45 protein-coding genes (1 of these 45 cut by a window edge) are annotated in these 49,063 nt (G+C 52.4%); 20 read left to right on the top strand and 25 right to left on the bottom strand.

Translation table 11 applies throughout. The features are described 5' to 3' along the window. The 3 genes from OGY08_RS09610 to OGY08_RS09600 all read left to right on the top strand — a co-directional run. The coding region (locus tag OGY08_RS09610; RefSeq protein WP_286565869.1) for a heterodisulfide reductase-related iron-sulfur binding cluster at positions 1–468 on the top strand (468 nt) is incomplete at its 5' end. 10 nt (positions 469–478) lie between these two features. Continuing rightward, the gene (locus tag OGY08_RS09605; RefSeq protein ID WP_003830092.1) at positions 479–1,906 is read left to right on the top strand and encodes a LutB/LldF family L-lactate oxidation iron-sulfur protein; all 1,428 of its coding nucleotides are present in this window, start codon (positions 479–481) and stop codon (positions 1,904–1,906) included. Then, on the top strand, positions 1,899–2,594 hold the full coding sequence (locus OGY08_RS09600; protein ID WP_125363516.1) for a LutC/YkgG family protein: 696 nt from the start codon (positions 1,899–1,901) through the stop codon (positions 2,592–2,594). Before OGY08_RS09605 ends, OGY08_RS09600 begins: the two co-directional genes overlap by 8 nt. A gap of 49 nt (positions 2,595–2,643) precedes the next feature. Here the strand turns inward: OGY08_RS09600 and gntP are convergent, their stop codons facing one another. Beyond that, entirely contained in the window at positions 2,644–3,987 is a 1,344-nt protein-coding gene (gene gntP / locus OGY08_RS09595; protein WP_003033260.1) for a gluconate permease GntP, read from the bottom strand. Between the two features lie 261 nt (positions 3,988–4,248). On the opposite strand from gntP, the gene uxuA reads away from it, so the two are divergent. The 4 genes from uxuA to OGY08_RS09575 all read left to right on the top strand — a co-directional run bounded on the left by uxuA (position 4,249) and on the right by OGY08_RS09575 (position 9,983). Beyond that, a complete protein-coding gene (gene uxuA / locus OGY08_RS09590; RefSeq protein ID WP_100271556.1) occupies positions 4,249–5,433 on the top strand; it encodes a mannonate dehydratase in 1,185 nt (394 codons plus the stop codon). Between the two features lie 80 nt (positions 5,434–5,513). Next, positions 5,514–6,989, top strand: coding sequence for a fructuronate reductase (locus OGY08_RS09585; protein ID WP_125363515.1), 1,476 nt, complete (start codon positions 5,514–5,516; stop codon positions 6,987–6,989). 175 nt (positions 6,990–7,164) lie between these two features. Then, positions 7,165–7,938, top strand: a complete 774-nt coding sequence (gene uxuR / locus OGY08_RS09580; protein WP_008786090.1) for a Uxu operon transcriptional regulator — start codon at positions 7,165–7,167, stop codon at positions 7,936–7,938. Positions 7,939–8,975: 1,037 nt separating this feature from the next. Next, the gene (locus OGY08_RS09575; protein WP_111466172.1) at positions 8,976–9,983 is read left to right on the top strand and encodes a porin; all 1,008 of its coding nucleotides are present in this window, start codon (positions 8,976–8,978) and stop codon (positions 9,981–9,983) included. 62 nt (positions 9,984–10,045) lie between these two features. On the opposite strand, the gene OGY08_RS09570 is transcribed toward OGY08_RS09575, so the two are convergent. The 8 genes from OGY08_RS09570 to OGY08_RS09535 all read right to left on the bottom strand — a co-directional run bounded on the left by OGY08_RS09570 (position 10,046) and on the right by OGY08_RS09535 (position 16,953). Then, a complete protein-coding gene (locus tag OGY08_RS09570) occupies positions 10,046–10,447 on the bottom strand; it encodes a hypothetical protein (protein WP_125363514.1) in 402 nt (133 codons plus the stop codon). A gap of 191 nt (positions 10,448–10,638) precedes the next feature. Continuing rightward, complete coding sequence (locus tag OGY08_RS09565) at positions 10,639–11,826, bottom strand: MFS transporter (protein WP_048215022.1); 1,188 nt, start codon at positions 11,824–11,826, stop codon at positions 10,639–10,641. Positions 11,827–11,920: 94 nt separating this feature from the next. Then, positions 11,921–12,172, bottom strand: coding sequence for a putative Se/S carrier protein (locus tag OGY08_RS09560; protein ID WP_048236199.1), 252 nt, complete (start codon positions 12,170–12,172; stop codon positions 11,921–11,923). Continuing rightward, positions 12,169–12,936: a putative 2-hydroxyacyl-CoA dehydratase activator YjiL gene (yjiL, locus tag OGY08_RS09555; protein ID WP_008786095.1), complete on the bottom strand. Its 768-nt coding sequence runs from the start codon at positions 12,934–12,936 to the stop codon at positions 12,169–12,171. The genes OGY08_RS09560 and yjiL overlap by 4 nt, the downstream gene beginning before the upstream one ends. Before the next feature lie 9 nt (positions 12,937–12,945). Then, the gene (locus OGY08_RS09550) at positions 12,946–14,097 is read right to left on the bottom strand and encodes a double-cubane-cluster-containing anaerobic reductase (protein WP_057067056.1); all 1,152 of its coding nucleotides are present in this window, start codon (positions 14,095–14,097) and stop codon (positions 12,946–12,948) included. A gap of 95 nt (positions 14,098–14,192) precedes the next feature. Continuing rightward, positions 14,193–14,657 carry a GNAT family N-acetyltransferase gene (locus tag OGY08_RS09545; RefSeq protein WP_032942291.1) on the bottom strand — a complete coding sequence of 155 codons (465 nt, stop codon included), beginning with the start codon at positions 14,655–14,657 and terminating at the stop codon, positions 14,193–14,195. 13 nt (positions 14,658–14,670) lie between these two features. Next, positions 14,671–15,951, bottom strand: a complete 1,281-nt coding sequence (locus OGY08_RS09540) for a DUF445 domain-containing protein (protein ID WP_003830070.1) — start codon at positions 15,949–15,951, stop codon at positions 14,671–14,673. Positions 15,952–16,026: 75 nt separating this feature from the next. Further along, positions 16,027–16,953: a LysR family transcriptional regulator gene (locus OGY08_RS09535; protein ID WP_003845596.1), complete on the bottom strand. Its 927-nt coding sequence runs from the start codon at positions 16,951–16,953 to the stop codon at positions 16,027–16,029. A gap of 219 nt (positions 16,954–17,172) precedes the next feature. On the opposite strand from OGY08_RS09535, the gene OGY08_RS09530 reads away from it, so the two are divergent. The 3 genes from OGY08_RS09530 to OGY08_RS09520 all read left to right on the top strand — a co-directional run bounded on the left by OGY08_RS09530 (position 17,173) and on the right by OGY08_RS09520 (position 20,425). Then, positions 17,173–18,405, top strand: coding sequence for a dicarboxylate/amino acid:cation symporter (locus OGY08_RS09530; RefSeq protein WP_125363512.1), 1,233 nt, complete (start codon positions 17,173–17,175; stop codon positions 18,403–18,405). 30 nt (positions 18,406–18,435) lie between these two features. After that, positions 18,436–19,626 (top strand): cystathionine beta-lyase, encoded by a 1,191-nt coding sequence (gene metC, locus OGY08_RS09525; protein ID WP_008786099.1) that lies wholly within the window; start codon positions 18,436–18,438, stop codon positions 19,624–19,626. Between the two features lie 238 nt (positions 19,627–19,864). After that, positions 19,865–20,425, top strand: a complete 561-nt coding sequence (locus OGY08_RS09520) for a YagU family protein (RefSeq protein ID WP_079934429.1) — start codon at positions 19,865–19,867, stop codon at positions 20,423–20,425. A gap of 84 nt (positions 20,426–20,509) precedes the next feature. Here OGY08_RS09520 and mdtM read toward each other — a convergent pair whose 3' ends face one another. The 3 genes from mdtM to OGY08_RS09505 form a co-directional block, all read right to left on the bottom strand. After that, positions 20,510–21,751, bottom strand: a complete 1,242-nt coding sequence (mdtM, locus tag OGY08_RS09515) for a multidrug efflux MFS transporter MdtM (RefSeq protein WP_125363511.1) — start codon at positions 21,749–21,751, stop codon at positions 20,510–20,512. 325 nt (positions 21,752–22,076) lie between these two features. Next, positions 22,077–22,727 carry a LysE family translocator gene (locus OGY08_RS09510; protein ID WP_125363519.1) on the bottom strand — a complete coding sequence of 217 codons (651 nt, stop codon included), beginning with the start codon at positions 22,725–22,727 and terminating at the stop codon, positions 22,077–22,079. Between the two features lie 48 nt (positions 22,728–22,775). Further along, on the bottom strand, positions 22,776–23,591 hold the full coding sequence (locus tag OGY08_RS09505; protein ID WP_125363510.1) for a helix-turn-helix transcriptional regulator: 816 nt from the start codon (positions 23,589–23,591) through the stop codon (positions 22,776–22,778). A 230-nt stretch (positions 23,592–23,821) separates the two neighbouring features. Here OGY08_RS09505 and OGY08_RS09500 point away from each other — a divergent pair, with 230 nt between their 5' ends. Further along, positions 23,822–24,772, top strand: a complete 951-nt coding sequence (locus OGY08_RS09500) for an Rpn family recombination-promoting nuclease/putative transposase (protein WP_125363509.1) — start codon at positions 23,822–23,824, stop codon at positions 24,770–24,772. 51 nt (positions 24,773–24,823) lie between these two features. Here OGY08_RS09500 and OGY08_RS09495 read toward each other — a convergent pair whose 3' ends face one another. After that, positions 24,824–26,236 (bottom strand): aminotransferase-like domain-containing protein, encoded by a 1,413-nt coding sequence (locus OGY08_RS09495; protein WP_286565868.1) that lies wholly within the window; start codon positions 26,234–26,236, stop codon positions 24,824–24,826. A 177-nt stretch (positions 26,237–26,413) separates the two neighbouring features. Here OGY08_RS09495 and OGY08_RS09490 point away from each other — a divergent pair, with 177 nt between their 5' ends. From OGY08_RS09490 to tssD, 7 genes are all read left to right on the top strand, one after another. Further along, a complete protein-coding gene (locus OGY08_RS09490) occupies positions 26,414–26,578 on the top strand; it encodes a DUF1127 domain-containing protein (protein ID WP_008786105.1) in 165 nt (54 codons plus the stop codon). Positions 26,579–26,724: 146 nt separating this feature from the next. After that, entirely contained in the window at positions 26,725–27,189 is a 465-nt protein-coding gene (locus OGY08_RS09485) for a MarR family winged helix-turn-helix transcriptional regulator (RefSeq protein WP_008786106.1), read from the top strand. Between the two features lie 6 nt (positions 27,190–27,195). Continuing rightward, on the top strand, positions 27,196–28,263 hold the full coding sequence (locus tag OGY08_RS09480; RefSeq protein WP_125363507.1) for an HlyD family secretion protein: 1,068 nt from the start codon (positions 27,196–27,198) through the stop codon (positions 28,261–28,263). Next, the gene (locus OGY08_RS09475; RefSeq protein ID WP_286565867.1) at positions 28,253–29,317 is read left to right on the top strand and encodes a DUF2955 domain-containing protein; all 1,065 of its coding nucleotides are present in this window, start codon (positions 28,253–28,255) and stop codon (positions 29,315–29,317) included. The genes OGY08_RS09480 and OGY08_RS09475 overlap by 11 nt, the downstream gene beginning before the upstream one ends. A gap of 275 nt (positions 29,318–29,592) precedes the next feature. After that, on the top strand, positions 29,593–29,955 hold the full coding sequence (locus OGY08_RS09470) for a tlde1 domain-containing protein (RefSeq protein WP_087857426.1): 363 nt from the start codon (positions 29,593–29,595) through the stop codon (positions 29,953–29,955). Beyond that, positions 29,955–30,461 (top strand): hypothetical protein, encoded by a 507-nt coding sequence (locus tag OGY08_RS09465; protein ID WP_125363506.1) that lies wholly within the window; start codon positions 29,955–29,957, stop codon positions 30,459–30,461. The genes OGY08_RS09470 and OGY08_RS09465 overlap by 1 nt, the downstream gene beginning before the upstream one ends. Further along, complete coding sequence (gene tssD / locus OGY08_RS09460; RefSeq protein WP_125363505.1) at positions 30,462–30,953, top strand: type VI secretion system tube protein TssD; 492 nt, start codon at positions 30,462–30,464, stop codon at positions 30,951–30,953. Between the two features lie 94 nt (positions 30,954–31,047). Here the strand turns inward: tssD and symE are convergent, their stop codons facing one another. The 9 genes from symE to OGY08_RS09415 all read right to left on the bottom strand — a co-directional run bounded on the left by symE (position 31,048) and on the right by OGY08_RS09415 (position 43,589). Next, positions 31,048–31,392 carry an endoribonuclease SymE gene (gene symE, locus OGY08_RS09455; protein WP_125363504.1) on the bottom strand — a complete coding sequence of 115 codons (345 nt, stop codon included), beginning with the start codon at positions 31,390–31,392 and terminating at the stop codon, positions 31,048–31,050. Positions 31,393–31,614: 222 nt separating this feature from the next. Beyond that, positions 31,615–34,881 carry a type I restriction endonuclease subunit R gene (locus tag OGY08_RS09450; RefSeq protein WP_125363503.1) on the bottom strand — a complete coding sequence of 1,089 codons (3,267 nt, stop codon included), beginning with the start codon at positions 34,879–34,881 and terminating at the stop codon, positions 31,615–31,617. 94 nt (positions 34,882–34,975) lie between these two features. Beyond that, positions 34,976–36,370, bottom strand: coding sequence for a restriction endonuclease subunit S (locus OGY08_RS09445; RefSeq protein ID WP_125363502.1), 1,395 nt, complete (start codon positions 36,368–36,370; stop codon positions 34,976–34,978). Further along, positions 36,360–37,979, bottom strand: coding sequence for a type I restriction-modification system subunit M (locus OGY08_RS09440; protein WP_125363501.1), 1,620 nt, complete (start codon positions 37,977–37,979; stop codon positions 36,360–36,362). Before OGY08_RS09440 ends, OGY08_RS09445 begins: the two co-directional genes overlap by 11 nt. Positions 37,980–38,042: 63 nt before the next feature. Next, on the bottom strand, positions 38,043–39,209 hold the full coding sequence (locus OGY08_RS09435; protein WP_125363500.1) for a restriction endonuclease: 1,167 nt from the start codon (positions 39,207–39,209) through the stop codon (positions 38,043–38,045). 183 nt (positions 39,210–39,392) lie between these two features. Further along, a complete protein-coding gene (yjiA, locus tag OGY08_RS09430) occupies positions 39,393–40,349 on the bottom strand; it encodes a GTPase (protein WP_286565866.1) in 957 nt (318 codons plus the stop codon). Positions 40,350–40,361: 12 nt separating this feature from the next. Then, positions 40,362–40,556 carry a YbdD/YjiX family protein gene (locus OGY08_RS09425; RefSeq protein ID WP_003830038.1) on the bottom strand — a complete coding sequence of 65 codons (195 nt, stop codon included), beginning with the start codon at positions 40,554–40,556 and terminating at the stop codon, positions 40,362–40,364. 50 nt (positions 40,557–40,606) lie between these two features. Next, positions 40,607–42,757, bottom strand: coding sequence for a pyruvate/proton symporter BtsT (btsT, locus tag OGY08_RS09420; RefSeq protein ID WP_003830033.1), 2,151 nt, complete (start codon positions 42,755–42,757; stop codon positions 40,607–40,609). Between the two features lie 289 nt (positions 42,758–43,046). After that, the gene (locus OGY08_RS09415; RefSeq protein ID WP_003830032.1) at positions 43,047–43,589 is read right to left on the bottom strand and encodes a hypothetical protein; all 543 of its coding nucleotides are present in this window, start codon (positions 43,587–43,589) and stop codon (positions 43,047–43,049) included. A gap of 191 nt (positions 43,590–43,780) precedes the next feature. On the opposite strand from OGY08_RS09415, the gene tsr reads away from it, so the two are divergent. Further along, positions 43,781–45,442, top strand: a complete 1,662-nt coding sequence (gene tsr, locus OGY08_RS09410) for a methyl-accepting chemotaxis protein (RefSeq protein ID WP_048227144.1) — start codon at positions 43,781–43,783, stop codon at positions 45,440–45,442. A 183-nt stretch (positions 45,443–45,625) separates the two neighbouring features. Here the strand turns inward: tsr and OGY08_RS09405 are convergent, their stop codons facing one another. The 3 genes from OGY08_RS09405 to OGY08_RS09395 all read right to left on the bottom strand — a co-directional run bounded on the left by OGY08_RS09405 (position 45,626) and on the right by OGY08_RS09395 (position 48,683). Beyond that, the gene (locus OGY08_RS09405) at positions 45,626–46,141 is read right to left on the bottom strand and encodes a GNAT family N-acetyltransferase (RefSeq protein ID WP_125363498.1); all 516 of its coding nucleotides are present in this window, start codon (positions 46,139–46,141) and stop codon (positions 45,626–45,628) included. A gap of 52 nt (positions 46,142–46,193) precedes the next feature. Then, positions 46,194–47,555, bottom strand: a complete 1,362-nt coding sequence (locus OGY08_RS09400) for an MFS transporter (RefSeq protein ID WP_003845612.1) — start codon at positions 47,553–47,555, stop codon at positions 46,194–46,196. Positions 47,556–47,768: 213 nt separating this feature from the next. Next, entirely contained in the window at positions 47,769–48,683 is a 915-nt protein-coding gene (locus OGY08_RS09395; protein WP_003830023.1) for a GntR family transcriptional regulator, read from the bottom strand. Positions 48,684–48,820: 137 nt separating this feature from the next. Here OGY08_RS09395 and OGY08_RS09390 point away from each other — a divergent pair, with 137 nt between their 5' ends. After that, a protein-coding gene (locus OGY08_RS09390; protein WP_008786112.1) for a zinc-binding alcohol dehydrogenase family protein crosses the window boundary here: on the top strand, positions 48,821–49,063 show its beginning. The gene runs 780 nt beyond the window's last position; 243 of the gene's 1,023 nt are visible here — the first part of the coding sequence; the start codon lies at positions 48,821–48,823; the stop codon falls past the right edge of the window.

The raw sequence follows: 49,063 nt of genomic DNA, 5'->3' as shown, positions 1-49,063 counted from the left end.
AAAAGCTACCCGACGTATCTGGCCGATGAACCGGAATGGGCGCTGCGTGCTGAGAAAGTTTCCGCGCGTATGCAGGATCTCACCTCCTTTATCGTCAACAAACTGGGTGTGGTGGACGTTGGTGCCAGCCTGCAGGGCCGCGCTGTGTATCATCCTTCCTGTAGCCTGACCCGCAAACTGGGAGTGAAGGAAGAGCCGCTTACGCTGCTGAAAAACGTGCGCGGACTGGAGCTGTTGACGTTTGCCGATCAGGATACTTGTTGCGGCTTTGGCGGGACGTTCTCGGTCAAGATGGCCGAGATATCCGGTGAGATGGTGAAAGAGAAAGTATTACATCTGATGGACGCAAAGCCGGAATTTTTGATTGGCGCAGACGTTAGCTGCCTGCTGAACATTGGCGGTCGACTGCAACGGGAAGGCCAGCCGGTCAAAGTGATGCATATTGCTGAAGTGCTGATGAGCCGCTGAGGGGAAAGAGATGTCGATAAAAACCAGCGATGTAGAATTTAAACTGCGTATTCGTCAGCAGATAGAAGATCCGATTATGCGCAAAGCCGTGGCTAATGCGCAGGAGCGTATCGGCGCGAATCGGCAAAAAATGGTCGATGAGTTAGGCCACTGGGAAGACTGGCGCGATCGTGCCAGCCAGATCCGCGATCACGTTCTGAGCAACCTCGACGCTTACCTGTACCAACTCTCCGAGAAAGTGACGGAAAACGGCGGACACGTCTATTTCGCCAAAACCAAAGAAGACGCCACTCGCTACATTTTGCAGGTCGCGCAGAGTAAAAATGCGCAGAAGGTGGTGAAGTCCAAGTCGATGGTGACCGAAGAAATCGGCGTCAACCATGTGTTGCAGGATGCCGGAATCCAGGTGATCGAAACCGATCTCGGGGAATATATCCTGCAGTTGGATCAGGATCCGCCTTCGCACGTCGTGGTTCCGGCGATTCATAAAGATCGCTACCAGATCCGCCGCGTGCTGAACGAACGTCTGGGGTATGACGGCCCGGAAACCCCGGAAGCTATGACCTTGTTCATTCGTCAGAAGATCCGCGAGGATTTCCTCAGTGCCGAAATCGGTATTACTGGCTGTAACTTTGCCGTGGCGGAAACCGGCTCGGTGTGTCTGGTGACCAACGAAGGCAACGCGCGCATGTGCACCACGCTACCGAAAACGCACATTGCGGTGATGGGCATGGAGCGTATCGCGCCGACCTTTGCCGAGGTGGATGTGCTGATTACCATGCTGGCGCGCAGCGCCGTGGGCGCACGTCTGACGGGCTACAACACCTGGCTGACCGGCCCGCGTGAGGCGGACAACGTTGACGGACCGGAAGAGTTCCATCTGGTGATTGTCGATAACGGTCGCTCGCAGGTGCTGGGCTCAGAGTTTCGCGATGTGCTGCGCTGCATCCGCTGCGGAGCCTGTATGAACACCTGTCCGGCGTACCGCCACATCGGCGGGCACGGCTATGGCTCTATCTATCCCGGCCCTATCGGCGCGGTGATTTCTCCGCTGCTCGGCGGCTATAAAGATTTTAAAGACCTGCCGTACGCCTGTTCTTTGTGCACGGCTTGTGACAGCGTCTGCCCGGTGCGTATTCCGTTGTCAAAACTGATCCTGCGTCATCGCCGGGTGATGGCCGAGGAGGGCATTACGCCGAAAGCCGAGCGACGGGCGATCAAGATGTTCGCCTATGCCAATAGCCATCCGGGGCTGTGGAAAGTCGGGATGATGGCGGGCGCGCATGCGGCGAGCTGGTTTATCAATGGCGGCAAAACCCCGCTCAAGGTTGGCGCGATTGGTGACTGGATGGAGGCGCGCGATCTGCCTGATGCTGACGGCGAGAGCTTCCGCAGCTGGTTTAAGAAACATCAGGCGCAGGAGAAAAAGAATGGATAACCGTACCGCGTTTTTAAACACCATCGCCCAGGCGCTGGGTCGCCCGCTGCGCTTCGAACCGCAAGCGGATGCCGCACTGGTTAACAACTATGCCAACGAGCGCCTGACCGAGCTTAGCCCCGAGCAGCGCTGCTCTGCGTTTATCCAGTTTGCCAGCGAAGTGATGCTGGCCCGCTGCGAACTGACCAGCGAGGACCAGGCCGCAGACGCGGCACTGCGCCTGTGCGAAGAATTGGGTCAGCAGCCGGTGGTGCTGAGCGGCGACAGCCGGCTGGTGGAGCTGGGCATCACCGAACGCTTGCAGCAGGAATGCAACGCCGTGGTCTGGGATCCGGCGCGTGGTAGCGAAAATATTACCCAGGCCGAGCAGGCGAAAGTCGGCGTAGTGTATGCCGAATATGGCCTGACCGAGTCCGGCGGCGTGGTGCTGTTTTCCGCGCCGGAGCGCGGGCGCTCCCTGAGCCTGTTGCCGGAGTCCTCGATTTTCGTGCTGCGTAAAAGCACCATCCTGCCGCGCGTGGCGCAGCTGGCAGAAAAACTGCATCAGAAAGCACAGGCCGGTGAGCGTATGCCATCGTGCATTAATATCATCAGTGGACCCAGCTCGACGGCGGATATTGAGCTTATCAAGGTGGTTGGGGTGCATGGTCCGGTGAAGGCGGTATATCTGATTATTGAGGATTGTTGAGGCAGGATGGAAAACCGCTCTGGCGCTGTGGGCCAGAGCGGTATCGACGTTATGCAATCATGCTGATGATCAACACGATTATCAGGCCAACCACGGAGTTTACCAGCTCCAGCAGACCCCAGGTTTTCAGCGTATCCTTCACCGACAGGTCAAAGTAGCCTTTGAACAGCCAGAACGAAGCATCGTTGATATGGGTCAGGGTGTTGGAACCCGCCGCTGTTGCCAGCACCAGCAACGCCGGGTCGACGCCCACCAGTTGGCCGGTTGCCGGGTCGAGGATTGCTGCGCTAATAATCCCCGCTGCCGTCATGGCTGAGACCACGCCCTGACCCGTTGCCAGACGGATCAGCACGGTTATCAACCACGCCATGATGTACGGAGAAATATTGCCGTGTGACATCAGCATGCCGATGGTATCGCCGATGCCGGTATCGATAATGGTTTGCTTCAGTACGCCGCCCGCGCCGATGATCAGGATCACCATGGCGATGCTTTTCACCGCGTTTTCAAAGGCGTTCATTACCCACTGCATGTCATGACCGCGCGCGGTACCAAACAGCACGAAGGCGACAACCATGGCGATAAACATCGCAATCGGCGAGGAGCCTAAGAAGTTGACTACTTCCCACGCCTGCGTCCCTTTCACCAGCCAGATGTTGGCGATGGTGGTGGAGATCATGATGATCGCCGGGATCAGCGGCACCAGAATAGACACGCCGAAGGACGGCAGGTTGTTCTGGTCAACCGGTACGTCGGCCTTCATGAATGACGGCGTTGGACGATCGAGGTTGCCGAGGAATTTCGGCAGGATAAGTCCGGCGCAGATCACGCTCGGAATGGTCACCAGGATACCGTAGATGTAAACCATGCCCATGTCAGCGCCGTAGGCGTTAACCAGCGCGACCGGACCCGGCTGCGGTGGGAACAGTGAGTGGGCGGTGGTGGCGGCGGCAACCGCAGGAATCGCCAGCTTGAGGAACGGGATCTTCGCTTCCGCGGCAATGACGATCACCAGCGGTGCCAGCATAATAAACGCCACTTCATAGAACATCGCCAGGCCGAAGATCAGACCAATAATGATCACCGACAGCTGCACGTAACGTAGACCGAGTCGCGCCAGCAGCGTATGGGCAATCTGATGCGCCGCCCCGGAATCAACCATCAGCTTACCGATGACGGCCCCGAATACCACGATAATCGCCAGCTCACCCAGCGTGCTGCCAAAACCGGATTTCATGGTATGCAGCAGTTCCATTAAATCCATTCCCGCCAGCATACCGACCGAGAGTGCCGCCAACAGCAGAGCGACCATCGAGTTTATCTTGAATCTTAAATTGAGCACCAGCATCAGGCCGATGCCGAATACAACCCACAGAATATTGAGAACGTGCATATAACGTCTACCTTACTTTGGTTGAACTATTATGATTTTGGTTGAGATGTTACATATATTGGTCAACCTATGATGCGATGGATGTCACATTGCGTTACATGTTTACATTAATACTGGGTTGTATGGCCGTTAATTAGCGGTATGGTCAGCAGATATCGTAATTTGGTTAACCAATTTATCGCTTCAGGTTGACATGTAATACCAAAAGGAGGAATTTATGTGCCATATCGTCGAGTCCATAACGTAAACGAGGAATAAAACATGGAACAGACATGGCGCTGGTATGGTCCTAACGATCCGGTCACCTTAGCGGATGTGCGTCAGGCGGGTGCAACGGGCGTTGTCACTGCCTTGCACCATATCCCGAACGGGGAAGTGTGGGCGGTTGATGAGATCCTGAAACGCAAAGCCATTATTGAGCAGGCGGGCCTGGTATGGTCGGTCGTCGAAAGCGTACCGATCCACGAAGACATTAAAACCCGTTCCGGCAACTATCAGCAGTGGATTGCCAACTACCAGCAAAGCCTGCGTAACCTGGCCGAGTGCGGCATTCGTACCGTGTGCTACAACTTTATGCCGGTTCTCGACTGGACCCGTACCGACCTGGAATACGTCCTGCCGGACGGCTCCAAAGCGCTGCGTTTCGATCAAATTGAATTTGCCGCCTTTGAGCTGCATATCCTCAAACGACCGGGCGCGGAAGCGGACTACACCGCCGAAGAGATTGCGCAGGCGAATGAACGCTTCACCACCATGAGCGAAGAAGACAAAGCACGTCTGACCCGCAATATCATCGCCGGTTTGCCGGGCGCGGAAGAGGGCTACACGCTCGACCAGTTCCGCCAGCATCTTGAACGCTATAAGGATATCGATAAAGCTGCGCTGCGTGAGAATTTTGCCGTCTTCCTGAAGGCGATTATTCCTGTAGCAGAAGAGGTTGGTGTGCGCATGGCGGTACACCCGGACGATCCGCCGCGCCCAATCCTTGGCCTGCCACGCATTGTTTCCACCGTGGAAGATATGCAGTGGATGGTCGATACGGTCAACAGCATGGCGAACGGTTTCACCATGTGTACCGGCTCCTACGGCGTTCGTGCGGATAACGACCTGGTCGACATGATCAAACAGTTTGGCCCGCGCATTTACTTCACCCATTTGCGCTCCACGCTGCGTGAAGATAACCCGAAAACCTTCCATGAAGCGGCGCATCTAAATGGCGACGTTGACATGTACGAAGTGGTGAAAGCGATCGTTGAGGAAGAACAGCGCCGTAAAGCCGAGGGCAAAGAGGATCTGATCCCTATGCGCCCGGACCACGGTCACCAGATGCTTGACGACCTGAAAAAGAAAACCAACCCAGGTTACTCCGCGATTGGTCGCCTGAAAGGCCTGGCGGAAGTGCGTGGCGTTGAGATGGCTATCCAGCGCGCATTCTTTAGCCGCTAAAGCAGTGTTGCCGGTCGCCTGTCTGGCCGGCTTTTTTCTTTTCTCACCGTTGGTCTTTCCGACGGGATCTGGAGTTCACGATGACAACGACAATTGCCAATAGCAACCTGCCGGTTGCGCGCCCCGCATGGGACAGCTCTCGTCTGCAATCCCGCATTGTTCACCTGGGATGCGGCGCTTTTCACCGCGCGCATCAGGCGCTGTACACCCACCATCTGCTGGAAACCACCGACAGCGACTGGGGTATCTGTGAAGTTAACCTGATGCCGGGTAATGACTGCATACTGATTGAAAACCTGCGCAAGCAACAATTGCTGTATACCGTGGCGGAAAAAGGCGCGGACAATACCGTGCTGAAAGTGATCGGCTCAATGAAAGAAGCCCTGCACCCGGAGCTTGATGGTTGTGATGGTATTTTACAGGCCATGGCACGCCCGCAGACGGCAATTGTCTCGCTGACGGTCACGGAAAAAGGCTACTGCACCGATGCTGCCAGCGGCCAGTTAGATCTCAATAACCCACTGATTAAACACGATCTGGCAAATCCGGCCGCGCCGAAATCGGCGATTGGTTACATCGTACAGGCGCTGCATCTGCGTCGTGAGCAGGGGCTGGCGGCCTTTACCGTGATGTCCTGCGATAACGTGCGTGAAAATGGGCATGTGGCGAAAGTCGCGGTGCTGGGCCTGGCGCAGGCGCGTGACCCGCAGCTGGCGCAGTGGATTGAAGCGAACGCCACCTTCCCGTGTACCATGGTAGACCGCATTGTTCCGGCGGCAACGCCGGAAACGTTGCAGGAGATTGCCGACAAGTTGGGCGTTTACGATCCGTGCGCTATCGCCTGCGAACCGTTCCGCCAGTGGGTGATTGAAGACAACTTTGTTAACGGTCGCCCTGACTGGGACAAAGTCGGCGCACAGTTTGTTGCCGACGTAGTACCGTTTGAAATGATGAAACTGCGCATGCTCAACGGCAGCCACTCTTTCCTCGCTTATCTGGGCTATCTCGGCGGTTATGAAACCATCGCTGACACCATGACCAATCCAGCATACCGCAAAGCGGCGTTTGCGCTGATGATGCAGGAGCAAGCGCCAACGCTGTCGATGCCGGAAGGTACCGATCTCAACGCCTACGCGACGCTGCTGATCGAGCGTTTCAGCAACCCGTCTCTGCGCCACCGTACCTGGCAGATTGCGATGGACGGCAGCCAGAAACTGCCACAGCGCCTGCTGGATCCGGTGCGTCTGCATCTGCAAAACGGCAGCGGCTGGCGTCATCTGGCACTGGGCATCGCGGGCTGGATGCGCTACACCCACGGTGTGGATGAACAGGGGCAGGTCATTGATGTTGTCGACCCAATGCAGGCCGAATTCCAGCGCATTAACCAACAGTTCCAGGGAGCCGAACGCGTGACAGCGCTGCTGGGGTTGAGCGGCATTTTTGGTCATGATCTGGCGGAAAACGCCGACTTTGTTGCGACGGTTACCGCGGCGTATCAACAGCTGTGTGAACACGGCGCACGCGAGTGCGTTGCAGCGTTAAGCGCTGACGCATAACCTCCCAGGTATGACGGGTCAATCAAAATACTAATTTGGTTGACCCGTTTTCTGTTTTTGGCTTCCCGCAAATGCTATAGTTCAGGCGAAAAAACGTTATTGGTAGGCCGGATAAGGTGTGCGCAGTCATCCAGCCTCCGGATTCTGAATTGACGCATCTGACGGACATAACACGATGAAATCAAACACTTCTCAGCAAAGACCCTACCAGGAAGTGGGTGCAATGATCCGCGATCTGATTGTCCAGACGCCGTACCAGCCTGGTGAGCGCTTGCCGCCGGAGCGTGAAATTGCCGAGAGACTCAATGTCACTCGCACAGTGGTGCGCGAAGCGTTAATCATGCTGGAAATTAAAGGTCTGGTGGACGTGCGTCGTGGCGCCGGGATCTACGTACTCGACAATGCAGAAGCTCAGACTATCGACAGCTCGGATGTGAATCATTGCAATGATGCAGGCCCGTTTGAGCTGCTCCAGGCGCGACAGCTGCTGGAAAGCAACATCGCCGAATTTGCCGCGCTGCAGGCCACCCGCGAAGATATCGTCAAAATGCGCCAGGCGTTGCAGCTGGAAGAGCGGGAACTGGCCTCCAGCGAACCGAACGGTTCTGAAAGCGGTGATATGCAGTTCCATCTCGCTATCGCCGAGGCCACGCATAACAGCATGCTGGTGGAGCTGTTCCGCCAGTCATGGCAGTGGCGCGAGAACAACCCTATGTGGATCCAGCTTCATAGCCATCTCGATGATACCCACTATCGTAAAGAGTGGATGGGTGACCACAAACAGATCCTGGCGGCGTTAATCAAAAAGGATGCCCGCGCGGCCAAGCTGGCGATGTGGCAGCATCTGGAAAACGTCAAACAGCGCCTGCTGGAGTTTTCAAATGTTGATGACATCGACTTCGATGGCTATCTGTTTGACTCCTGGCCGCTGGATAAAGTTAACGCTTGATTTTACCACCTCTCCCAGGCGGGCTGTTCCGGCCCGCTCGGCATTGCATAGCAACCTTTCTTTTCACGTCTTAAACCTCATGTAAAAAATGGTTTCCATAGTCTTCAATGATCATTTTTTTCGCTACCCCTGTGTGATGTAAATTGATTTTCATCAATTAAAAACAACTTATTTTTGCTTGCGAAAAAATGCGCTATTTACCTTATTTTTACCTTTTCGTGCGTATTTTTAGACAAAACTGGTCTGTATTAAGTGAGAATCAAAGTAATTTCCGCTGTGGTTAGGGCAGGGCCGCCTGGCATAACAGCGCATAAAAACACGTGGTTTGCGTAAAAGTAGACATTAATAACGACATGTAACCTATTGGCTGCAATGATGTTTTGACTGTACATCATTATCCATGTGAATGATTCATGCTTTTTTAATCAAATGAATAAAAACGAATATATGTAAAGTTAAAATTACACATTATTCTATAAACAAGTTATCTTTCACTTGAAATATCGTTCCATTTTTCTGCTATTTATTAACAGTTTTATTACGATTGTGAATGTTTTTTACCGTTGACATGTTTTTATACTGACTGCATATTTCATCGCCATAAGCGTCTTATTGCGTTCAGGAGATGATGACGATGCCCTCTCGAGATTACCCTGATATCCGAAAAGCCAGGGGAACCCGATCAAAAGATATGGTTCTATTAAGTGCCCGTGTCGATACTTCTCTATGGGAATATGTTCGGACGCTGGCATTTGAAACCCGTAAAAGTAAACAAGACATTATTGCCGAGGCATTAATGTTGCATCGCTCTATTAATGAGAGCACAAGCGAAGAATCTAAGTAATTACTCTCTGTTCGGGTTTTCTTTAAAACCCAAAATTGAAATAGGTCTTGCCACTTCATTATTGCCTTTATTGGTATATTTTTTCGGTGTGTTATTGGTGTTTCCCCTTATCTGGAGGGGACTTTTTTATGTGGGCATTCCGCCTTCATAACAAAGTTGATAGCAAAATTCACAATTAAAAGTGAGTAATAACATGAAAAAGTCAGTAGTGGCATTAGCTGTAATGGCATTAGGGGTAACCTCCGTTCATGCAGCGGAAATTTATAATAAAGATGGCAACAAACTGGATCTGTACGGCAAAGTCAAAGCGGTCCACTCCTGGACTGACGGCACCGATGCTGACGGCACCTACGCACGTCTGGGTTTTCGCGGTGAGACTCAAATCAACGATCAACTGACTGGCTATGGTCAGTTTGAAAGTCAGTTTGATGCCGCTAAAGCAGAAGGTTCTCAGAATGGTGTTAATACACGTCTGGCGTTTGCTGGTCTGGATTATGGCCATGACGTTAGCTTTGACTACGGTCGTAACTACGGTATCGCTTACGACGTGGGAGCTTACACTGACACTCTTTCAGAGTTCGGCGGTGACTCCTATGAAAATACTGACCGCTTCCTTACTACACGCACTTCTGGCGTTGCAACACTCCGCACCAAAAATCTGTTTGGTGCCGTTGATGGCTTGAGCCTGGGCGCGCAATATCAGGGTCAGGATGATTCCGATAAGGATCCGACGAAACAGCACGGCAATGGCTACGGCTTCTCCCTGGGCTACGACAATATCGCTGATTCCGGCGTATCTGCCATTGCAGCCTACACCAACAGTTCTGTGACTGCTCAGCAGAAACAAAATGGTTGGGATGGCGAAAACGCAGAATTCTGGGGTGCTGGCCTGAAATATGATGCAAACGCTATCTACGTTGCGACCATGTACGGCGAATCCCACAACCTGATTCAGGATGCGGACAAAGCGCAGCACTTTGAAGCGATGGCGGCCTATGTGTTTGATTTTGGTCTGCGTCCGAACGTGGCATACGTTCATGCACGTGACAACAACAACACTGATCTGACCGAATACGTTGCGCTGGGCACAGACTACTACTTCAACAAAAACATGGTTGCTGATGTGGGTTACAAAATTAACCTGCTCGATGGCAAAGACGGCGACAATCAGGTTGTTGCGGGTCTGACCTATCAGTTCTAAGTAGTTATACTAGTACGAAAAAGGCGTCTTGGTTAAGACGCCTTTTTTACATCTGTTGGAGTTTAAACCGGCTGGCTTTCTTTCATCTGTACACCGCTAAACAGCCATTGCCAGATGCCCACTTTTACCCATGCGACCACGCAGAGGATCAGATAAAAAAGCGGATTATGGGTAATGGTAACGCGCATGACTTCCATTAAATCCACATGCAAATTTCCGGCAATTGCCATATTGATAACAAAAATAGAGGCTACCGCGCTGGCCAGTAAAATAAGTATGGCATGTAACTTTGTTATCTCCGGTAACTTGCCAGAGGCCCATTGCCATAAGAATGTTGTTGATAACAGGAAGATAATAAACAATCCCAGTGCGCCAAACAGGCCAAAGTCTTTATAATTCTTTAGCGTACCAATTAAACCCGCCAAAATAATTAACCCCAGTAGTATTTTTTTAAACCACGACATGTGCCTTTCCCGAAGATGGTGTTGATGTTGAATTAATATGTCCATTTTTACGCATTTTAAATTGAGTTTATAAATGAACAGCCGGGAATTATAAATTGTCTGACGGGTAATTGCCGATTATTTGCGGTTTATTAAATGCTGACATTTAATTGCGGACTAATCCGAATATATCTTCTTTAGATATTAGCCGATTATACCCTTTTGGGCGAGGCGAAACGCTGTTTGTATAATTGCGTGAGGCTGATAAGCGCCGCAATAAACAACGCGACCGCGCCGCACACCGTGGCGTTAACGATTGCCTGTGCGCCGCTTCCCAGCAGGCTGGTTAATAGCGGACCAAGTATTTGTCCAATGCCGTAAGTCAGAGTGACCAGGCCCAGCAGATTAATATTGCGCGGCACGCTTAGTTGACGGGCAAGCGGCATCACCAGTGAAGTAGTTCCCATAAACGTTGCGCCAAACCCCATGCTGCTTATCACCAGCAGCGGCAAGGAGCCGCTGGCGAGCGTCATGACCACGCAGGCGCTTTGAATCAGCAAATTCGCCGTCAGGCATTGCAATACTCCCCAGCGTCGGGCGGCCCACAGCCAGGCGAAACACCCCGGAATTATCGATATGCCGACCAGCGACCAGAGATGGGCAGTCAACAGCGGAGAACCGGCACTTTTCGCCATTAGCGGCAGGTAGGTGGCGACAATGATGTAGCCAAATCCGGCCAGCCCGTACAGTAGAGCCAGCAGCCACCAGGACATAGGCTGATGCTCTGTTTTTACCGGGGCCGCAGCGGGGAGCACGTGGTTGCGAGATGGCAGGAGTATAACCAGTAGCACAAAGAACAGAGCCGAGGCTGCCGCTGCGCCCAGCCAGAGCGTGTGCGATGAAAGCGCAAAATGCAGACCGCTAATAACATATTCATTGCCCAGCAAAATGCCTGCGCCAACGCCGGAGAACAATGCCGCGATCACGAAGGGATGCCGGGTATGATGCAGAACGATCATTGAGCCAAAGATCATCATACCTGCACTGGCGACGCCCGCCAGAAAGCGGATCAGCATCACCAGCGCGGGCTGCGTTAAGCTTGCCATCGCCAGAATCAGCCCTGCGGTAGCGAGCGCGGACGTTAGCAGCATCGGGCGTAAGCGTGAGGGAAGATGGAAGAGCCCGAAGGAGAAGAGCAGGCTTCCCGCCAGATACCCGGCGTAGTTGGCGCTGGCAATCCAGGAGAGTTGGTCAAATGTAAATTGACCTTCCGACAGCAGTACCGGCAGCATTGGTGTATACAGAAAGCGCCCAATTCCCATACCCAGTGTTAAGACCAGCATGCCAAAAAGCGCGACGCTGATGGCATGACGATTTGAATCTGGGCTTCCCTGGGACATACGGACTCTCATTTCGCGCTGTTAGCTGATAATTGTTATATTACATGTGTAAATGATAATGAAAAGTAAAATAAAAATAAGTCCCCTGGCACGTTCAGGAAGGAGGAAAAGTGGCAAGGCAGCGCCAGTCTCCGTTTTCAAGATGGTAGATAGATTTGGTATGACCCGGAATTATCCACTCATCCTCCTTGCCAGCAACACAGTCGATGTAAATGCACAGCCCGCAGCCACCGCGTAGCTCGCGGGGAATATCTGCCACCCGAAAGCACATACCCGCAGCCTGTAGCGCTTTACGCGTTTTGATGACGCCGAGGGTAGTATGAAACAAGAACAGTGTTTCCTTCACTCACGTTTCCCCTGACGCTGACCAATTAACGCGGCCCCAATCGCCCCAGCAAACTGCGCGTCGGGATGCGTGTGTACGGGAATGCCAATGTGGCCTTCAAGCATACGAGCAAAGGCGTGACAGTGGCTTACTCCCCCGGTAAATAACAGTGGAGCCTGCCCTGAAAGCCGTCCGATGAAATTCGCGCTGCGTCGGGCCATCGCGTTGATCACACCCGCTAAAATGGTCTCCGGCGCGACACCCGCAGAGCGCAGGCTGATAACCTCTGACTCGGCAAAAACCGTGCACATGCTGGTGATGGCATGTGGTTCGACGCCAGCGGTAATCGCATCTAACTGCTCTACGCTGGCGCCGAGCGTGCGTGAGATGACTTCCAGAAATCGTCCGGTCCCAGCCGCACATTTGTCGTTCATCAAGAAATCGCTGAGGTTACCATCATCATCTAGCTGGATGACTTTACTGTCCTGACCGCCGATATCAATCACTGTGCGGGTACCGGGAGCCAGCAAGCGTGCCCCCAGTCCGTGGCAGGAAATTTCAGTGACCTGTTTGTCAGCATAATCCACGAGCTGCCGTCCGTAGCCAGTGAGGGTTAAAAATGGTCTAACGTCCAGCCCCGCCTGCAGTGTTTCCCATGCCTGCGCGATTGCTTCGGCAGGGCGAAAAGGTGTTGGGCAGAGAAAGCGACGTCTGATGACGTTACTTTCCAGCAAAATACCTTTAGTCGCTGTGGAGCCGGAATCTATCCCTATTGAGTATGTCATCCCTGTTCCTCACAACATTTCAATGAACGCGGCGACACGAGTGCTAAGCTGGCCGATATCCGCGCTGGAGTAGTCAGTTTCAATGGCGATGTAGGGAATGTTGTGCTGTTGGCGGACGTGGCGTTTGATGGCGAGTGATTCAACGGCGTAAGTGTGGCAAGCCTGTAAAATGACATCGACGACGCCGTCAGCCTGGTACTCTTCAACCATTTGGCTGAGCATTTTCAGACGTTGATCGTTAGGGGAAATACATGAGCAGCCGATGGCGAGGTATTTATCGGTCAGCGCGTCGTAGACGTCGCCAGTTTCCTCCACGCACTGTTCAGTGGCTTTCGCCCCGGTGCAGTTTTCATAGCCCACCACCCAACCGCCGTTTTCTTCAATGGCACGAACCACTTTTTCTGCCGCGCCGCCGATGGGGCAGCCGGTTATCAGTATGCGTGGACGCGACGCCAGACGTTTCCCGGCCTGCCATTCCTGATGTACCCGCTCGGCCATGCTATTAAGCTCGTCGATCAGTGCTGCTTTATCAAAGCGGAAGGTTGCACCGTAGACGACTTTCAGAATGTCACTGCCGCTGAGTGCGGGTGGGTTGAGCTGACCAACGCGGTAGAAGTTTGCCAGTGCACGACGTTCCTGGTTTTTTAGAATAACAGCTTCACGTAGCGCAGTTTCGGTAATCGGGGTGCCAAAACGGGCTTCGATAACCTGCTGCAAACGCAGGATCTCGGCTTTCCACAGCGCCCGTGAAGCCGCATCACTGGTGCTGTTGGGCAGTTGCATCACATGTACCGCTTTAAATTCAGCCATGTACTCGTACATCTTCTTTTTACCATCGCAGGTCGTTTCGCCCACCACCAGGTCAGAGAAGTAGAAGTACGGACATTTATCCGTTTTACCAAACCCGTAGCTGCTTTTGATCAGCGGACACAGGTTACGTGGCAGATCTTTTTCGGCCTCTTCAATGGTTTCATCAGAGGTTGAGCATAGCGAAACGACGACCGCACCTGCCGCCATCGCTATCTCCTGTGGCATAAAGGTGCAATAGGTTCCAACGAGCGGGATACCCTGCTCTTTAAGATCCATTACGGTGAGAAAACCTTTCTGACGGGCGTCGGAGAATTGATTAAAAATGGCGGGTAAATCGGTGATTAGCGACATGATTTTCCTTCCCCGTAACACGGGAGACAGTAAAAAGACGTCGCATTATAACCCTGCAATTTATCTAGCTTTATTGATGTACAACAATTGCGCGCTTACAGATTACGGCTGTAGACCCGTGAGACTTCCCCCCACGGATGATAGCCCGCCCCGTCAAAGTAAAATCCCGCTTTCTCGTATAAGCCTTCCAGGTCAGTACACAAATGAAGCCGCATAAAGCCTAACTGTCTGGCCTGCTGCGCAATATGTTCAATCAGGCGAAACGCCAGACCGTGACCACGATAGCGAGGATCGATATAGAGTGCGCATAGCCACGGCCACAGTTCGCCGCGACTGATAAAATCATTGGTGATCAATCCGGCGCAGCCAACAATGCTGTCGCCGTCCTGCAGCCAGTACCACTGCGGTAGCGGGTTCTTTGCGCCAATACAACGATGCAGTGCATCCTCGTAAACTCTCATGGAGTCTTCTGAGGCCCATTGTTGCTGAAAGTAAGCGGTGACCTCGTGCAGTTTTTCCGGTGTTTCGCGCAGGGAAAAAATGCGGATGTTCATCGTCATTGAATTTTTCTCCTTAAAAATTCGCAAGCGTCAGCAGGGAAGGAATTTGCGACAACAGATATAACACCAGCCCAATAGAACCGCCAACCAGCGTGCCGTTGACGCGGATAAACTGCAAATCTTTACCGATGTTCAGCTCGATTTGCTGCGACATATCGCGTGCATCCCAGCTTTTCACCGTGTCGCTAATGTGGCGCGTCAGGAAGGTGGCGAACTCTGGCGCTACTTTATGTGCGGCCTGCTCCAGATGCCCATTCAGTGAGGCGCGCAGGGCGCTGTCGGCTACCAGCGTTTCGCCGAACCACTGCCCGGCGCTGGCGATGCGCTGCTTCACGCGGGAATCATCGGCGTTAATGTCGGTTTTCACCCACTGACGCAGGTCTGCCCACAGCTCGCCAAGATAACGGTTGAAGGCTTCATCTTCCTTCAGATAGCTTTTCAGGCTTTCGGCCCGCACGGCCATTTCCGGATCGTGTTTGAGCTTATCGATGAGCTTAAACGTGGCGCGATCGAAGGCATGGCGGATCTGATGTGCGCGATCGTGGCTGATGTCATCCAGCAAGGAGTTAACGGCATCAGACACCAGCTCGGCGCTGTGCTCGCCCAGCCATTCGGTTGGCAGGATCTTCGCTTTCAGCGGATGCTCGGTTTCCAGCCAGTGCACGACCTGTCTGGCGATAAACGCTCGCGAGCTGTCGCGCTGGAGCAGGGCGATCAGTTGGGCGATCAGCGTGTCGAGCAGCACCTGATGGCGATTGTTTTTGGTCATGCTTTCCAGCATTAGCGCGCTGGTACCGGAGAGATCGACCTTGTCGATGGCCTTGTGCACCGCCCGCTTGATCAGCCGTTGAATGCGCGAGTCGTCGGTCAGTTCGAGAAAACCACTCATGATCTGCAGCAGATGCTGGCCAATACGCTGGGCGTTTTCCGGCTGGCTGAACCAGTTGCCGATCAACAGCGCCGGTTCATGGCGGCGGATCAGCGCGACCAGCGACTGGGTATCGAGAAATTTTTCCTGCACAAACTGACCGAGGTTTTCGCCGATCCGATCCTTATTGCGCGGGATAATCGCCGTGTGCTGCGAGATAAACGGGATCGGCACCCGGCGAAAAAGCGCCACCACGGCAAACCAGTCCGCCAGCGCGCCCACCATCGCCGCTTCGGCGATCGCTTTGATCCCCAGTACCCAGAAATTAGGCGGCAGAAAAAGCGTGATGACGAAGGTGGCAGCGGCAATCAGCAGCAATGAGAGCGCCAGTCGCTTGGCGCGTTTGAGTTCAGCAATTTTATTCATAGGCTTAAGGATAGAGCCAGACGGGGGGATCGTGCAAAAAATGTGGAGCGCCTCCCATTTTCAGGTGGGCTGGGCTTACTCCGGGATCCAGTTGTCCCAGGCGGGCAAGGGGCCGAGTTCCGCCACCAGAAAATCGATAAACGATCGCACCTTCGGATTGCTGTACTTGCTGGGAAAGTACAGCGCATACAGGGCGTGAGTTTCACAGGTGATAGTGCCGTCGAGCATCAGCGGCGTTATCTCTTCTTTTTGAATATGATCGCCAATCAGATAGGTGGGCAAATACGCCACTCCCTGATCTTCTAACACTGACTTCAGCAATACCAGACTGCTGTTGGCCTGGATCGGCATATGCAGTTTCAACTGATGCAGACGATCCTGTTCATCCGCCACCTTGAGCACCGGTGTGAGGCCGGGATAAACCAGACAATCATGATCCACCAGATCGCTTCGACGCTGGGGCATGCCTTTTTTGGCGAGGTAGCCGGGTGAAGCACAGTACGCCCAGCGAACAGGCACCAGCTTGCGCATCGCATAGTTTTGCGGCGGTGCGGTGGAGATGCGCAGGGCGATGTCGAAATCTGTTTCGTTCAGATTCACAAAGTTATCGTTGAGATCGATATACAGATTCACATCCGGGAACTGGGAGCGATATTTATCCACCAGGTTCACCAGCCGGGAATAACCAAACGCAATTGAGCAGGTTATGCGTAATTCACCCTGCGGGCTGTGGTAATAACCGGAAGTGGTATTCAGCGTTTCATCGAATTCTTTCAAAAGCTTATTAGCGCGGTTGAAGAGATATTGCCCGGCGTCGGTCAGGGTAATACTGCGGGTGGTGCGTTTAATTAATGTCGTGCCCAGCGTGTCTTCCATCGCAGCCAGACTTTTGCTGACCGCAGACGGCGATACGTTGAGCTGCGCCGCGGCTTCTGACAATCCTCCGCAGTCGACGATTTTAGTAAAAAACTCCAGATGCTTGAGTGAAATCGGCGTACTCATAGTTTCCTTTAATTCACAAGTGATTTGCAAAAACGGTACGAATAGGCCGTTACATTCGCGTTTTAAACATGCAACTATTGAATCACAGGAAACAACTTGCTGGCAAAATGAAAAAATAACAACTTAGGTGAGTTACGTCACAAAATAAAAGGAGGCGAAACGGAAACTCATCACATTGTGAATTTAATCTCATTAATTATTATTCCAAAGGTACCGATTATGTGGTCACGACTCGAACCCTACAAATCGTCGATTATTTTATTAGTTGCTCTGGTGATTGGCGGCTTATTAGGTATTTATGCCCCATCGTTTGCAAGTAAACTCCAGCCAATAGGTCAGATATTCTTAAACCTGCTATTTATGATTATTGTGCCGCTGGTGGGTATCAGCGTCATGTCTTCGATCGCCAGTATGACCGACCTGAAAAGGCTGGGACGCATTATGGCGATTATCTTTATTGTTTCGATCGCCATGGCCTTTATTCCAGCCGCCGGGATCGTCGCGCTGGCGCTCTGGTATAACCCGGCGCAGGGCGTCACTATCGATCTCTCGCAGTCGGTACAGGCGGGCAGCGGTAAGATGGATTTTGTCAGTATGATCACCACCAGCGACTTTATCGGACTGTTTTCTAAGTCCAATATTCTGGCGCTGATCGTAATGGCGATCATCGCCGGTGTCGCAATTGGCCAGTCGGATCAGGCCGGTAAACGTATTGCGTCGCTGCTGGAAGACGCCAATACCGTGATCATGAAGATCGTTTCGATCATTATGAAGGTCGCGCCGATTGGTCTGGGCTGCTACTTCGCCGCCACCATGGCCAGTCAGGACTCTGCACTACTGTTAACCTTTGCCCGCGCCATCGGCCTGTTTATGGTTGCCACGCTGGTCTACTTTGTCTTTGGCTCGATTCTCTATTCGTATATTGGCGGCGGTATTCCGGCGATCAAAGCCTTTTGGCGTAACGCGATTGAACCGTCTGCGACTGCGCTGGGTACCTGCTCTTCACTGGGGACGCTCCCGGTGACGCTGCGTGCCGGTAAGGCGATGGGGATCAACCCGGAAATCGTTGATGTCTCCATTCCGCTGCTGGTTAACCTCAACAAGGGCGGCGTGGCGATGATTGCCGCACTAAAAATTGTCTTTATCTATTCCGTGTTGGGCATGGAATTCACCACCGAAACCTTCTTCCTGACGATGCTGATTGCGGTGCTCTCCGCCATTATCGTTGGTGGCGTGCCGGGCGGGGCGTTCCTGGGTGAAATCTTTATCGTCACAACGCTCGGCCTGCCGATGGAAGCAATCCCGATGCTGGTGGTGCTGGGCACCATTACCGATGCGCCGGCCACACTGATTAACGTTATCCATGATTTGAATGCGGCGCAGATTGTTGAACGGTTCGCTGGAAAAAAGCAGACCAACACTGAAATAAACTCTACTGCTGCGGTGGTATAGGTCTCACACGGATTAAGAACAGGAGATGTTATGAAAGACGCAATGAAGCTTGAAACGCACCTGGTTGTTGCTGGTCGCGACAAACGCTATACCCAGGGAGCGGTGAATCCGGTTATCCAACGCGCCTCTTCACTGGTATTTGATACCGTGAAGGACAAGAAATTTGCCACCGCCAATCGCGCGAACGGCGAGCTGTTTTATGGTCGTCGCGGAACCTATACTCACTTTGCCTTCCAGAAGGCAATGAGCGAACTGGAAGGCGGCGTTGGCTGCGCGCTGTACCCATGTGGTGCTGCGGCGGTGACCAATGCGATTCTGGCGTTTGTTCAGGGGGGCGATCATATTCTGATGACGGGGGCGGCCTATGAACCAACCCAGGATTTTTGCAATAAGATCCTGAGTAAATTCAACGTGGAAACAACGTATTACGATCCGCTGATTGGTGCAGGTATCGTCGATCTTCTGCGTCCGGAAACAAAGGTTGTATTCCTTGAGTCACCAAGTTCTATCACCATGGAAGTCCAGGACGTGCCGGGGATGGTGAAGGCTATCCGCGCGGTGAATCCGGAGATTGTCATTATGATCGACAACACTTGGGCGGCGGGCGTGCTGTTCAAAGCGCTGGATTATGGCGTGGATATTTCCATTCAGGCGGGAACGAAGTACACCATCGGCCATTCGGACGCCATGCTGGGCACGGCGGTGTCGAACGCCCGTTGTTGGGATCGTTTACGCGAGAACTCCTATCTGATGGGGCAAACGCTGGATGCCGATACGGCCTACAACGGCAGCCGCGGATTGCGCACCCTGGCGGTACGCCTTAAGCAGCATCAGGAGAGCAGCATCCATATTGCCCGCTGGCTGTCGGCAAGGCCGGAAGTGGCACGGGTGAATCATCCGGCATTACCGGAATGTCCGGGCCATGAGTATTTTCAGCGTGATTTTATCGGAAGCTCAGGCCTGTTCTCGTTTGTGCTGAAAAAGAGACTGACCGACGAACAGATGGCGAATTTCCTCGATAACTTCTCGCTGTTCCATATGGCCTATTCGTGGGGCGGATTTGAGTCGCTCATTCTGGCGAACCAGCCGGAAGAGCTGAACAGCATTCGCCCGGCTGGAGAGGTAGATTTCAGCGGCACGCTGGTCAGGGTGCATATTGGCCTTGAGGATATCGACGACCTGATTGCCGATCTGGAAGCGGGATTTGCACGCATTGCGTAAGGTGAGGTGAGCGTAGCCGGATGGCGCTGATGCTTATCCGGCCTACGTAACCCAGTAGGCCGGATAAAACGCCTGTACGACATTCGCGATGACGCTATATTCACAATCAAATTAACTCACAAGTAGTCATTTAAGATCATTTTTTATCAAAAGTAATCTTTGTCACAATTTTCAGCATCCCTCCTGGGTAGCATAGACACTGGTTTTAAGTGTTATGGCATATAAGGGATGATGAGTTATGAAGCTGAAAGATTTATTCTCAAGGACACCGACGGAACGCCGCCATTATGGCGTTGCCGTGTTAGTCGGTATCGTTTCTGGCGTACTTTCTGCATTTGTTAAGTGGGGAGCCGAAGTTCCGCTTCCACCCAGGACATTTTCCCTGGGAAGAAATGAGTTTAATCCTCCGTACCTTTTTCTCCGAGACTATTTAGGGATTGACCCCACGCAAACGGTCTATACCTTTTCTGAACATGTGATTAATCCGGTTATGGTCACGCACATCATATTTTCATTAGTGTTTGCAGTCGGATATTGCGTTGCCGCTGAAATTTTTCCAAAAGTTAAACTTTGGCAGGGGGTACTGGCAGGTTTAATCGTGACGGTGGCAGTTCATGGCATCTTCATTCCCGCCCTTCATCTTTCGCCGCCCTTGTCTCAGCTACCATTTGATGAATATGTGTCGGAAATTATTGGACATATTTTCTGGTTTTGGGTCATTGAAATGATTCGTCGTGACCTGCGTAATCGGATCACGCATGAACCCGATGCGGAAGTTCCGTTATCTCTCGTCAGATGATTAAAAGTTGATGCACTATGATGGATTGCCCCCGACCGCTAAACACAAAACCAGTGTTCGCGAATGGGGGCGGTTCATAGGAGGTTAACTCTCTGTGACTAATGCGGTGGCCTCATGCTGACGTACGCGCTTTAGTAAGCCTGCCAGCGTGAACACGACGGCAATACCAGCCATCACCGCCAGCAGATGAAACGAAATCCTGCCGCCGTTGAACCATAACCAACGCCCAATTTCGACAGAAACCGCCATCACCGTCAGGATCACCATATTCAACGACGCCGAAACCGTACCCTTCGGTAAGTTGTTGGAAAATAGTGTAAAGCGGAATAACGTTGGGAAGATCATCCCAATACCAAACGCATACAGGCTGGTCCCCAGCACCGACCACAGCCAGACGTGCGGCCACAGTAAATTGCCAGCAATCAATACCGCCAGCCCGCTCAACTGAATGGGAACCGCTCGCCAGATAAAGCGTGGCCGGGTCGGATCCTTCACGAAGCGGACGACCACCATATTGGCGACGATCACCGCGCCAAATACCGGGGCCTGTGCCCAGGCAAACTCCGATGTGGTCATGCCGCCAGCATCGATCAGAATAACCGGTGAGACCGCCACCCAGCTCATCATCGGGATATAGCTTAACGACAGCGTGGCTGCGCCAAACAGGAACACCCGGTTGCGGAAAACGTCGCGAAAATCACGCACTACGCTGCGCGCACTGAACGGCACCGCGCCACGCTGGACGGTTTCTGGCATTGCTAATGTGAGTCCAATGAGTGCGATAAGCCCCATGACGGCGATAATGGCAAACAAGATCTTCCAGTGTACAAAGTGCATTAGCGCTGCTCCGGAGAGCGGGCCGATAACCGGTGCCACCAGCACAATAGAGGTGATTACCGCCATTAGCTTGATGGCCTTTGTTTGCCCAAATGCCTCCTGCACCGTGACATAGCCGACGGTGGCGATAAAACAGATGCTGGTGCCTTGCACAAAACGGGCGGCCAGAAATTGCGTCATCGAGGTGGTGAACAATGTGGCAGCGCAGGCGAGCGTAAAAATTAGCGCTCCCGCAATCAGTACCGGACGGCGGCCAATCCGATCGGAAAGCGGCCCCAGCAGCCATTGCAGCGCCATACCACCAGCCAGATAGAGGCTGACCGCCGCGGGCGCCAGGCTGACGTCGGCGTTGAAATCGCGTACGACATTAATGATGCCGGGCTGGATTAGGTCCGTCGACAGATAGGCGGCGAAGTCATATAAAATCAATGCGACAGGAAAAAAAAGCGTTGTGGCGCGTTGGGAGAAAAACGCGAGAATCCGTTGCATAAAACAGCTCCTTGTCGGGAGAAAACCCTCAACGGGAAAAGCGAAATTCAATACCGTCTTTGAGACGTCAGACCGATGACAGAAAAAAAGCAGACTGCAAATGTACTGAATTTCATGTAATCAAAAACGCTGTCTGCGCGAAGCGCAAACAGAAGATACGCTCACTGACGCGGGGTCAGAAAACGTAACGATTACAGGTAACAATCAGCACATCGCACCTCAGGAAGAGTAAGTTGAACGGGTAATAACCATCCGCAGTGTAATGCGGATTGGATATTAATTAAACGAGTTTATCCGGTTTATATGCAGAAAATCGCCCTGGAAATCAGACTACGATGCTCTGCAAAAACCGCAGAGCGATGGCACAACCGAAGATAATCAATACACCGCCAGCGATACGTTCTACCCATAATATCCCTCTGGATAACCGTCGCTGGATCTGCGGTAAACCGATGAACATCACGATCAGCAGATCCCAGCACAGCACTATGCTGGTCATCCAGATCCCGCTCATGGTTTGTTGCAGCAGCGTCACCGACGGGCCGAGCAGGGCGGTCATTAGTGCCAGATAGAACAGCGCATTTTTTGGGTTGAGCAGTGACGAACCCAATCCCAGCAGTAGCTGTTTGCCAAATCCTGGACAGGTAGACTGGGCGTCTGTTCCGGTCAGCGTTTGCGGGCGGCTGCGTACCAGCAGGCTGCCAATCCACAATAAATAGAGCGCGCCCAGCAGCTCAATAACCGTAAACAACAGGGGAAGCTGGCGCAGGATCCCCCAACCGATAATTGCCAGCAGGACATACAGCCCGTTGCCGAAAGCGATCCCCACGCACAACCCGGCGCTGCCGCGCATCCGGTATCGTGCGGCGTAACCGACCAGTAAAAAGAAGTCCGGCCCGGGGCTAAGCAATGCGACGAAATGCGCCAGTGCCAGCGCGGGAAAAGCAGAAGGAAAAAGTACAGAAAGCAGCGACATAGCGACCTCAGAGAATGAATCTGAGATCACCGTACGCCTGACGCAGCGCTAATTATTGTCTGATATTGATCGTCCCAACGCGTACTGGCGCGGTGTGGTGGCGGTGTAGCGAACAAAGGTGCGATGGAAATGGCTCTGGTCGGCAAACCCGCTCTGGTAGCCGACATCGGCAATTTCGTCTCCGGCCCGCAGCCGCTGGCGAGCATAGTCAATCCGTATGATGTTCAGATAACTTCCTGGCGTCAGCCCGGTGTCCTGCTTAAAGGTACGGATCAGCGTCTCTTTACGCATGTGACATTCATGTGCCAGCTCATCGAGCGAGGGCGGCGCGAGCAGGCTGGACTGCAACCGTTCGCGCAGATACTGGCTGGTTGCGCTTAGGTTTTCTGGTGTGACCGACTGTAACGGCAGCGAGTGAAGCAATGTTTGCGCGGCATCCGTTATTTGTGCGATTTGGCGTTGCGGCATGAGCGTCACAAGGTGCATATAACGCTGGAATAATTGCGCATCGCGGATAATGGGAGCAGGCGTGCAAAGCCGCTGATTGGTGTTCTGTGCAGGCAGATTAGCAAGACACCACTTGGCATCAAGATAAAGCATATGATAGCTGCGAAACTGTCCGTTAACAGGATTACAGCTGTGAGGTGCCAGCGGCGGTATCACAATCAGATCGCCCACCTGCAGATGGTATTCCTCGCCATCGCACAGACAGCACGTTTCCCCCTCGAGAATTACCCCAATCGAGAGCTGAGAGTGGTGATGCCGCTTATAGGCCTGCTGGCTTTGCCAGGTGCTGCGCAGTTCCAGCCACGGCAACTGCTCATCACGCCAGAACGATTGTGGAATATCTCGGGTATGCGTCACATCGTGTCCTCCCTGAAAGTGATGGTTTGTTATAGCACAGGCCGGGAGGTGAAAAAGTGGGAATGCGCATTGAGATGGCGATTCTGCGTGACGTGTTCCAGACAAATGTAGACGTTACATAAGGGCGTTGTTATCCCGGAAATCGCCTCGCAAAGAGAGAAAGTTGCAGGTGAGGATGTGGTTTTCCGGCGCTACAGTCATGGCATCTTATTTTCAGGTGAAGGATCGCCATGAACAAAGCTTCCGCTTCAACACCGCATGATGCGGTTTTTAAAACATTTTTACGTCACCCTGAGACTGCACGGGATTTCCTACAAATACATCTTCCCGCTTCGCTGCGCGAGCTTTGCGATCTTCAGACGCTTAAACTCGAGTCAGACAGTTTTATCGAAGAGAATTTACGTGCGTACTATTCCGATGTGCTGTGGTCGGTGAAAACGACGGATGGGGATGGATATATTTATGTAGTGATTGAACACCAAAGCACACCGGATGCGCATATGGCATTCAGACTGATGCGCTATGCGGTAGCGGCCATGCAGAAACATTTAGATGCCGGGCATCAGCAGTTGCCGCTGGTGGTGCCGATGCTGTTTTATCACGGCGCTAAAAGCCCGTACCCTTATTCGCTGTGCTGGCTGGATGAGTTTGCCAACCCGAAGCTGGCTCGTCAGCTGTATGCTGCGGCGTTTCCGCTGGTGGATATTACGGTTATTCCGGATGACGAAATTGTGCAGCATCGACGTATGGCGTTGCTGGAGTTAATCCAAAAACATATCCGTCAACGCGATCTTATGGGGTTGGTCGAGCAAATTGTTTCCCTGCTACTTACCGGACTGACTAATGACACTCAGATAAAGACGCTGTTTAATTATATTTTACGAACTGGCGATGCACCTCGATTCAGTGAGTTTATTCGCGGGGTTGCCGAACGTTCACCGCAGCACAAGGAGCATTTGATGACGATCGCGGACAGATTACATGAGGCAGGATTTCAAAAAGGATGGTTTGAAGGCAAGCTGGAAGGTAAACAAGAAGGCAAACAGGAAGGACTGATAAAGGGGCGACGTGATGAGGCGCTACGTATTGCCCGCACCATGCTGGCAGATGGCATCGATATCAGCACGGTACAAAAAATCACCCGACTTTCCGCTGAAGATATTCAGGGTTTAAGCCATTAGATATAGCTTAAACTGCCTAATTGCCTGCCCGGAAGCGCCGGGCAGCTCGATCTACTCTATTGCCGTTTTTACCGCCTCTCCGAGCTTCTGCATTACTTCCCGATGCTTATCGTTTGGCGGCAATGCGCAGTTGATGCGCACACAGTTGCGATACTTCCCCGATGCGGAGAACAGAGAACCCGGTGCAACCTGGATTTTGAGGCGACAGAGCTGCTTAGCGACACAGAACATATCAACCTGGAGCGGCAGCTCGACCCACAGCATAAAGCCACCTTTTGGTCGGGTGACGCAGATCTCGCAGGGGAAGTATTCCCGTACCCAGCAGGTGTAGATCTCCATATTGCGCTGATAAATCTGGCGCATACGCCGGATATGCCGATGATAATGACCTTCGCGCACAAAGGTCGCCGCCGCCAGTTGCGTAGCGGGAACGTTAGTGCCGATGACGGCGTACTTCATGTGCAGCAGCTTGTTGTAATAACGACCGGGCACCACCCAACCCACGCGCAGACCGGGGGCGACGGATTTGGTAAACGAACTGCAGAGTATTACGCGGCCGTCGCTGTCCCAGGAGTGGATCGTGCGCGGGCGCGGATACTCTGTGGCCAGCTCGCCATACACATCGTCTTCAAAAATGACGATGTCGTGACGCTGGGCGAGGGCGAGCACCGCCCGTTTACGCGCATCCGGCATAATGAATCCGAGCGGGTTGTTGCAGTTGGGAACCAGCAGGACCCCTTTAATCGGCCACTGATCCAGCGCCAGCTCCAGCGCTTCAATGCTGATCCCGGTATCCGGATCGGTTGGGATCTCAATCACCTTGATCCCTAAGCCGCGCAGTAGCTGCATCGTGCCGTAGTAGGCCGGTGATTCAACGGCGACAATATCTCCGGGCTGGCAGACCGTCAGCAGCGCCAGCGACATTCCACTCTGACTGCCGCTGGTGATCACAATATCGTCTGCATTGACCACCGAACCGCCGTCCAGCATCAGCCGCGCAATCTGCTGACGCAGTTCACGGCATCCGGAGATTTCATCGTAGCCCAGTATCGCGCGCAGATTATGTTGTGCCACGCGGCTGAGCTCGCGCCACAGCGGCTTCAGGCTCGGTTGATTAATATCGGGCACGCCGCTGCTAAACGGGATTATCGATTTGTCCGCGTTGCCCTTTAGCATATCCAGCACCTGATCCCACTGGGTTATTTCGACCGGACGCTGTACCGGACGCGACATCGGTGGCACGGGTGGCTGCGCTTTTTGTGGCGCGACAAAATAACCGGAACGTGGCTGGGGCGTGATCAGCTGGCGCTGTTCCAGCGTCTGATACGCCTGCTGGACGGTGCTGATGCTGACCCCATGCTCCTGGCTCAGGCTGCGTACCGAGGGCAGTTTTTCGCCATGGCGATACAGCCCCTGCTCAATGCGTTCGGCCAGCAGATTGGCCAGATGTTGGTAACGCGTCATGCTGTATCCCTCATGGGTACCATACAGATTAAAAAATCAGTACAGATTGGCGTGAAAAAAGCGATGCAGAACTCTTTTTAACCAATCTGTATGTTAAATAAAAGTACTTTTTGAGTCTGTATTGTTTTGGGCCAGATCCGTGAAGATAAAGCCTCTGGCAAGGCGGGGAGGCAAGGTATGGAATTTCACGAGAATAAAGCAAAACAGCCGTTTATTGGGTTTGTACTGATCTGGCGGGCATACAAGGCGTGGCGGCTGCGAGCGCAAACGCGGCGCGTATTGCAACAGATGAGTGATGAGCGGTTGCGGGACGTCGGGCTGCGACGCGATCAGGTGGAGTGATTTTCTTTCATCGACAGAGGCTGGGGATTATCGCCCCTCCTCTTTTATATTCACGATATTTATCAATTCATGCTTCTGGTTAGTCCGTTTCTTGATACTTATCCTGATAAGTATTATTTTCTCTTCAGCGATGAGAGGAAAGTAAGATGACTGAAGATGAACTGTTTGCCCGCCGCCCGATGGGGATGCGCATGGCAATGGTGGTGCGCCAGTGGCGGGCCATTATTGATGCTGCCATCACCGATACTGGCCTGACGCAGTCCAGCTGGACGGTACTGATGCAACTGTATCAACTGGGAGACAACGTCTCAGTCAGTGAACTGGCACAAATGCAGGGCATCGAACTGCCGCCGCTGATGCGCACCCTCTCGCAGCTGGAAAAGCAGGGCTATCTGCTGCGCTCCACATCGCCCTATGACAAACGCATCCGCCTGCTGGCGCTGACCGCGCAAGGCCGCGCAAGGCTGGATGAACTCAACCGGGTGATAGAGACATACCAACATCGCGTCACCTGCACCATCCCTGAGGCGGAACTCGCTTCCTTCAGCGCCACGCTCAATCAAATCGCCTGCAATCTGCGGACAATCCGCGAAGAAGATAACAAGATCTAAAAAACTATGATGACCCCAGAACAAAAATTTGCCCGTTGGGTAAGGGTGAGTATTGCCGCTTTCCTGGTAATATTCGCCTGGTTTATCGTTGCCGATATCTGGATCCCGCTGACGCCGGACTCCACGGTGATGCGCGTGGTAACGCCTGTTTCCTCACGCGTTTCCGGCTACGTCTCGCAGGTGCATGTACACAATAATAGCCAGGTGAAGAAGGGCGATTTGCTGTACGAACTGGATCCGACGCCATTTATCAATAAGGTCGAGGCTGCGCAAATTGCCCTTGAGCAGGCGAAGCTGAGTAACCAACAACAGGATGCGCAGATCGTCTCTGCCCGCGCCAACCTGCGCACCGCGCAATTCAACGCCCGCAACGATAAGACCACCTTAGACCGCTATCAGCGCCTGAGCGCCATGCAGAACGTGTCGCAATCCGATCTCGACAAGGTGCGTACCGCCTGGCAAACCAGCGAGCAGTCGGTGGCGGCGCTGAATGCCAGTATTCAGAACCTGCTGATCCAGCGCGGCGAGCGCGATGACAAACGTAACGTAACGCTGCAAAAATACCGTAACACGCTGGAAGAGGCGCAGCTGAACCTCGGCTGGAGCAAAGTATATGCCCAGACCGACGGTACGGTGAGTAATCTCCAGCTTAGCCCCGGACTTTACGCCACTGCCGCCACGCCGCTACTGGCGCTGGTCAGCCATCAGACCGATATCGTAGCCGACTTTCGCGAGAAAAGTCTGCGCCACACTAAAGTGGATACCGATGCCGCCGTGGTGTTCGACGCCATGCCGGGCAAGGTTTTCTCTGCCCGCGTCACCAGCAGCGATGCTGGTATTCTGGCGGGCCAAGAACAGGTTAATGGCCAGTTGTCGCAACCGGAACAGTCCACCCGCTGGGTGCGCGATGCCCAGCGTATGCGTATTCACGTCGCGCTGAACGAACCGCTCGACACGCCGTTACCGACCGGGGCGCGCGCCACGGTACAGCTGTATAACAGCGAGGGGATGTTCGCTCGCACTTTTGCCGGGGCGCAGATCCACCTCGTTAGCTGGCTGCATTATGTCTATTAACACACTGGCCCACGTCTTTACGCCGCACGGGAATATTGTCTACACCGCCAATGATTTTCGCCAGACCCTGCGTATCTCCGTTGCCGGGACAATCGCGCTGAGTATTTCGACCTTCTACAACGTGCAGTACGGCGTGTTCTTTGTGGTTTATCCGCTGATGCTGCTGTCGCTGGTACCGGTATTCAACCGCCATGTGGCAACACAGTTCGTGTTCAGCGCGGCGGTGAACTGCGTTGAAATGGTGCTGATCGTCGGTTATCTTTCACAGTGGCCGCTGGTTATGACACTGATGGTGTTCGGCCTGTATGTAATGCGTTTTCGTTTTATGAGCAAAGGACCGCTGTTTCTGCTCGGTTCGATGGGCGTGGTGTGCCAGAGTACGATGCTCAACTTTATGAGCTATCCCACCACCAACTGGCATACGCTGATGTTCTCCAATATGGAAGCCTGCGTCATGGCGGTGGCGCTGAGCGCGCTGCTGCATTATCTGATCCCGGACGTGGAACCCCGCCAGCCACCGCCGCGCATTGAGAAAGATGCCGCCCGGGTGCGCCATGAATCGCTGCTTTCCGGCACGGTGGCGACGATGATTTTTGTGGTCTTCCAGATCTGCGATTTGAGTGATTCGCTGTCGGCGCTGATGGCCGGCATTTTGATCCTGTTTCCGATGCACTACCGCGGCGCGGTGATCAGCTCGATTTGGCGCGTGGTCGGCGTGGTGCTGGCCTGCCTGTATATTCTGCTGGTGCAGCTGCTTATCTATGATTTCAGCAACCATATGCTGCTGATGATGCCGCTGATTGGCCTCGGGCTGGCGTTCAGTGCCCGCCTGCACGTAATGGAAAAAGTCGGGGCAGGCGTGGGGTTTGCCAGTATCACTACCATCGGCATTATGTTTGGCCAGAACCTGCACCCGGATCAGGACCTGGTATTCAGCGATCTGTACCGTATCACCTCCGTCACCGTCGCGCTGGTGGTAACGCTCACCATGGTATTTCTGGTGCACCGGGTTTTGAACTGCTTTGCCGCGACGCGGTTTGTGATTACCGAATGAGTGGGGGCAAGTGCCGGATGGCGGCTGCGCCTTATCCAGCCTACGGGAAAGTGCCATTTGTAGGCCCGGTAAGCGTAGCGCCACCGGGCGTTTTCAAATTGCCTGCTATTTCACCGTTCTCAAATTATTCAGAATACAATTTATTTGTTCGAGAAATAAAAATATATAAATTATAAATATTCTGAATTTTAATAATTGTGACCTTATAAACAAATATATTTTTACGATTAAATATGATGGGTGTGATTATTATATTTTAAAGGGTATAAATCCATATGACATGGGAATATAAAGTATCGACAGGTATACTGAGCCATAACGGTGAGTTAATTGCTTATTGCTACAGTGGTGCCGGTGAATCAAAGGATAAACCGAACTGTGAACACATACGTAACAAGGGCCCCATTCCTCGAGGTATTTATTTTATTGCAGGATGGAATAATCACAAAAGCCCCTCCGCTATCATCCTTGAACCTATTGCAGGGACCAATACTTTTGGCAGAGATCATTTCGAAATTCATGGCGATAAAAAAGGGCAGCCACCGGGAACGGCATCTGCAGGGTGTATCATTATGAATGGACAAGATAAGCGCCAAACCATTTACGATTCGGGTGATACAATTTTGGTGGTAAGATAATGAAATTTATTATTATCTTCTTTCTATTTATGCTTTCGGGTGCCTCCTGCGCTGCAGAGCATACTGCACCTCAGCTTCTGCAGATGATAAATGAAAAAGGAGCAAATGCTGTTGTACACACACTTTATCATGACAATGAATCAGAATGGTGGAACCATATCATTCCTGAAATTAGCAAAGGTAATAATGGCTGGTTAACGGTGGCAAGTGCTTTGGAACCTGGAGTTGATGCCAGTACTGCGGAAGATTTGCAGGGGGCGGTATCTGAGGCCATTCCACATAATCCAGCCGGTGTTCTGGCTATTCTCAACGATAAGAGACCATTGTTGACTATTGAGCAGATATGTGCATTTTCCTCTTTCCCTGAGTCAGAAGACGAAATGAATAAGCTATTTGTTAACTCCATCAGGGAAATGTATAAGATCAAAACGGCAGAAGGGAAACGGTGTATTGCGGTCATGATAAATACTGTCGAAAATTCTGTTCCCTTTAATAAGGATTTATAAATGGCTATCCCTGGATATATGTCAATAATCGATGATGCTGGTAATGTTATCAAAGGTAGTGTGATAGTAAAAGATCGTGAAAATCAGATCGAGGTTTTAGGTTTGTATCATAATGTGAGTTACAACTCTGACTTGCATAATGGAAGGGTATTGAGTAAACGTCAACATCGTCCATTTTTAATTGAAAAGGAAATTGATGCTTCTAGTGTGCTTTTGTATAAAGCATTAAGTACCGGAGAAACATTAAGGAAAGCGGCTATTGATCTCTATCGAATAAATGATGCTGGTCAGGAAGAGGTCTATTTCACGATAACCCTGGAAGATGTGAAAGTCGTTACGATTTTTTCACTGATGCACGATGTTAAAGATCCTTATTACGAAAAACAGACCCATCTTGAACTTGCTCAGTTCCGCTACAAGAAGATTACCTGGCACTATCATGATGGGAATATAGTCCACTCTGATGATTGGGATTATCGCTTAGGGTCTTGAGTAAATGGCTCTGGATAAAATGATGTCACCCTGAGCCGTAATGCAATCAATACACGGCGCTTATACTCCTGAGCGCCGTCTGGCATCTGAGAATTTATCCCTGCTTGCGCGGTTTCGCCGAAATCACGTTGATAAACTCCTGCACCTGCTGTTGCTTACGCGCGGACAGCTTGCATACTCGACGCAGCGACTGCAATAACGCCGGTTCTTCCGGCTCCGGCAGTTTTGTCGTTAGTACAATACAGCCTGGCATCACTCTGACATCGAATTTGCAGCCGGTGGCGAAACCGGCGGCTTCCAGCCACTGGCCTTTCATAATAATTGCCGGAACATGCGTGTAATCCGGATAACGACTCGCATAAGTGACGGTGCCCAGACGATTATTTGCCGGGGAGACTTCTGGATCGGTGAATTCTGCAATAGAATGCTTGGTAGTCATGATGGCTATTCTCCGAGAATAGTGATTGTGATTAGCGAGGCGCTCGTGTTGCAGCACGGGCGTCTTGCGATAAATAACACCTGTAAAAATACCCAGTAGATAAAAATAAAGCCAGCTAAAAATAGACAATAATAAACGCGTAACTGGAATTATAAATGTGGGAATTAAATTGAGGGGAAATATAAAGTAGCCGGATAAGCAAAGCGCCATCCGGCAATAAAATTAGTGCAGCGTAGTCATATGGTGCTGCTTAAAATTCTCCGCCTGCGACAGCACACCCATATACACATCATCATTCGCCACCGGCGGGAACTTGTGCTTGTGCAGCAGCAGGATCAGCTCTACCTTCAGTTTCGCCTTAATATCATCACGCTTGCTCCAGTCCGGATACTTCGAGGTGTTATCGACCACCGCCTTCATCTCTTTCGCCAGCGCCAGCATCTTGTCGTCCTCATAGGTGAACTGATACTTATCGCGCATATGCGCCAGGATGTCGTAAAAGGCTTTCTCTTCGATATCAATCCCCATCTCGGCATAGGTGCCCATCTCGGTTTTAATATCGTAGATAATGTCGGTCATCTCCTGGCTGAAGTTATCAAACTCTTCACCATTGAGGACGTCATCTTCCCGGCGCTCGTTATATTTATCCATAATAGACTGGAAACGACGGGTGAAGTTGATCCCCTGAAGCTGGTTGATCTGTTTAAAATCGCTGATGGCTTTTTCCAGCAGCTTTTGCAGCAACTGGATTTTAGTGGCCGGCAGTTTGATCTTATTAATGCGCGCCAGATAATCGTCGTCGAAAATATCGATCGACTCCGCTTTCTTATCGCCCAGGAAAAACAGCTCTTCCACGCCGTCGGCTTTCAGCGCTTCGGCGATCATCTCGCGCACGCGGGCGTTCATCTGCGTGACGTCCGGCGCGTCGCCTTTGGTCAGTTTGAAGACGATAGAGCGCACGGCAATATAAAAATGGATATGGTTGCGCTCGGCCTGCGACAGCGCCTCGCTGCCGCAGCAGACGTCATAGGCCGCTTTCAGCCGCTTCACCAGCCCCATAAAGCGGCGTTCCAGCTTCTGGGTGCGCATGACAAATTCTGCCGCGAAGTTCAGGCAGGCCAGCTGCGCCTGCGGCTCGCCGCTGAAATAGGCGCGGCTGTCGAATTCATGGAAAACTTCAGCCAGTAGCGCGAGATGGTTTTTCACCTCGATCACCGACTGCTGAATATCTTCAAAGTTGGTGGCGTCGATGCGCGAATACATCGCCAGCGCCTGGTTCATCTGGCGTTTAATGCCGATATAGTCGACGACCAGCCCTTTGCTTTTGCCTTCCAGCTTGCGGTTAACGCGGGAGATAGTCTGGATCAGGTTATGCTTTTGCAGCGGCTTATCGATATAAATGGTGTCCAGCTCCGGCACGTCAAAACCGGTCAGCCACATGTCCACCACGATGGCGATTTTGAAATTCGACTTCGCGTTTTTGAACTGTTTATCCAGCTCTTTGCGGTACTCTTTACTGCCCAGCAGCTCGTACAGTTTCGCGTCATCGTCTTTGCCGCGTGTCATCACCATCTTGACCATTTCGGACGGCGGCAGCTCTTTCTCCTCCTGCTCGGTCAGCTCAACCCCATCCGGGGCCTGCTTAACCTCAAACCACGAGGGACGAAAGTCTTTCAACTGACAATAGAAATCCCAGGCAATCTCGCGGCTGGCGCAGACAAACATCGCTTTGCCTTTCACCGTTGAGCCTTCGGCGACACGCTTTTCATAGTGCTGCGCAAAGTCTTCCGCCAGCGCTTTCAGGCGATCTTCATCGCCAAGAATGGCGTTCATGGTGGCGCTGGCTTTTTTGCTCTCGTCGATTTGCCACTCGTTGGTGCCCGCATTGGCGCACTCTGCGTAATACTTTTCTACCTCTTCCAGCTTACCGGCATCGAGGATGACCTTCGCGGCGCGGCCTTCGTAGACGATGCGCACAGTGATCTCATCCTGCACGGATTCGGTCATGGTGTAGCTGTCGATGATGTTGCCAAAGACTTCCATCGTGGCGTCGATAGGCGTGCCGGTAAAACCAACGTAGGTGGCCTGCGGCAGCGAGTCGTGCAGATATTTGGCGAAACCGTAGGTTTTGCGCACCCTGCCGCTCTCTTTATCGACGATCACTTTCTGATCGAGGTTAACCTGGCTGCGGTGCGCTTCGTCGGAAATACAGATGATATTGCTGCGCTCGGAGAGCAGCTCGGTATCTTCGGTAAATTTATGGATAGTGGTCAGGAAGACGCCGCCGCTGTTGCGACCGGCCAGTTTTTCCCGCAGATCCTCGCGGCTGGTGACGGGCACCACGGTGTCGTCGCCGATATAGTTTTTGGTATTGCACATTTGCGCCGAGAGCTGATCGTCGAGATCGGTGCGGTCGGTGATTAGCACGATGGTCGGGCTGGCGAACTCGACGCTTTTCATCAGCAGGCGGGTTAAGAACTGCATGGTGTAGCTCTTGCCGCAGCCGGTCGCGCCAAAGTAGGTGCCGCCCTTGCCGTCGCCGAAAGGTTTACGCGCCCGTTCGATGCTGTAGTACAGCTTGCGCGCCGCATAGTACTGCGGGTAGCGGCAGCAGATTTTCACTTCATGTTTGGCTTTATCCGGGAAGCAGATAAAGTTTTTGATCACGTCCAGCAGGCGGACCGGGTGAAACAACCCCTGAATCATTGAGTGCAGGGAAGGGATGCCGTCCTGCTCGCGGTTTTCATTGCCGGTGACTTTGCGCCAGGAGTAGAAATACTCGTACGGCGCAAACAGGTTGCCCATGCGGTTATTGACGCCGTCGCTGATGATGCAAAGCGCGTTATAGACAAACAGCTGCGGAATATCGCGGCGATAGCGGGTGCAGAGCTGTTTATACGCGTCGCCAATACTGGCTTCCTGCTCGCGCACCGCACTTTTAAATTCAAACACTACTAACGGCAGGCCGTTAATATACAGGATGGCATCCGGAATGCGCGGCTGGTTTTCTTTGCCGGTGATGGTCAGCTGGTTGACGATTTTTACCCGATTCAGCGGCTGGGTAAGATGATAACTTTCCGACGTTTCCGCGGCCTGTTGCAGCGGAACCTCTTCGGTATCAAACAGTTCACGCAGGGCGGCGGGCAGGTGCCGGGTGTCGAGCAGTTCGATATAGAGATCTTTCTGCTGGCGATCGTCGCGTTTAAACAGGAAACCGTTGGCCAGCCAGCCGCAGAAAATTTTGTTGCTTTCATAGAGATCGGAGGCAGGCAGGGTGGTGAACTGTTTGATCAGCCGCTGGATCTCCTCTTCGGTGATGCCGTCGGCCTGATAGCGCGCGGCGAGGTAATGGTGAAGATCGTCTTCGATAATCACCTGATCGAGGCTGGAACGCGGTACATTATCGCCGATCAGGTGCTGATAGCCCTGATCCTGTAACAGTTCAATTATCGCCTGTTCTAACTTCGCTTCACTGAATGAGAGAGGCATATCTCGCTCCGGCCCTGGCTGAGTTTCTGGTAAGGGTTCCTGTAACAGAGAAAACCTTAACAGAAAGCCCCTGATTTTTCAGGGGCAAAATGCGTTATGCGGGTTCGGTTTGGTTGGCTAAATTTGGTAGATCCTCCAGGGACAGCTCGCCGGAGATGAGTTTGGGGAGCAGGGTGTCGCGGAGGGCGGTTAACTGTTCATTTTCGTTATTGTTAAGTTGTCCTTTCGTCCAATAACCTTCTAATAGCAATTCAAATTTTTCTAAGATATTTTTATTAGGTAAGATGATTTTATACTTAAGCAGATCTTTGGCTTCTGCTCTGGGCATTCTTGTTCCTGTAGAGCGTAAATTTGCATATGCTACAAACTCATCAGTAAAAGCATACATTGCCATGAAAGATTTATAAAATTTCTCTTTTGCACGGAAAACTAATATATCAGTTGAGCATATTCCTGAGAATGGAGTTATTGCTACTTTGTGAAAATAAGGGCGCAATTTACCGAATAGCAAATCGCCTTTATTGAAAGCCGATTTATTGCTGGATACATCGCTGCCATTCCCATAGCTAGTAATAAAAATATGCTTACGTTCTAAATGTTCTAATCCAATATAATGAATATCGTCACAAATATCATCTGATTTGATATTTTTTTTTATTAAAACTGCAATGTCTGAAAAATCTCTAATATGCCAGTTTTTCGGTACCCAGCCCAACTCAGTTTCTTCAAATTCTGCCGGGAATAGTGCACGAATATCCGCCGGAAGTGGTTTGAAATCTGCACTATTGCGTACTTTTTGACGCAGCTCGGCGTGAGATTGCAGCGGTTCCGGGATTGGGTTTCCCGCGTCCAGCGCGTTATCAATCACCGGGTCGAAATCCACAAACCAGGATTTGAACAGGGTTTGGGACATTTGTTCCAGGGTTTGGTTGATTTGGCGGTTTAGATTGATTTTGTTATCAATAGACTTTGAAACCTCAGAGATTCGCTTTTGTTCTGAAAGTGGAGGAAGTCTCAACTTAAATTCTTTCAAAATACCAAGGTTGATATGAGGAACTCCTCCAACAATAGCATTATTTTCAATCAATGCCTTGGCTTCATTAGTTCTGAAATATGTGTAGATAAAATATGCATCCGCTTGTTTCGGATTTACAGTCAACTTCATTTGGCTCTGTGACACAATATATCGTTCGTATATTGAGTCTTCAGGAATCAACGCTACTTGTCCCAACGTTCCTCGTTGTGTAAATACAATGTCTCCACGAAAGGCCATGTTGCGTTGTAATTCTTTTGCTTTATCCGGAGAAACAAAAACAAAGCCACTCTCTGAAAATATGTCTCCGGCTAAATTGGTGCCCCGGATAACAGGAACACCTGAATCGACATAATGTTTTTGTGAAAGAGAAGAACCGAATGGGCCTCCAACACAACTATATTTCTCAGGTGACTTAATATCGTCAATGCTAACGGTGGCCCAATTACTCCCCATAACCCAGCGCCTCCAGGTTCTGGCGAATCGTGTTATCCAGTTCTTCTGCCTGCTTCATCTGCGCAAACAACGTCTGCGACAACTCGCGCATTTTGGTTTCAAACGCCACGCCGTCGTCTTCCTGCTCGGCGGCACCGACGTAGCGGCCCGGCGTCAGCACATAGTCGTTATCCTTGATCTCTTCAATCGTCGCGACCTTGCAGAACCCGGCCTGGTCTTCGTACTTCGCCAGCTTGCTGTCGCCGCGCTTCACGCGCTCGGCCAGCTCTTCCGGCGTGCTGCGCCAGGCGTGGTAGGTGTCGGCGATGGTGGCGATATCGTCCGCCGTCAGCTCTTTGGTGGTGCGGTTCATCATGGTGCCGAGATTACGCGCATCGATAAACAGCGTTTCGCCTTGGCGGTTGCGATAGCCTTTGGCCGGATCGGCTGCCTTCGATTTGGTCATAAACCACAGGCACACCGGGATCTGGGTGGTGAAGAACAGCTGGCCGGGCAGGGCGATCATGCAGTCGATCAGATCGTTTTCGATCATTTGCGCGCGGATCTCGCCTTCGCCGCTGGTGTTGGAACTCATCGAGCCGTTCGCCAGCACAAAACCGGCGGTGCCGTTGGCCGACAGCTTGGAGAGCATATGCAGAATCCAGCCGTAGTTGGCGTTACCGGTCGGCGGCGTACGGTAACCGGCAAAGCGCGGGTCTTTGGTCAGCTCGGCGTCGTTGCGCCAGTCTTTCAGGTTAAACGGCGGGTTGGCCAGAATATAGTCGGCTTTCAGGTCCGGGTGCTGATCGCTGAAGAAGGTGTCCGCCGGGCGTTCGCCAAGGTTGGCGGAAAGGCCACGAATGGCAAGGTTCATCTTCGCCAGCTTGTAGGTGGTGGCCGTCAGCTCCTGGCCGTACAGGGCGATATCGCGGCTTTTCCCCTGGTGGCTTTCAACAAACTTCACCGACTGCACAAACATCCCCGCCGAGCCGCAGCAGGGGTCATAAATTTTACCCTGGAACGGTTCGAGCATTTCGGTCAGCAGCGTCACCACGCATTTTGGCGTATAGAATTCACCGCCCCCCTTGCCTTCGGTGGCGGCAAACTTACCGAGGAAGTATTCGTACACGCGACCGACCAAGTCTTCTTTCGACAGCGCTTCCACGTCGGTTTCGTGGGCCAGCGTTTCGATGTTATCGATGGTGTCGATCAGCGACGCCAGCTTCTTGGTTTCCAGATTCTGACGGCTGAAGTAGTTGTCCGGCAGCGCGCCTTTCAGCGTCGGGTTGCGCTTCTCAATGGTGGAGAGCGCGGTATCAATGCGCACGGCAATATCATCCTGCTTGGCGTGCTGTTTGATGAACGACCAGCGCGCCTCTTCCGGCAGATAAAAGATGTTGTCCTGCTGATAGAAGACTTCCATTTCGAGGAAATCGCCCTGGCCTTCGTCTTTCATCTTCTGACGGCGAGCCTCAAACTTATCGCTGATAAATTTGAGGAACACGAGGCTCAGCACTACGTGCTTGTACTCGGAGGATTCTACGCTGCCGCGAAGCTGGTTCGCGGTATCCCATAATGTGTCTTCAAAGCCTTTCTTTGCTTTGGCTTTTTTCGTTGGTGCTTTGGCCATGATGAACTCAATCAGGAAAAATTTGTGGGCTATTGTAACGGTAAAAGCGGTGAAGTTCGCCCTTTAGTCGATTTCCAGTTCGTCGAACAACTGCAAATCCACATCCAGCAGCTCAACCGCATTGCTGCGTCGAATGCCGACGTTATTTTCAATCAGCAATTCTAACAAACGGTCGCCATCAATCAGCGTAATCGGTGCTGCGCCTGGGTATAGGGCTGCCTCTGCGCATTTGGCAGCAAACTTGCCGGTGGTGATCAGCGTGCCGCGAATGGCTTTGTGATAGGGCAGCGCGCCGCGCAGTTGATCGATGTATGGGCGAGTAATGGTATTTTGCATTCGCTTCACCTGTACGACTTCGGTGATGGTAGTGATGCCCACCTGAACCTGACCAATCACGTCCACGCCTTTATCGCCGGAGGCTTTGGTCACTTCAACCTGCTCGTAGCCCATCGCTTCCAGCAATTGCCCAACCAGATGCTCAAACTTGTACGGATTCATGGTGCTGATTTGCTCGCGCAGCAGCTCTTTTTGCTGTTCGTTATAGCGCTTCACGGCGTCCAAAAGTTCTTTACGCGGATCGCTTTTTCGCGCTGGCAGCGCTTTTCCGAGCCAGGCTCGCCCGGCATCAGTGATGCGATAGCTCATGCCTTCGCGGTTCACCATTTCGCGATCGATCAGGTTATTGAGGCGAGAGTAGAGCGTGCTCTTAACGGAACTGACTGAAGCGAATTTGGAGTGCTGGTGCAAAAAGGCCTGCCATTCGGGAAGTAAATCCGCGCGACGCGACATTTCCCGGCCTGCCAGTAGCTCCAGAAGCTGCAAGATGCCTTCCTGATCGTCTAACGAACGCAATGTCTTTTCGTCATCGTGCAGAAATTGTTGCCCACGAGGAGTCGGTTGCCAGACATCATCTGGCGTGCTTTTCATCAGGTCAAACTGAGGGTAGTTGAGGAACAAATAGCAGCCGTAGCTGTGGCGTGGGTTCAGAATATGGTTATCGGTATCCCAGATACGGCGGGCGATTTCGGCATCTTCACCTGACAAGCGCTCGCTGATCCACAGATCCGGTTCGGACCAGTCAACGGGTTGTTGCGGGGTTCCGGTTTGCTCGTGAATGGCGGTAATCATATCCCGCACTGCTTTCAAGGAATAGCCTGAAACGGCTTTCATCATCGCTTTTACCTGGGCGTAGGTCGGAAAAAGCGGGGTAATCACTTTGTAATTTTTCACGTTGGTCCCTTAACGAGTGCAATGGCAATAGCTTGCCACACCAGGTGAAAAATTCCATGGGATGAATCACTTATCGGAATGAAAACTGCCAATGCCGGATGGCGGCTGCGCCTTATCCGGCCTACAAGGAGCAGGATTTCCAGGCCCGGTAAGCGTAGCGCCACCGGGCAATTCAGCAGGGGATTACTTCTTCAATCCCGCAAACGCGGCTCTGATCTCGTCTTCCGGCAGGTTAATGCCGATAAACACCAGCAGGCTGTGCGGTTGCTCATCGCCCCACGGGCGGTCCCAGTCGGCGCTGTACAGGCGCTGGACGCCCTGGAACAGCAGGCGGTTTGGCTCACCTTCAATCCACAGCATACCTTTGTAGCGCAGCAGCTTCTCGGCGGATTCCAGCAGCAGGTTTTCCATCACTCGCGATACGTCGCTGATGTTGACCGGGTAATCCAGCTCGACGACGATCGAGGAGATATCGTTTTGCTTGTCAGCAATAAAGTGGAAGCGCGGTTTGGTGCTGACCACGTTCTCTTCCAGCATAAAACCGTTGGTGTCGAACAGCAGGGAGAGGTCGATGTCGCCATGCGTGACGGTATACACCGGGGCGCGGGCGTTGATGCGCGCCAGGCGTTCACGAAGCTTTTCGCTTTCACCTGCGACGTCGGTTTTGGTCAGCAGGATCCGGTCTGCGTAGCCTACCTGCGACTGGGCGATGGTGAACTGGTTCATCTGCTCGTCGGCATGTACCGCGTCAACCAGCGCAATTACGCCGTCCAGCAGGTAGCGTTCGCAAATCACTTCATGGGAGAAAAAGGTCTGAATGATCGGGCCGGGGTCGGCCATGCCGGTGCACTCGATCACCAGACGGTCGAAATTGATGGCGCCTTTGTCGAGGTTGTCGAGCAGATCTAACAATGCGTCTTCCAGTTCACTGGAGCGGGTACAGCAAATACAGCCGTTGGTCAGGGTTTTGATCTGCGTGGCGCGATCGCCAATCAGCTGATCGTCCACCGAGACTTCGCCGAATTCGTTTTCGATAACGGCAATCTTGTAACCGTGCTGCTCGTTGAGAATATGGCGCAGCAGGGTGGTTTTACCCGCGCCAAGAAAACCGGTGAGTAGGGTAACTGCAATCGGGGTCATTCACTTCTCCTTCTAACAGCAACTGCTTCCGCCGCTACCGTAGCGGGCTTCCTGGCGCTCGCGGAAGAATTCTTCGTAGGTCATGTACGGCTTATCGGGATGGTTGGTCTTCATGTGCTCGACATAGTTGTCGTAGTCCGGAATGCCAATCAGCATCTTCGCCGCCTGACCGAGATATTTTTTAGCTTGCCCTAAAGTACCAAACATAAACAATCCTGATAAGCGAAAAGCCCCGCCGGAGCGGGGCTGAATACATCTTAGTGATGTGAAGAGGTCTTCACGCCGCCTTCCGGCACCGGCACATACGGTGTCTCTTTATCAGAGCGACCGTTGATGGCGCGGGCTTTCTGCCAGGTACGGAACCCGTAGAAAATGATGCTGTACACCACCACCAGGAACAGAATACTCAGACCTGCGTTGGTGTAGTTGTTGACGACGATGTGGTTCATGTTGGCAATCTGCTGAGCGGTCAGTTCGCCGCCGTTAGCAATCTTCTCTTTGTACTGATTCGCCATGAAGAAGAAGCCTTCCATCTGCGGGTTGGTGCTGAACAGTTTCAGACCCAGCGCCCAGGTGGTGCAGATAAGCAGCCATACTGCCGGAACAACGGTAACCCAGATGTATTTGGTGCGCTGCATTTTAACCAGTACCACGGTGCCGAGAACCAGTGCCACGGCAGCCAGCATCTGGTTAGAGATACCGAACAGCGGCCACAGGCTCTTAACGCCGCCCAGCGGGTCAACAACGCCTTGATACAGCAGGTAACCCCACAGACCTACGCAGCCCGCAGTACCGATGATACCCGCAACCAGGGAGTCGGTTTTCTTCAGGAACGGCACGAAGTTACCTAGTAAATCCTGCAGCATAAAGCGGCCAGAACGGGTACCGGCATCCAGTGCGGTCAGGATGAACAGCGCTTCGAACAGAATACCGAAGTGGTACCAGAAGCCCATATCAGCCATCGGCAGCACTTTGTGGAACACGTGAGCGATACCAACAGCCAGCGTCGGTGCGCCACCTGCGCGGTTCAGAACGGACGGTTCACCGATGTCTTTCGCGGTTTGCAGGATCTGCTCAGGCGAAATGACGAAGCCCCAGGAGCTGACGGTCGCTGCCGCATGTGCGGTGACGTCTTTCAACTGCGCCATAATCAGCGGTGCGTTTTCGCCGCTCATTTCATGCAGGTTCGGCATGGTGATGCCAAGGCCCGCAGGCGGGGTGTTCATCGCGAAGTACAGACCTGGTTCGATGATAGACGCGGCAACCAGCGCCATAATTGCGACGAAGGATTCCATCAGCATTGCGCCGTAACCGATAAAACGCGCATCGGTTTCACAGGCCAGCAGCTTCGGTGTGGTACCGGAAGCAATCAGCGCGTGGAAGCCAGATACCGCACCACACGCGATGGTGATGAACAGGAACGGGAACAGAGCGCCTTTCCACAGCGGGCCAGTACCATCAACGTACTGCGTCATTGCCGGCATTTTCAGTTCCGGGTTGAGGATAACAATCCCCACCGCCAGACCGACGATAACGCCGATTTTCAGGAAGGTAGCCAGATAGTCGCGCGGGGCGAGGATCAGCCATACCGGCAGCAGCGCAGAGATAAATGCGTAGCCGATCAGGGTAAAGGTAATGGTGGTGTCTTTAAAGGTCAGCGCCGGGCCCCAGTACGGGTCGTGCGCAATCACGCCGCCGAAGTAGATAGAAGCAACCAGCAGCACAATACCAATCACCGACACTTCGCCCACGCGTCCCGGTCGCAGGAATCGCATGTAGATCCCCATGAACAACGCGATAGGTACGGTTGAGCAGACGGTGAACACACCCCACGGGCTTTCTGCCAGCGCTTTTACCACGATCAACGCCAGTACTGCGAGGATGATGATCATGATTAAGAAGCAGCCGAACAGCGCAATGGTTCCCGGGATCGGGCCCATCTCTTCTTTGATCATCTCACCCAGAGATGCACCGTTACGGCGGGAAGAGATAAACAGCACCATGAAGTCCTGCACCGCACCGGCCAGCACGACGCCTGCCAGCAGCCACAGTGTACCAGGCAGGTAGCCCATCTGCGCAGCCAGTACCGGCCCAACCAGCGGACCTGCACCTGCGATAGCGGCAAAGTGGTGACCAAACAATACGTTACGGTTGGTTGGAACGTAGTTCAGACCGTCATTGTTGATGACCGCCGGCGTGGCACGCGTTGGGTCAAGTTTCATCACCTTTTGGGCGATGTACAGGCTGTAGTAACGATAGGCCACCAGATAAACAGAAACTGAGGCGACAACGATCCACAGGGCACTAATGTGTTCACCCCGACGTAATGCCACTACCGAGAGGCAGAATGCACCGATGATTCCGAGAATCACCCAGGGTATGTGCTTGAATATCTTTTTCGTATCCATAGTAAAACCTGGTATCTAATTAATAATTGGCCGAAGCCGCGTGGGTTTGATCTTGTGTTTGAGGAGGTAAATTGACTGCTATGTTGGGGGGATCTTGCCAGAGAATTACGCGCGTAAAGTAAGGTAAATAAGTGAGCGGTTGTATGTCAGCTTAAGCGGTCCCAAGTGTCAGTGAGCGGTAAGCAGTAGGGGTTAACGGGGATATTTATGTGATTGAGATCACGGCATTATAGCGTTTGCCTGTCTACATGCCGTGTTTTCCCGCTGACAAAGCACCTCACTGAGAGACTCAGATTACGATATAACAGTAAGGCGTATGTTCGATGTCTCTGAGCAACACATGTTTCTTACGTGATTTAGTCAGGTAATATTTTTCATCCAGATAGTAGTCAATGAGTTCATCGAGGCGCTCTTTATCTATGCGGGGCGTTACCCCCAGCGTCCAGAAGCTACGCAGCTCTAATTCCGAACGTTTGATTTTTGCGCTTTTAACCAAATCAGCAATCATATTTCTGACGCAGCTTGTCGGATCCTGGTTCTGTTTGAGTTCAAGCGCAATGTAGCTATCCTGCGTCCAGCCTTTTTTCCGCAACAAGAAATCTGCACGTACAGACAAACGCTGTGGATTTTTCCGGAGATCGCAAGCAAGAGTTTGCTCACGCCACCATTCATGACCCGTCGAAGCCAGCAGATTGGCAAATTCTATCTGCATCCAGACTTCCCAACCGGAGATGTTGTACTGATCGATGATATTGAGCTTTTGGCGAATATCTTCACGTTCAAAAAAGTGGTGTGCGAGGGTGGATAGGTGATCAAAATCGCGATTTAACATAGAAGCATCCTTTCCTTCAAAAAACGGAATCCTACACCTAAGACGTAATGGAACGACTAATTTTTTGCGTAATTTGTCATAGGGAACGGTATTTAATGTGAAAACGATAATTCTGTGGCAATTGCTGGCACCATAAAGTTTTCTCTTTCCAGGCCGAAAACCAGAGTATCTGTCTAGCGGAAAGAGAAAACATGTTAAAACGAATGAAGATTGTTACCAGCTTACTGCTGGTATTGGCGTTATTTGGCCTTTTACAGCTCGCCTCGGGCGGCTTGTTTTTTAACTCACTTAAGAATGACAAAGAGAACTTTACTGTTCTGCAAACCATTCGCCAGCAACAGTCTGCGCTGAACGCCACCTGGGTTGAGCTGCTGCAAACGCGTAACACCCTGAACCGGGCAGGCATTCGCTACATGATGGATCAGAGCAATATCGGCAGCGGCGCGACCGTTGCCGAACTGATGCAGGTGGCGAGTACGGCGCTGAAGCTGACGGAAAAAAACTGGGCGATTTACGAGTCGCTCCCGCGCGATCCGCGTCAAAGCGAAGCCGCTTTCCAGGAGATCAACCGCACCTATGACATCTATCACGGTGCGCTGGCGGAGCTGATCCAGTTACTGGGTGACGGGAAGATCAACGCATTCTTTGATCAACCGACGCAGAGCTATCAGGATGGCTTTGAGAAGCAGTACATGAGTTACATGCAGCAGAATGATCGCTTGTATGACATCGCGGTGGAAGATAACAACAGCTCTTACAGCCAGGCGATGTGGGTGCTGATCTGCGTGCTGATTACCGTACTGGCGGCGATTATTGCGGTCTGGTTTGGTATCAAGCTGACCCTTATCTCTCCTATGAACCGTCTGATCGACAGCATTCGTCATATCGCCAGCGGTGACCTGGTGAAACGTATTGAAGTGGAAGGGTCCAACGAGATTGGGCAACTGGCGGAAAGCCTGCGTCACATGCAGGGTGAGCTGATGAATACCGTGGGTGACGTGCGTAACGGTGCCAACGCGATTTACAGTGGGGCCAGCGAGATTGCGATGGGCAATAACGATCTCTCCTCCCGTACCGAGCAGCAGGCTGCATCTCTGGAAGAAACCGCAGCCAGCATGGAACAGCTGACGGCGACCGTGAAGCAGAACGCCGAAAACGCGCGTCAGGCCAGCCATTTGGCGCTGAGTGCTTCTGAAACCGCGCAGAAAGGCGGCAAAGTGGTGGATAACGTGGTGCAAACCATGCGTGATATCGCGTCCAGTTCGCAGAAAATCGCCGACATTATTAGCGTCATCGACGGCATTGCCTTCCAGACTAACATTCTGGCGCTCAACGCCGCGGTAGAAGCAGCACGTGCAGGCGAGCAGGGCCGTGGATTTGCGGTGGTTGCGGGTGAAGTGCGTAACCTGGCCCAGCGTAGTGCGCAGGCCGCGCGCGAGATTAAGAGCCTGATTGAAGACTCGGTCAGCCGCGTGGATGTTGGTTCAACGCTGGTAGAAAGCGCCGGTGAAACCATGGATGAGATCGTCAATGCGGTAACCCGCGTGACCGATATCATGGGTGAAATCGCCTCTGCTTCTGATGAACAGAGCCGCGGTATTGACCAGGTGGGTCTGGCCGTTGCCGAGATGGATCGCGTGACGCAGCAGAACGCCTCGCTGGTGGAAGAATCCGCCGCCGCCGCTGCGGCGCTGGAAGAGCAGGCTAGCCGCCTTACTCAGGCCGTTGCCGTGTTCCGTATTCAGCATGACCAACAGCGCGCGCGTGACGTTGCGGCCGCTAAACCGGTTTCAACGGTCCAGCCGCGCAAAGCCGCGGTAACGGATGCCGGGGATAACTGGGAAACGTTCTAAGCCTGTGATGCCGGATGGCGCTATCGCTTATCGGGCCTACGGGAAAGTTACGTGGTTGCCGGATGGCGCTATCGCTTATCCGGCCTACGGGGAAAGATACGTGGTTGCCGGATGGCGCTGCCGCTTATCAGGCTTACCGGAAATGTTACGTAGGCCCGATAAGGCGTAGCCGCCATCGGGCAATTAGCGCAACATCAGGTGCATGGCGCAGCGCGATTCAAATGCCAGTCCATGCGCCGCTTCCTCTTCTCTTTTCTGGCGCAACTTTGCAGGCAGCGTCTCGTCAGCCAGCATTTCAAATCCCAGTCGCGCGTACCATGGCGCATTCCACGGCACATCGCGGAAGGTGGTCAGCGTGAGCGACGTGTAACCTTTCTTGCGCGCGTGTTCGGCAACATACTCAATCAATCTGCGGCCAATTCCTTTTCCCTGCCACTCCAGATGCAGCGACAGTTCAGCAATAAACAGCGATGGCCCCAGCGTTTCGGCAACCAAAAAACCGACCGGAAGCGCATCGACCTGCGCCAGCCAGCTCATGCCAGCGGCGGCAAAAGCCTGATGCTGAGCAGCGGATAACATCTGGTCTTCAGCAATCCACGCCAGTTCGGGGATGCGTAAAAAACGTTGCCCCGCAGATCGTTCGATGGCGGGAAGAGCGGCAGTGTCTGCCAGAGTAGTAGCGCGCAAGGTGATGTTCATACGAGGAGCATAACATGCCCGATAAACGCGGTGTTATCGGGCATCTGGAGGATTAATCTTTACGCGGATCGCTGATGGGTTGGCGAACCAGGAAGATGTAGGCGAGGGCACCCACCATGGTGACGCAGCCGCAGATGATCAGCGCCAGGCGGAAAGAGTTGGTGGTATCAACAATAAAACCGGTGACGATCGGTGCGAACGATGCGCAGATAAAGCTGGCAAAGTTCTGGATACTGCCCACGGAAGCGGTCATACGTGAGGCGACGGCGACGTGGATCAGACCCCAGCACGAGGTACCTGCGAAGTGGATACAGAACAGCGCCATACCGATCAGTAACACGGCGGCCATTGACGTTGTGGCCTGTGGCACGACGAAGGTGAAGGCTGCGGAGCAGAACATCCCGGCGATAATACAAATCTTACGGCTCTTAATCGGTGCCATACCGCCTTTCACCAGCCAGTCGGTGACAAAACCGTTAATCAGCATGCCGGCTGCGCCAAACAGGAACGGGATCGCCGCCATTAATCCGGTGCTTTTTAAATCCAGGTTGTAGGAGGTTTGCAGGTAGCCCGGCAGCCAGGCCAGGTATAACCATGCAGTGTAGTTGATGCCGCTAAAGCCCAGCATCATGCCCCACATGGTACGGTTGCGGAACAGGCTGCGCCATTCGGCAAAGCTCAGCGGATCGCGGCGGGCATTGACGCTACCGGCGTTCAGGTACGCTTGTTCCGTGGCGCTCAGTTCAATTTGCTCGCGGTTGCGATACAGCATGTACCAGCCGATGGCGAGGAAAATACCCAGCACGCCAATGGTGATGAACATCCAGCGCCAGCCCATTACCAGCATCATGGCAGCCAGAATCGGCGGGCTAATGGCAACCCCGATGGTGGAGGCGGCGTTGAATAATCCCATCGGGCGGCCGCGCTCTTTGATGTTAAACCAGTCGTTGATGACCTTTACGCCGCACGGGTTCATTGGCGCTTCGCCGATCCCCATCCCGATACGCACCAACACAAACTGGGTGAAGCTGTGCACCATGCCGGACATCGCCTGAAACAGCGACCAGAAGAACATCCCCAGTCCCAGCATAATGCGCGGACCTTTGCGGTCCAGCAGCGGACCACAGGGCAGTTGCGCAATACCGTAAGCGAGAGAGAATACCGACAGCAGCACGCCGATTTGCGTGGCGCTCAGCCCCAGTTCTTCACGAATCGTTAAGTTGGCGACCGACAGTGAGCTGCGGTCGAGGTAATTAATCACCGCAGCAAAAAATAATAAAATCATTGCTGTGGTCTGGATACGTTTAATTCGGCTACTGCGTTGCACCATGCCCTCAGGCGGAACATTAATATCCGCAGATGACGACGTGCCAAACGAAGAACTTGGGTCGAGGGTAATATTATTTTTTTCCACGCCGGACTCCTGAACCTCAATAATTTATTTTTCACACAGCAGGACTGTGCAGTATTGAAAAAATACCAGTGATGAATCAATTTGCTCATCACCGCTCACAAAAGTTTTTAATGCAGTCGACTTAGCGTGAGCATAGGCAAGAGGTATTTTTCAGGCGTTTTTATTTTTATAAAATCGTGCTCCCGGTAATGATTTGCTGTTTTTTATCGGTACTTAATGAGCGACATTACAACCCTGGTTGATGGAGCGAATCATCGATTGTTTGGCTGAATTCAAATGGTTACAGAGCGCGAGGGTGGCATCCAGGTCGCTGCGGCATATCAGCGCGCTGAGGATGGTCATATGCTCATCAATGGCAATGATGTTACGCTGCTTGAGATCGCTCTCATCCCACTGATAGTGGAAGTGGAAAATCACGGAGATGATTTCAAGTGATTGATTAAAAAATACATTATCGGCAGCAGAGAGTAGCAAAGCATGGAACTCACGATCTAACTGCGAGAACATGCGAAAGCTGCTGCCAATGCTGTCGCGCAGGATCCGATGGCGCTCCAGTAGCGTTTTAGCCTGCAACCAACGCGGGTCATCGTCCGGCAGATTGAGGAAATGCTGCAGAGAATGCGTTTCCAGCATCTCTCTGAGTTCAAACAGCTGTTCCGCATAGGCCTGATCGAACTGCTTCATGCTCCACTGACCACGTTTTTCGTTTTTAATCAGGTTGTAACGTTCGAATTTTAAAAGATATTCCCGCACTACCACCGGGCTGACGCCTGCGGCTCTGGCAAGCTGTAGTTCGGAGAAGCTCTCGCCTGCGCGCAGCTGTCGCTGGTTGATCATGGTGAAAAACGCCTGCTCAAAAATCCGGTTTTGCTCGGTCATGGAGGCGGTGGTGCAGGCAAAACCGTCGTCATGGTCGGGTTTTCGCACGATGACATAGTGGCTGCCGACCTGGGTCAGCACGCCGCACTCGCCTAAGTGGCTCAGCATATGGCGCACGGTGGTGCGGCTGATGTTGTACATCTCCGCCAGTGCGCTTTGTGAGGGGAGTGGGGAAGGGATATGACCACGCGCCATATCATCGATTATCTGGTTAATCACATTGTGGCGTAAGTTCTGCGAACGGCTCATGGCTTCTCCTTTTTATCTATTAAAACCCGATTTAAAACATTTTTATGCGCTGGAATTCACAGATTGTGTTTCTGCTTTCTCCGTCTTTTTTATTTTCGTTGATATCTGAGGCAACAAAAAAACAGGAGAGCAGAATCATGTCTACGATGAATACGTTGATTTGCCAGGAACCTAAAAAATTAGTCTGGAAAGAGCGCGAAATACCTATTCCGGGTGAGGGTGAAGCATTAATTAAAATTAAGTCGGTAGGAATTTGTGGTACCGATATTCATGCCTGGGGTGGCAATCAACCTTTTTTCAGCTACCCGCGTGTATTAGGGCATGAAATATGTGGGGAAATTGTCGGTCTGGGTAAGAATATACAGAATCTGAAAAATGGT

Origin of the sequence: Citrobacter sp. Cpo069, assembly GCF_030332785.1 — a bacterium.
Lineage (GTDB): Bacteria > Pseudomonadota > Gammaproteobacteria > Enterobacterales > Enterobacteriaceae > Citrobacter > Citrobacter portucalensis.
The sequence above is the reverse complement of the archived record's forward strand: the minus strand, read 5'-3'. Positions and strand labels throughout refer to the sequence as shown.

What these genes read in the sequence shown, in the direction of transcription:
- OGY08_RS09495 (WP_286565868.1), bottom strand. Translation starts at nt 26,236, where the DNA reads ATGACGCGTTACCAACATCTGGCCAATCTGCTGGCCGAACGCATTGAG.
- yjiL (WP_008786095.1), bottom strand. Translation starts at nt 12,936, where the DNA reads ATGACATACTCAATAGGGATAGATTCCGGCTCCACAGCGACTAAAGGT.
- OGY08_RS09445 (WP_125363502.1), bottom strand. Translation starts at nt 36,370, where the DNA reads ATGGGGAGTAATTGGGCCACCGTTAGCATTGACGATATTAAGTCACCT.
- btsT (WP_003830033.1), bottom strand. Translation starts at nt 42,757, where the DNA reads ATGGATACGAAAAAGATATTCAAGCACATACCCTGGGTGATTCTCGGA.
- OGY08_RS09425 (WP_003830038.1), bottom strand. Translation starts at nt 40,556, where the DNA reads ATGTTTGGTACTTTAGGGCAAGCTAAAAAATATCTCGGTCAGGCGGCG.
- uxuR (WP_008786090.1), top strand. Translation starts at nt 7,165, where the DNA reads ATGAAATCAAACACTTCTCAGCAAAGACCCTACCAGGAAGTGGGTGCA.
- symE (WP_125363504.1), bottom strand. Translation starts at nt 31,392, where the DNA reads ATGACTACCAAGCATTCTATTGCAGAATTCACCGATCCAGAAGTCTCC.
- OGY08_RS09465 (WP_125363506.1), top strand. Translation starts at nt 29,955, where the DNA reads ATGAAATTTATTATTATCTTCTTTCTATTTATGCTTTCGGGTGCCTCC.
- OGY08_RS09485 (WP_008786106.1), top strand. Translation starts at nt 26,725, where the DNA reads ATGACTGAAGATGAACTGTTTGCCCGCCGCCCGATGGGGATGCGCATG.
- metC (WP_008786099.1), top strand. Translation starts at nt 18,436, where the DNA reads ATGAAAGACGCAATGAAGCTTGAAACGCACCTGGTTGTTGCTGGTCGC.
- OGY08_RS09480 (WP_125363507.1), top strand. Translation starts at nt 27,196, where the DNA reads ATGATGACCCCAGAACAAAAATTTGCCCGTTGGGTAAGGGTGAGTATT.
- OGY08_RS09585 (WP_125363515.1), top strand. Translation starts at nt 5,514, where the DNA reads ATGACAACGACAATTGCCAATAGCAACCTGCCGGTTGCGCGCCCCGCA.
- tsr (WP_048227144.1), top strand. Translation starts at nt 43,781, where the DNA reads ATGTTAAAACGAATGAAGATTGTTACCAGCTTACTGCTGGTATTGGCG.
- uxuA (WP_100271556.1), top strand. Translation starts at nt 4,249, where the DNA reads ATGGAACAGACATGGCGCTGGTATGGTCCTAACGATCCGGTCACCTTA.
- OGY08_RS09395 (WP_003830023.1), bottom strand. Translation starts at nt 48,683, where the DNA reads ATGAGCCGTTCGCAGAACTTACGCCACAATGTGATTAACCAGATAATC.
- OGY08_RS09575 (WP_111466172.1), top strand. Translation starts at nt 8,976, where the DNA reads ATGAAAAAGTCAGTAGTGGCATTAGCTGTAATGGCATTAGGGGTAACC.
- OGY08_RS09405 (WP_125363498.1), bottom strand. Translation starts at nt 46,141, where the DNA reads ATGAACATCACCTTGCGCGCTACTACTCTGGCAGACACTGCCGCTCTT.
- OGY08_RS09565 (WP_048215022.1), bottom strand. Translation starts at nt 11,826, where the DNA reads ATGTCCCAGGGAAGCCCAGATTCAAATCGTCATGCCATCAGCGTCGCG.
- tssD (WP_125363505.1), top strand. Translation starts at nt 30,462, where the DNA reads ATGGCTATCCCTGGATATATGTCAATAATCGATGATGCTGGTAATGTT.
- OGY08_RS09415 (WP_003830032.1), bottom strand. Translation starts at nt 43,589, where the DNA reads ATGTTAAATCGCGATTTTGATCACCTATCCACCCTCGCACACCACTTT.
- OGY08_RS09520 (WP_079934429.1), top strand. Translation starts at nt 19,865, where the DNA reads ATGAAGCTGAAAGATTTATTCTCAAGGACACCGACGGAACGCCGCCAT.
- gntP (WP_003033260.1), bottom strand. Translation starts at nt 3,987, where the DNA reads ATGCACGTTCTCAATATTCTGTGGGTTGTATTCGGCATCGGCCTGATG.
- OGY08_RS09500 (WP_125363509.1), top strand. Translation starts at nt 23,822, where the DNA reads ATGAACAAAGCTTCCGCTTCAACACCGCATGATGCGGTTTTTAAAACA.
- OGY08_RS09450 (WP_125363503.1), bottom strand. Translation starts at nt 34,881, where the DNA reads ATGCCTCTCTCATTCAGTGAAGCGAAGTTAGAACAGGCGATAATTGAA.
- OGY08_RS09545 (WP_032942291.1), bottom strand. Translation starts at nt 14,657, where the DNA reads ATGACGATGAACATCCGCATTTTTTCCCTGCGCGAAACACCGGAAAAA.
- OGY08_RS09550 (WP_057067056.1), bottom strand. Translation starts at nt 14,097, where the DNA reads ATGTCGCTAATCACCGATTTACCCGCCATTTTTAATCAATTCTCCGAC.
- OGY08_RS09440 (WP_125363501.1), bottom strand. Translation starts at nt 37,979, where the DNA reads ATGGCCAAAGCACCAACGAAAAAAGCCAAAGCAAAGAAAGGCTTTGAA.
- OGY08_RS09570 (WP_125363514.1), bottom strand. Translation starts at nt 10,447, where the DNA reads ATGTCGTGGTTTAAAAAAATACTACTGGGGTTAATTATTTTGGCGGGT.
- mdtM (WP_125363511.1), bottom strand. Translation starts at nt 21,751, where the DNA reads ATGCAACGGATTCTCGCGTTTTTCTCCCAACGCGCCACAACGCTTTTT.
- OGY08_RS09605 (WP_003830092.1), top strand. Translation starts at nt 479, where the DNA reads ATGTCGATAAAAACCAGCGATGTAGAATTTAAACTGCGTATTCGTCAG.
- OGY08_RS09600 (WP_125363516.1), top strand. Translation starts at nt 1,899, where the DNA reads ATGGATAACCGTACCGCGTTTTTAAACACCATCGCCCAGGCGCTGGGT.
- OGY08_RS09470 (WP_087857426.1), top strand. Translation starts at nt 29,593, where the DNA reads ATGACATGGGAATATAAAGTATCGACAGGTATACTGAGCCATAACGGT.
- OGY08_RS09510 (WP_125363519.1), bottom strand. Translation starts at nt 22,727, where the DNA reads ATGTCGCTGCTTTCTGTACTTTTTCCTTCTGCTTTTCCCGCGCTGGCA.
- OGY08_RS09530 (WP_125363512.1), top strand. Translation starts at nt 17,173, where the DNA reads ATGTGGTCACGACTCGAACCCTACAAATCGTCGATTATTTTATTAGTT.
- yjiA (WP_286565866.1), bottom strand. Translation starts at nt 40,349, where the DNA reads ATGACCCCGATTGCAGTTACCCTACTCACCGGTTTTCTTGGCGCGGGT.
- OGY08_RS09475 (WP_286565867.1), top strand. Translation starts at nt 28,253, where the DNA reads ATGTCTATTAACACACTGGCCCACGTCTTTACGCCGCACGGGAATATT.
- OGY08_RS09540 (WP_003830070.1), bottom strand. Translation starts at nt 15,951, where the DNA reads ATGAATAAAATTGCTGAACTCAAACGCGCCAAGCGACTGGCGCTCTCA.
- OGY08_RS09535 (WP_003845596.1), bottom strand. Translation starts at nt 16,953, where the DNA reads ATGAGTACGCCGATTTCACTCAAGCATCTGGAGTTTTTTACTAAAATC.
- OGY08_RS09490 (WP_008786105.1), top strand. Translation starts at nt 26,414, where the DNA reads ATGGAATTTCACGAGAATAAAGCAAAACAGCCGTTTATTGGGTTTGTA.